This window comes from Kribbella speibonae (genome assembly GCF_004331375.1).
Classification (GTDB): Bacteria; Actinomycetota; Actinomycetes; order Propionibacteriales; family Kribbellaceae; genus Kribbella; species Kribbella sindirgiensis.
Window position 1 is genome coordinate 340,595 of record NZ_SJKC01000007.1, and the last position, 57,369, is coordinate 397,963.

The 57,369-nt window shown below is 68.3% G+C and carries 53 protein-coding genes (2 of these 53 only partly in view); 23 read left to right on the plus strand and 30 right to left on the minus strand.

Features of this window, described 5'->3' with window-relative positions; translation table 11 throughout:
• Together E0H92_RS38320 and E0H92_RS38325 are read right to left on the minus strand one after the other, a co-directional pair.
• On the minus strand, window positions 1–414 hold the 5' portion of the coding sequence (locus E0H92_RS38320) for a DUF6069 family protein (RefSeq protein ID WP_131499735.1). The gene continues 24 nt to the left of window position 1, outside the view; only the first 414 of its 438 coding nucleotides appear in the window; it begins with the start codon at window positions 412–414; its stop codon lies beyond the left edge, outside the window.
• Window positions 415–517: 103 nt separating this feature from the next.
• The gene (locus E0H92_RS38325) at window positions 518–946 is read right to left on the minus strand and encodes a MarR family winged helix-turn-helix transcriptional regulator (RefSeq protein WP_131461126.1); all 429 of its coding nucleotides are present in this window, start codon (window positions 944–946) and stop codon (window positions 518–520) included.
• Window positions 947–1,100: 154 nt separating this feature from the next.
• On the opposite strand from E0H92_RS38325, the gene E0H92_RS38330 reads away from it, so the two are divergent.
• Window positions 1,101–2,030, plus strand: a complete 930-nt coding sequence (locus tag E0H92_RS38330; protein WP_131499736.1) for a hypothetical protein — start codon at window positions 1,101–1,103, stop codon at window positions 2,028–2,030.
• A 50-nt stretch (window positions 2,031–2,080) separates the two neighbouring features.
• Here E0H92_RS38330 and E0H92_RS38335 read toward each other — a convergent pair whose 3' ends face one another.
• Window positions 2,081–2,716, minus strand: a complete 636-nt coding sequence (locus E0H92_RS38335; protein WP_131499737.1) for a TetR/AcrR family transcriptional regulator — start codon at window positions 2,714–2,716, stop codon at window positions 2,081–2,083.
• A 109-nt stretch (window positions 2,717–2,825) separates the two neighbouring features.
• Here E0H92_RS38335 and E0H92_RS38340 point away from each other — a divergent pair, with 109 nt between their 5' ends.
• From E0H92_RS38340 to E0H92_RS38375, 8 genes are read left to right on the plus strand one after another with little or no spacing between them, the layout of a single operon-like run.
• A complete protein-coding gene (locus tag E0H92_RS38340; protein WP_131499738.1) occupies window positions 2,826–3,881 on the plus strand; it encodes a Gfo/Idh/MocA family protein in 1,056 nt (351 codons plus the stop codon).
• Window positions 3,878–4,612, plus strand: coding sequence for a hypothetical protein (locus tag E0H92_RS38345; protein WP_131499739.1), 735 nt, complete (start codon window positions 3,878–3,880; stop codon window positions 4,610–4,612). The genes E0H92_RS38340 and E0H92_RS38345 overlap by 4 nt, the downstream gene beginning before the upstream one ends.
• The gene (locus E0H92_RS38350) at window positions 4,609–5,925 is read left to right on the plus strand and encodes an ABC transporter substrate-binding protein (RefSeq protein WP_131499740.1); all 1,317 of its coding nucleotides are present in this window, start codon (window positions 4,609–4,611) and stop codon (window positions 5,923–5,925) included. The genes E0H92_RS38345 and E0H92_RS38350 overlap by 4 nt, the downstream gene beginning before the upstream one ends.
• Complete coding sequence (locus E0H92_RS38355; RefSeq protein ID WP_131499741.1) at window positions 5,922–6,845, plus strand: carbohydrate ABC transporter permease; 924 nt, start codon at window positions 5,922–5,924, stop codon at window positions 6,843–6,845. The genes E0H92_RS38350 and E0H92_RS38355 overlap by 4 nt, the downstream gene beginning before the upstream one ends.
• Entirely contained in the window at window positions 6,842–7,666 is an 825-nt protein-coding gene (locus tag E0H92_RS38360) for a carbohydrate ABC transporter permease (RefSeq protein ID WP_131499742.1), read from the plus strand. The genes E0H92_RS38355 and E0H92_RS38360 overlap by 4 nt, the downstream gene beginning before the upstream one ends.
• 11 nt (window positions 7,667–7,677) lie before the next feature.
• Entirely contained in the window at window positions 7,678–8,502 is an 825-nt protein-coding gene (locus E0H92_RS38365; protein WP_131499743.1) for a 3-keto-disaccharide hydrolase, read from the plus strand.
• A 29-nt stretch (window positions 8,503–8,531) separates the two neighbouring features.
• A complete protein-coding gene (locus E0H92_RS38370; protein WP_165550226.1) occupies window positions 8,532–9,407 on the plus strand; it encodes a sugar phosphate isomerase/epimerase family protein in 876 nt (291 codons plus the stop codon).
• A gap of 53 nt (window positions 9,408–9,460) precedes the next feature.
• A complete protein-coding gene (locus tag E0H92_RS38375; protein WP_131499745.1) occupies window positions 9,461–10,393 on the plus strand; it encodes an aldo/keto reductase in 933 nt (310 codons plus the stop codon).
• A 1-nt stretch (window position 10,394) separates the two neighbouring features.
• On the opposite strand, the gene E0H92_RS38380 is transcribed toward E0H92_RS38375, so the two are convergent.
• Genes E0H92_RS38380 through E0H92_RS38390 form a run of 3 tightly spaced genes read right to left on the minus strand, consistent with a single transcriptional unit; the run spans window position 10,395 to window position 13,406 of the window.
• Window positions 10,395–11,669 (minus strand): ABC transporter substrate-binding protein, encoded by a 1,275-nt coding sequence (locus tag E0H92_RS38380; RefSeq protein ID WP_131499746.1) that lies wholly within the window; start codon window positions 11,667–11,669, stop codon window positions 10,395–10,397.
• Between the two features lie 25 nt (window positions 11,670–11,694).
• Window positions 11,695–12,516 carry a carbohydrate ABC transporter permease gene (locus E0H92_RS38385; RefSeq protein ID WP_131499747.1) on the minus strand — a complete coding sequence of 274 codons (822 nt, stop codon included), beginning with the start codon at window positions 12,514–12,516 and terminating at the stop codon, window positions 11,695–11,697.
• Window positions 12,513–13,406, minus strand: a complete 894-nt coding sequence (locus tag E0H92_RS38390) for a carbohydrate ABC transporter permease (RefSeq protein ID WP_202874035.1) — start codon at window positions 13,404–13,406, stop codon at window positions 12,513–12,515. Before E0H92_RS38390 ends, E0H92_RS38385 begins: the two co-directional genes overlap by 4 nt.
• A gap of 159 nt (window positions 13,407–13,565) precedes the next feature.
• Here E0H92_RS38390 and E0H92_RS38395 point away from each other — a divergent pair, with 159 nt between their 5' ends.
• The 3 genes from E0H92_RS38395 to crcB all read left to right on the plus strand — a co-directional run bounded on the left by E0H92_RS38395 (window position 13,566) and on the right by crcB (window position 15,618).
• Window positions 13,566–14,603 carry a LacI family DNA-binding transcriptional regulator gene (locus E0H92_RS38395; RefSeq protein WP_131499748.1) on the plus strand — a complete coding sequence of 346 codons (1,038 nt, stop codon included), beginning with the start codon at window positions 13,566–13,568 and terminating at the stop codon, window positions 14,601–14,603.
• Window positions 14,604–14,782: 179 nt separating this feature from the next.
• Entirely contained in the window at window positions 14,783–15,250 is a 468-nt protein-coding gene (locus E0H92_RS38400) for a fluoride efflux transporter FluC (protein ID WP_202874036.1), read from the plus strand.
• On the plus strand, window positions 15,247–15,618 hold the full coding sequence (gene crcB, locus E0H92_RS38405) for a fluoride efflux transporter CrcB (protein ID WP_131499749.1): 372 nt from the start codon (window positions 15,247–15,249) through the stop codon (window positions 15,616–15,618). Before E0H92_RS38400 ends, crcB begins: the two co-directional genes overlap by 4 nt.
• Here the strand turns inward: crcB and E0H92_RS38410 are convergent, their stop codons facing one another.
• A complete protein-coding gene (locus E0H92_RS38410) occupies window positions 15,619–16,188 on the minus strand; it encodes a putative glycolipid-binding domain-containing protein (RefSeq protein ID WP_131499750.1) in 570 nt (189 codons plus the stop codon).
• 9 nt (window positions 16,189–16,197) lie between these two features.
• Complete coding sequence (locus E0H92_RS38415) at window positions 16,198–16,770, minus strand: hypothetical protein (protein ID WP_131499751.1); 573 nt, start codon at window positions 16,768–16,770, stop codon at window positions 16,198–16,200.
• 86 nt (window positions 16,771–16,856) lie between these two features.
• On the opposite strand from E0H92_RS38415, the gene E0H92_RS38420 reads away from it, so the two are divergent.
• The gene (locus tag E0H92_RS38420; protein WP_131499752.1) at window positions 16,857–18,071 is read left to right on the plus strand and encodes an MFS transporter; all 1,215 of its coding nucleotides are present in this window, start codon (window positions 16,857–16,859) and stop codon (window positions 18,069–18,071) included.
• A 5-nt stretch (window positions 18,072–18,076) separates the two neighbouring features.
• Here the strand turns inward: E0H92_RS38420 and E0H92_RS38425 are convergent, their stop codons facing one another.
• Window positions 18,077–18,250: a CsbD family protein gene (locus tag E0H92_RS38425; RefSeq protein ID WP_131499753.1), complete on the minus strand. Its 174-nt coding sequence runs from the start codon at window positions 18,248–18,250 to the stop codon at window positions 18,077–18,079.
• 52 nt (window positions 18,251–18,302) lie between these two features.
• The gene (locus E0H92_RS38430) at window positions 18,303–18,578 is read right to left on the minus strand and encodes a hypothetical protein (RefSeq protein WP_131499754.1); all 276 of its coding nucleotides are present in this window, start codon (window positions 18,576–18,578) and stop codon (window positions 18,303–18,305) included.
• A 157-nt stretch (window positions 18,579–18,735) separates the two neighbouring features.
• Between E0H92_RS38430 and E0H92_RS38435 the strand changes: the two genes are divergently transcribed.
• Entirely contained in the window at window positions 18,736–19,527 is a 792-nt protein-coding gene (locus E0H92_RS38435; RefSeq protein ID WP_131461117.1) for an NPP1 family protein, read from the plus strand.
• A gap of 25 nt (window positions 19,528–19,552) precedes the next feature.
• On the opposite strand, the gene E0H92_RS38440 is transcribed toward E0H92_RS38435, so the two are convergent.
• From E0H92_RS38440 to E0H92_RS38515, 16 genes are all read right to left on the minus strand, one after another.
• Complete coding sequence (locus E0H92_RS38440) at window positions 19,553–20,098, minus strand: TetR/AcrR family transcriptional regulator (protein ID WP_165550227.1); 546 nt, start codon at window positions 20,096–20,098, stop codon at window positions 19,553–19,555.
• Window positions 20,099–20,145: 47 nt separating this feature from the next.
• On the minus strand, window positions 20,146–21,078 hold the full coding sequence (locus E0H92_RS38445) for a GTP-binding protein LepA (protein WP_131461115.1): 933 nt from the start codon (window positions 21,076–21,078) through the stop codon (window positions 20,146–20,148).
• Window positions 21,079–21,245: 167 nt separating this feature from the next.
• The gene (locus E0H92_RS38450; protein WP_131499755.1) at window positions 21,246–23,684 is read right to left on the minus strand and encodes a X2-like carbohydrate binding domain-containing protein; all 2,439 of its coding nucleotides are present in this window, start codon (window positions 23,682–23,684) and stop codon (window positions 21,246–21,248) included.
• 63 nt (window positions 23,685–23,747) lie between these two features.
• A complete protein-coding gene (locus E0H92_RS38455) occupies window positions 23,748–25,505 on the minus strand; it encodes a carboxylesterase/lipase family protein (RefSeq protein WP_131499756.1) in 1,758 nt (585 codons plus the stop codon).
• On the minus strand, window positions 25,475–26,860 hold the full coding sequence (locus tag E0H92_RS38460) for a glucose-6-phosphate dehydrogenase (RefSeq protein ID WP_202874038.1): 1,386 nt from the start codon (window positions 26,858–26,860) through the stop codon (window positions 25,475–25,477). The genes E0H92_RS38455 and E0H92_RS38460 overlap by 31 nt, the downstream gene beginning before the upstream one ends.
• Window positions 26,861–26,896: 36 nt before the next feature.
• Window positions 26,897–28,165: a hypothetical protein gene (locus E0H92_RS38465; RefSeq protein WP_238173782.1), complete on the minus strand. Its 1,269-nt coding sequence runs from the start codon at window positions 28,163–28,165 to the stop codon at window positions 26,897–26,899.
• A gap of 49 nt (window positions 28,166–28,214) precedes the next feature.
• The gene (locus E0H92_RS38470) at window positions 28,215–30,242 is read right to left on the minus strand and encodes a HelD family protein (RefSeq protein ID WP_131499758.1); all 2,028 of its coding nucleotides are present in this window, start codon (window positions 30,240–30,242) and stop codon (window positions 28,215–28,217) included.
• A 121-nt stretch (window positions 30,243–30,363) separates the two neighbouring features.
• The gene (locus E0H92_RS38475) at window positions 30,364–30,744 is read right to left on the minus strand and encodes an antitoxin YezG family protein (protein WP_131461110.1); all 381 of its coding nucleotides are present in this window, start codon (window positions 30,742–30,744) and stop codon (window positions 30,364–30,366) included.
• The gene (locus tag E0H92_RS38480; protein ID WP_131461109.1) at window positions 30,741–31,391 is read right to left on the minus strand and encodes a DNA/RNA non-specific endonuclease; all 651 of its coding nucleotides are present in this window, start codon (window positions 31,389–31,391) and stop codon (window positions 30,741–30,743) included. The genes E0H92_RS38475 and E0H92_RS38480 overlap by 4 nt, the downstream gene beginning before the upstream one ends.
• 25 nt (window positions 31,392–31,416) lie before the next feature.
• The gene (locus E0H92_RS38485; protein WP_238173783.1) at window positions 31,417–34,059 is read right to left on the minus strand and encodes a bifunctional YncE family protein/alkaline phosphatase family protein; all 2,643 of its coding nucleotides are present in this window, start codon (window positions 34,057–34,059) and stop codon (window positions 31,417–31,419) included.
• Between the two features lie 124 nt (window positions 34,060–34,183).
• Complete coding sequence (locus E0H92_RS38490; RefSeq protein ID WP_131499760.1) at window positions 34,184–35,539, minus strand: ABC transporter permease; 1,356 nt, start codon at window positions 35,537–35,539, stop codon at window positions 34,184–34,186.
• Window positions 35,539–36,465, minus strand: coding sequence for an ABC transporter ATP-binding protein (locus tag E0H92_RS38495; protein ID WP_131499761.1), 927 nt, complete (start codon window positions 36,463–36,465; stop codon window positions 35,539–35,541). Before E0H92_RS38495 ends, E0H92_RS38490 begins: the two co-directional genes overlap by 1 nt.
• Before the next feature lie 100 nt (window positions 36,466–36,565).
• On the minus strand, window positions 36,566–37,582 hold the full coding sequence (locus E0H92_RS38500; protein WP_131499762.1) for a ferritin-like domain-containing protein: 1,017 nt from the start codon (window positions 37,580–37,582) through the stop codon (window positions 36,566–36,568).
• Between the two features lie 37 nt (window positions 37,583–37,619).
• Window positions 37,620–39,401 (minus strand): ABC transporter ATP-binding protein, encoded by a 1,782-nt coding sequence (locus E0H92_RS38505; RefSeq protein WP_131499763.1) that lies wholly within the window; start codon window positions 39,399–39,401, stop codon window positions 37,620–37,622.
• A complete protein-coding gene (locus E0H92_RS38510) occupies window positions 39,394–41,145 on the minus strand; it encodes an ABC transporter ATP-binding protein (RefSeq protein WP_131499764.1) in 1,752 nt (583 codons plus the stop codon). The genes E0H92_RS38505 and E0H92_RS38510 overlap by 8 nt, the downstream gene beginning before the upstream one ends.
• A 120-nt stretch (window positions 41,146–41,265) precedes the next feature.
• A complete protein-coding gene (locus E0H92_RS38515) occupies window positions 41,266–41,724 on the minus strand; it encodes a nuclear transport factor 2 family protein (RefSeq protein ID WP_238152601.1) in 459 nt (152 codons plus the stop codon).
• 53 nt (window positions 41,725–41,777) lie between these two features.
• On the opposite strand from E0H92_RS38515, the gene E0H92_RS38520 reads away from it, so the two are divergent.
• Window positions 41,778–42,284 carry a winged helix-turn-helix transcriptional regulator gene (locus E0H92_RS38520; protein ID WP_131461102.1) on the plus strand — a complete coding sequence of 169 codons (507 nt, stop codon included), beginning with the start codon at window positions 41,778–41,780 and terminating at the stop codon, window positions 42,282–42,284.
• Here the strand turns inward: E0H92_RS38520 and E0H92_RS38525 are convergent.
• The 3 genes from E0H92_RS38525 to E0H92_RS38535 are packed head-to-tail and all read right to left on the minus strand — an operon-like array spanning window position 42,261 to window position 44,252.
• Complete coding sequence (locus E0H92_RS38525; protein ID WP_238173784.1) at window positions 42,261–42,665, minus strand: hypothetical protein; 405 nt, start codon at window positions 42,663–42,665, stop codon at window positions 42,261–42,263. The two genes, E0H92_RS38520 and E0H92_RS38525, sit on opposite strands and share 24 nt — an antisense overlap.
• Before the next feature lie 4 nt (window positions 42,666–42,669).
• Window positions 42,670–43,029: a VOC family protein gene (locus tag E0H92_RS38530; protein ID WP_131461100.1), complete on the minus strand. Its 360-nt coding sequence runs from the start codon at window positions 43,027–43,029 to the stop codon at window positions 42,670–42,672.
• A 41-nt stretch (window positions 43,030–43,070) separates the two neighbouring features.
• Window positions 43,071–44,252, minus strand: a complete 1,182-nt coding sequence (locus tag E0H92_RS38535) for an ROK family transcriptional regulator (RefSeq protein WP_131461099.1) — start codon at window positions 44,250–44,252, stop codon at window positions 43,071–43,073.
• Between the two features lie 129 nt (window positions 44,253–44,381).
• On the opposite strand from E0H92_RS38535, the gene E0H92_RS38540 reads away from it, so the two are divergent.
• The 6 genes from E0H92_RS38540 to E0H92_RS38565 are packed head-to-tail and all read left to right on the plus strand — an operon-like array spanning window position 44,382 to window position 51,007.
• Window positions 44,382–45,314, plus strand: coding sequence for an ROK family protein (locus E0H92_RS38540; protein WP_131461098.1), 933 nt, complete (start codon window positions 44,382–44,384; stop codon window positions 45,312–45,314).
• Between the two features lie 32 nt (window positions 45,315–45,346).
• Window positions 45,347–47,062 carry an ABC transporter substrate-binding protein gene (locus tag E0H92_RS38545; RefSeq protein ID WP_131461097.1) on the plus strand — a complete coding sequence of 572 codons (1,716 nt, stop codon included), beginning with the start codon at window positions 45,347–45,349 and terminating at the stop codon, window positions 47,060–47,062.
• Window positions 47,063–47,095: 33 nt separating this feature from the next.
• Window positions 47,096–48,094: an ABC transporter permease gene (locus tag E0H92_RS38550; RefSeq protein WP_131499766.1), complete on the plus strand. Its 999-nt coding sequence runs from the start codon at window positions 47,096–47,098 to the stop codon at window positions 48,092–48,094.
• A 3-nt stretch (window positions 48,095–48,097) separates the two neighbouring features.
• Entirely contained in the window at window positions 48,098–49,030 is a 933-nt protein-coding gene (locus tag E0H92_RS38555) for an ABC transporter permease (protein WP_131499767.1), read from the plus strand.
• Window positions 49,011–49,985 (plus strand): ABC transporter ATP-binding protein, encoded by a 975-nt coding sequence (locus E0H92_RS38560; protein ID WP_131461094.1) that lies wholly within the window; start codon window positions 49,011–49,013, stop codon window positions 49,983–49,985. The genes E0H92_RS38555 and E0H92_RS38560 overlap by 20 nt, the downstream gene beginning before the upstream one ends.
• On the plus strand, window positions 49,982–51,007 hold the full coding sequence (locus E0H92_RS38565; RefSeq protein ID WP_131499768.1) for an ABC transporter ATP-binding protein: 1,026 nt from the start codon (window positions 49,982–49,984) through the stop codon (window positions 51,005–51,007). The genes E0H92_RS38560 and E0H92_RS38565 overlap by 4 nt, the downstream gene beginning before the upstream one ends.
• Window positions 51,008–51,085: 78 nt before the next feature.
• On the opposite strand, the gene E0H92_RS38570 is transcribed toward E0H92_RS38565, so the two are convergent.
• Window positions 51,086–54,706 carry a GH116 family glycosyl hydrolase gene (locus E0H92_RS38570; RefSeq protein WP_238173785.1) on the minus strand — a complete coding sequence of 1,207 codons (3,621 nt, stop codon included), beginning with the start codon at window positions 54,704–54,706 and terminating at the stop codon, window positions 51,086–51,088.
• Window positions 54,707–54,842: 136 nt separating this feature from the next.
• Here E0H92_RS38570 and E0H92_RS38575 point away from each other — a divergent pair, with 136 nt between their 5' ends.
• Window positions 54,843–56,207, plus strand: coding sequence for an MFS transporter (locus tag E0H92_RS38575; protein WP_165550230.1), 1,365 nt, complete (start codon window positions 54,843–54,845; stop codon window positions 56,205–56,207).
• A gap of 93 nt (window positions 56,208–56,300) precedes the next feature.
• A protein-coding gene (locus E0H92_RS38580) for a heparinase II/III domain-containing protein (RefSeq protein ID WP_238173786.1) crosses the window boundary here: on the plus strand, window positions 56,301–57,369 show its 5' portion. The gene runs 911 nt beyond the window's last position; only the first 1,069 of its 1,980 coding nucleotides appear in the window; its start codon is at window positions 56,301–56,303; its stop codon lies beyond the right edge, outside the window.

Consider the following 57,369-nt stretch of genomic DNA (forward strand, 5'->3'; position numbering starts at 1 on the left):
CCGGGCCAGCCGGTAGGCAGGTACGCCGACCGCCGTCACGACCACATGCATGACCATCAGGCCCGCGACCGCGGTGCCCGAGGTGTCCGGGATGAACTTGGTGGCCAGGAGCAACAGGTCCGGGATCATCGACAGCACGAGGACAACGGGAACCAGCACGCGCAGAACGGCTGCCGGGCGCGCGGAGCGGCGTACGACGGCCGTCCATCCGGCGAAGCCTGCCGCGAGGCCGATCAGTGTGAACGGCATGAAGACCGGCGCGGTCAGCGGCCGGAAGGACTCGTCCGCGCCGAGTGCGACAGCTCCGAACGCGACCAGATAGTTGAGCACGACAGCAACTACTGCGGCCGCGGCCAGGACGACGAGCCGGCGACGACCGACCGCCACCGGGTGCTGCACATTGACGGACGCCATCGGACACCTCCGTTATCGGTACGTATCTCGTACTAATTCGAAGGTAGCCGACACCGCCGCCGATGACCAGGTCCTCGGCGAAATCAGTCCGAAACTCGTACCGTCAGGCGTCCTCGTGGCCCGCGATGACCGTCGTCAGGAGCGCGCCCAGCGTCTCCCGCTCGGCCGGATCGAGCACCTGCAGCATCCGCCGTACCTCGGTCCGCAGCCGGCGCTCGAACTCCTCCGCGACCTCGGCGCCGTGGTCCGTCGGCGTCACCACGAAGTTCCGCCGGTCGGCCTCGTCCGGCACCCGCACGACCAGCCCCGCCGTCTCCATCCGGGCCACCACACCGGTCATCGTCGACTTCGTCAGCCGCAGCGCCGAACCGAGCCCGAGCATGTTCGTCGGCTGCCGGTGCAGGATGAACAGCAACCGCGCCTGCTGCATGGTCAGCCCGAGGTCCGCGCTGATCCGCTCGTACACCTCGGTCACGGCGGTCGCGGCCCGGATCAGCGCCGGCCCGGCCGCGAGCACCTTCGGCTTCGACATACGCACCTTCCCGTCCCCCGGTCAGCGCCCACCTTAGTCCCGGATCCGGCCGGAATTTTGCTCCAACACGACCGGCAACTTTTCGGCGGCGGCCGGACTCCAACGCGGTACGACGGAGGCTGGGGTGCCTCCGCTCAAGGGGAGGACGATCCAGATGTTTCGTAAGACCGTAGGTCTGGCCTCGGCCGGCGCGCTCGCGTTGGGCCTCGGGGCGGCCATGGTGCCGTCGGCCCAGGCCGCACAGTCCACGTCCGGCAGCACGACCGCGACCACCGCGGCGTGCGCGCTACGGCTCGGGTCGGTGACGTCGACCGGCGCGTTCACCAGCCGGATGGTCAACGCCACCGCGCCGATCACCATCGGCGGGGTCCGGGGGACGGCCGGCGTGTTCGGTGCCAACCAGGTCCAGAAGATCAGCACGTTCGTCGGTTCACCGGTCGGCGCCAACGGCGAGGCGCGGTCCGGGCTCACCGTCATGGGCGGCGCGCTCTACTCGAGCTCGTTCGTCGTCGACGGCCAGAGCCAGCTCGACCCGCACTACCCGCACAACAACCTCCGGATCGGCGCGGGCTGGTCCGGGTACCGCTGGATCGAGCAGTCGGTGTACGCCGGGAGCCCGGCCCGCACGCTGCTCTACGGCCAGCGCGCCGACGGCGTCACACAGCGCTGGTTGTCCGACGGCAAGGGCTGGCGCATCACGGCCGGCGCCGGCGGCCTCAGCACCGTCAAGGGCATCGCGCTGATCGGCCGCACCGCGACCTCGGAGACCTTCCTGGCGAACACCCGGGGCGGCACGCTGGTCACGGTCACCTGGCCGACCAAGGAGAACGCCGGCCCGACCAGCCGAGTCGTCCGCGGCTCGACCTGGCAGGGCTTCGAGCAGCTGATCGCGACCAAGTGCGGCGCGAACGGCACGCTGCTGCTCGGCATCGACAAGGAAACCAAGTCCGGCTACCTGTACGCCGTTGGCCACGCCAACGGCACGAGCACCGCGATCAAGAGCCTGGGCAAGGTCCCGCTGACCTTCTCCGACCCGCAGTACTTCCGCATCGCACCGAAGTACGACGTACTGAACGGCGGCTAGCAACACACCGAAGCGACCCGGACCTCCCAGGTCCGGGTCGCTTCCTTGTGTCAGGCAGGGCTCGCTGGGCCGGTTCGCCAGCGGGTGATCGCCTGGTCGACGTGGGTTGCCACCAGGCCCGGCAGGTCGATGTCCGCGCCCAGTAACCACTGCAGTTCCAGCCCGTCGAGGACGGCGACGAGGATCCGGATGTCGGCTTCGATCTGATCGTCGGTCAGGGCCGGGATCTCGCCGTCCTCGACCGCCTCACGCAACTTGCCGCTCCACAGTTCGAGCCCGTTGACGTACCGCTGCTGGATGAACTCGCGCGCCGGATGGCTGGGGTTCGTCGCCTCCGCGGCGATCGTGATGAACAGCTCCAGCAGACCGCGGTGATGGACGTGAAACTCCATCAGGTCGCGCATCTGGCGGAAGTACGCGAGTCCGCGGGTGCTGTCGGGCAGCGTGGACCGCCCGGTCTGCGCCGTCCAATCCTCCAGTACCGCGGCGAGCAGACCTTCCTTGCTGCCGAAGTACTGGATCAGGGTCGCCGGCGAGGCGCCGACGCGTTCGGCGATGTTGCGCAGCGAACCGCCGACGTACCCGAGTTCACCGAAGACTTCGGACGCGGTGCTGACGATGCGCTCGCGACGCTCGATACCCCTGCGGTACGGGCCGCGGACCGCCGGTGTCGTCTCGCCTGCCACAGGCCCTCCCCGATCAAGTCACCGAACTCTTGACGAAACCTTACCAGGCGTTTACGTTTGCCGAAATCTGAACGACTGATCTGGTTTCGCCCCTGGTGAGGAGCCACGTATGCAGTCCACTCTCGGTGTCGGTTTCCTGGGTTCCGGCCCGGTGACGCAGGCGATCCACCTGCCGACCCTGGCCCGGCTCACCGACCACTTCACCGTCCGTCATCTCAATGACGTCGACGCCGGTGTGGCGGCGGCCGTCGCGCAGCCCGCGGGTACGGCGTACTCGACTTCGCTCGACGCGCTCCTCGGCGATCCGCTGGTCGACGTGGTGGCGATCTGCAGTCCGCACGGATTCCACGCAGAGCAGGTGATCGCCGCCTGCCGGTCCGGGAAGAAGGCGGTGCTCTGTGAGAAGCCGCTGGCGATGTCCGCGGACGAGGCCGCCGCGATCGCCACCGCCTCGGCGGAGACCGGCGTACCCGTCCTGGTCGGCTCGATGCACGTCTACGATCCGGGCTGGCGCGCCGCGGTCGCGCACTGGGGCGACCTCCCGGCCACCTGCCACACGATCCGGTCGTCGGTCGTCCTTCCACCGAACGCGCGGTTCGAGGACCTGGCGACCGAGGTCACCAGTCGCCCCGCCTTTCCGGCCATGGACCTGTCCGACGTGGGCATCCGCGCGGGCCTGGTGCACGCCGGCGTGATGGGGCTGGCGGTCCACGACCTGCCGTTGATCCGAACCCTGCTTCCTCGGTACGGCGACCTCCGCGTGATCAGCGCGACGCTGCTGACGCCGTTCGGCTACCGGATCCTGATGGTTGCCGGTGGCAAATTTGTGGAGCTGCATGCGGTGATGTCCCAGACCTGGCAGCCGCGCTGGGTGCTCGAGGCGTACGCCGACGACCAGGTGCTGCACACCGAGTTCACGCCGTCGTACGTGCATGCGGGCTCGGCCGTCAGCACCCTGACGACTGCCGAGACGGCACAGGTGTTCGGGCCTCGCGAGACCAACGGTTACGAGGCAGAGTGGCTCGAGCTCGCGGCCGTCGTGCGCGGAGAGGTGTCGCCGCCCGACCTCGACGGGCTGGTCGACGACCTCCGGTTCACGGTCGCGGTGGCCGACGCCGCGGCCGAGGCGGTCCGCTCGGCCGACCGGACGGAGGCCGCCGCATGAGCGTGACCGCCGCCCTCGCGACGCTACCGCTGTCCTTCCCGGAGCCCGGGCACGTGAGTGTCGTCGACGGTGCCGGCGAATGGCCGGCAGAAGTCCGGCGCGCGCTGGACTCAGGTACGGACGCCGTTGTCGTCGTCGACCCCGGGCCGGCCGAGTTCGCCGACCTGCTGACGGCGCCAGTCATCGTCGATTCGCCGTGGGCCTCGAACCCGGTGATCGGTCTCGCCACGCCGAGGTTCCGTGCTGCCGAAGGCAACCGCATCGAGTGCCGGATCATCGTGGCACCCGATGCCGATCTCACTCGCGCTCTGCTGGCCGAGCTGTCACTGATCCGCGCGCTCCGCGGCCCGGTTCGGCGGCTGACCGTTCAGCATCGATCGGTTCATGCGCTGCATGCCGAGGGGTCGACCGAGGACGGCGTCAGAGTCGACTTCAGCATCGTCTGCACCTCCGCCGTGCCCACCTCGGCCTGCGTTCGTCTGCTGACCTCCGACGGAAGCGTCGAGCTTCAGATTCCGTCCGGCGACACGGCACAGCCCGCCCGCCTGATCACGGTCGGACCCGACGGCGCGGTACTCGCACCAACCAGCTACGAGACCGGCCATCGCGCGACGCTGCGGCGTCTGCACGACACCGCTCCGGCCGATCGATCCACCGATCTGAATCACCTCTACGACGACGTGCAGGTGACGTTGGCCGCCCTGGCGGCCGCGGAAGGAGCGCAGTCATGAATCCAGTCATGAATCAAGGAAGGGTCACCCGTCGGGGGTTCCTGGGACTCGCCGGTGTAGCCGCTCTGAGCGCGTGCAACGTGTCCGGCAACAGCGGCGCGAGCAAGGCCGGCGACGCGTCCGGGGAGCTCAAGTTCTGGGACATGCCGTGGGGAGCACCGACGTACAACACGCTGGGCAAGCAGCTCGTGTCCGGGTACGCGCCGGCGCAGGGGTTCGGCAAGGCGTCGTACCAGATCATCCAGTGGAACGGCTTCTACCAGACCTTCTCGTCGGCGATCGCCTCGAAGACCGGTCCCGCGGTCAGCTCCGGCGCCGGGTTCCAGGCGTTCCAGTTCGCCGAGCAGGGCGCGATCGCGTACGCCGACAACTTCGTCGAGGCGATGAAGAAGGACGGGATGTACGACGACTTCCTGCCCGGCGTGCTGGACACGATGAAGACCGACAAGGGCTACGTCGCCGTACCGTGGCAGACCGACGTCCGGCCGCTCTGGTACAACAAGGCGCTGCTCGACCAGGCCGGTACGAAGATCCCGACCACCTGGGACGAACTGCTCACCGCCGGTCAGGCGCTGAAGAAGATCGGGGTCTCCGGTTTCGCCACCGGATCCGGGGCGGACAACAACCTCGGCGCGCACACGATGGTCGCGATGATGGTCAACAACGGCGGCGGCCTCTTCGACCCGGACGGCAAGCCGGACTGCGTCACCGACGCCAACATCGAGGCGATGACCTTCGTCCAGCAGCTCGCCGGCGAAGGCATCATCGACAAGGGCGCGGTGTCCTACACGATCGAGAACCTGCGCACCCAGTGGGACAGCGGGAAGGCCGGTCTCGGCATCCACTCCCCCGGCCTCGCGGCCCAGGCGCCCAAGACCGGCAAGAACCTGTTCGTCGCGAGTCCGCTGAAGAGCCCGAGCGGCACGATCGCCGGGTTGTACTTCGTCAACAATCTGATGATGTACACGAACACGCCGTCGCAGGAGGCCTCGGAGGCGTTCCTCACGTACTACTTCGGCCAGATCCACAAGTACTGGGAGAGCCCGGTCGGCGTGGCCGTGCCGGTGCTGAAGTCGATCGCGAGTGCGGACTACTACACCAAGGACCCGAACCAGGTCGCGATCGTCGAGAAGTGGATCCCGGTCTGCAAGACCTACGCCGCGAAGAAGACGGCGTCGTTCGCAGCGCTGGCCGCGGTCGACGGTGGTCAGGCGCTCGCGAAGTTCGCCCAGACCATGCTGCAGGGTCAGACCGACCCCAAGACCGCGCTCACGACGTTGCAGCGCGGGCTCGAGGGAGTCGTCAAACGATGACCACGGAGTCGATCCCGCGAGCCTCGAGTTCGGTGGCGCCGGGGCGCGGCTTCCGGTTGAGCCGTACGGCGGTCACGATGAGCATGCTGGTCGCCCCGTGCGTCGTGCTCCTGCTGCTGATCAACGCCTACCCCCTCGTGGTCGCGGCGTCGCAGTCGGTGCGCGACGGCACGCTGATCGTCGCCGGGAATTTCGTTGGCCTCGGCAACTATGCGGACGTGCTGACCAGCCCTCGGTTCTGGAGCGCCGCCCGGTTCACGCTGGTCTTCACCGTTGTCGGTGTCTTCGGCAGCTGGCTGGCCGGCCTGGGTCTGGCGCTCCTGCTGCGCACGAAGATCCCCGGCCGGGCGGCGTTCAAGGTGCTGCTGATGCTGCCCTGGGTCGTGCCGATCGTCGTGTCCTCCACCGCCTGGAACTGGCTGGTCGCGACACCGACCAGCCCGATCCCGTCGCTCGCCGCGCAGCTCGGTTTCGGCGAGGTCAACTTCCTCGCCGACCCCACGCTGGCGGCCGTGACGGTGTGCGTGTTCAAGGTGTGGGTCAGCTTCCCGTTCATGATGCTGATGACGTCGGCCGCGCTCGCCGCGGTCGACACCACGGTCTACGAGGCCGCCGGGATCGACGGCGCGTCACGACGGCAGCAGTTCGTCCACATCACGCTCCCGCTGATCTCGCGATCGACGTACATCAGCTGGATCCTGATGACGATCTTCTGCGTCAACGACTTCCCCACCATCTACCTGCTCACCGGTGGCGGGCCGGTCGACGCGACCTCCTCGCTGGTCGTGCTGGCGTACCGGACGGTCTTCCAGGACCTGCAGACCGGCCCCGGGGTGGCCATCGCCTTCCTGATGACCCTCGTTCTCGTGATCGTCTCCACCGCGCTCTACCGGCAGATCCGAAAGGTGGACATCGCATGAGCTCGATCGCCTCCCACGAGCCTGGCACCCGCGGCCAATGGTGGCGTTTCGCCGTCCTGGTCGTCATCACACTCGTCGTCCTGGTCCCGGTGCTGGCCACGCTCCTGCTGTCGCTGCGGCCGTCCGGGTCGGGTGGATTGTTGACACTCGACAATTTCCGCACCGTGTTCGCGAACACCGACGTCCGGATCTGGCTCGGCAACAGCCTCGGGGTCACGCTGGCCACCGTCCTGGTGTCGGTGATCGTCGCCGCGCCGGCCGGTTACGTCCTGTCCCGCGGGCGCAGCAAGGCGGTCTCGGGTCTGTCGCTGCTGCTGTTCGTGATCCAGTCGTTGCCGGTCATCACCGCGATCATCCCGCTGTTCGTGCTGTTCGCCCGGCTGGGGCTCACCGACAACCTGATCGGCCTGGTGATCGTGTACGTCGGCAGCACGATGTCGGTGGCGACCTGGATGATGGCGGCATACTTCGACTCGATCCCGCACGCCCTCGAAGAAGCGGCCTGGGTCGACGGCTGCTCGGTGTTCGGGTCCTTCGTGAAGATCGTGCTGCGGAACTCGCTGCCCGGCGTCCTGTCGACCGCGATCTTCGCGTTCCTGCTCGCCTGGAACGACTACCTGGTCGCGCTCGTCTTCCTGCGCTCGAGCTCGATCTTCACCCTCCCGATCGGCTTGCAGACCTTCTTCCAGCAGAACGCCGTCGACTGGGGCGCCGTGATGTCCCTGTCCGTCGTCATGCTGTTGCCACCAGCAATCATCTTCGCGGCCCTGAACAAGTACTTCAGCATCGGCGGCATCGGCGGCGCCCTCGCCGGCCGGTGAGAAAGGACCCCATGAACGGCTTCGTCGACCTCTTCGACGGCAAGACCCTCAACGGCTGGTACGCCGTACCACGCACCTACGACACGATGTGGCCCGGCGGACCGGCCGTCCGCGACCTCGTCCCGGACTACGAGGAACAAGCCGCCGCGCACCCCGCCCGCTGGGAGGTGGTCGACGGCGCGATCGAAGGCTTCCAGGACCCGTCGACGCCCGGGTACGGCGGATACCTGGTCACCGAGCAGGCCTTCGGCGACTTCGAGCTGGTGCTGGAGACGAAGCCGGACTGGCCCGCGGACACCGGCGTGATGGTCAGGCGCCGTCCGGACACCTGGGCCGGCTTCCAGGTGCTCGTCGACCACCGCAGGTCGGGATCCATCGGCGGGTTCTTCGGCAACGGCACCGGCGGATTCCACGCCGTACCGTACGTCCTCGACGCCGAACTCGATGCCGACGGCAACGTCACTGCCCTCCGCATCGAAGACCCCACCACCTCCACTGAACCGATGACACCCGACAAGCCCGCCCTGCTCACCCGGCGCGGCGACCCACAGGAGTTCCTGGACAGCTGGCGACCCGCCGGCTGGAACCATCTCCGCATCCGTTGTGTCGGCGCGCAACCGACCATCACCACCTGGGTCAACGACGTGTTCGTCGCAGAGATCGACCTCGCCACGATGGAACATCCGCGGTACGACGCCGACGCCGTCGCTCACGCACTGGGTCGAAGCGGCCACATCGCCCTGGAGGTCCACGACAACGACCCGCGCTTCGGCGAGGCCCGCTGGGGCCGCGGCGCCCGCTGCCGCTGGCGCAACCTCGCCCTCAAGCAACTCTGAACCGCACCCTCTTCCAAAGGAGCCAACTCGTGACAAAGTTCCGTGTCGGTCTGAACCCCCTCCCCTGGGTCCTGACTCCCGCAGGCTTCGATCTCAGCGTCCCGATCCTGCAGGGCGCCTTCGCCGAGATCGCGACCACCCCGTTCCGCGGCATTCACGCGGACCCGCCCGCCGGTCTCGACGCCGCCGGCTACCGCGCCCTGCTGACGCAGCACGGCCTGACGCCCGCCCCCGGCTACTTCTCCGCCGACGCCACCGCACCTCCCGGCGAAGTCGCCGAAGCCGCGAAACGGCACGCCGCCGTCCAGGCCGAACTCGGCAACACCGAGGTTTTCCTGGCCACCGGACTCACCCCCGACCGCATCGCCCACCCAGCCATCGGGTACGGCGACCCGCACCTGCCGAAGGTCATCGACGTCATCGGCGCAACCGCCGAGGCGATCAAGGCCGAAGGCGTCACGCCTGCCCTGCATCCCCACGTCGGCAGCCCCATCGAGATCGAACCGGAGATCCGCGCGGTCCTCGACGCCGTCCCGTCATCGATCCTGTCCTTCGGCCCCGACACCGGGCATCTCGCCTGGGCCGGCACCACGCCGGCAACCCTCATGGCGGAGTACGCCGGCCGCATCGCCGCCGTCCATCTCAAGGACGTCCACCTCGACCAGGCCCAGGCCGCCAAGGACGCCGACGCGAACTACTTCGACGCCACCGTCCACAAACACACCGTCTGGACCGAACCCGGCCGCGGCGACGTCGACCTCCTGGCCGCCGTCGCCACCCTCCCGGACACCTTCGACGGCTGGCTGATCGTCGAAGTCGACGTACCAGAAGCCGAGACGAACCTGAAGTCCACCCAACTCTCCGCCCGGTGGATCACCAAGCACCTCGGCCCAGACGTATTCTGATCCGTCAGCCCGTGACGACGCGCTCGTATAGCGCCCCCGCGAAAGGATCTGCGATGCAGCGCGTTCCCCTCGGCAGCACCGGTCTGTCCGTCCCCAGCATCGTGCTCGGGCTGATGCGGATCGGGGACAAGACCGACGACGAGATCCGGACGCTGGTCGGTACCGCGCGGGCGGCCGGGATCGACTTCTTCGATCACGCGCCGGTGTACGGCGGTGCGATGCATCGGTCCGAGGAGCGTTTCGCCGAGGCGCTCCAGCTCACTGCGACCGAGCGCGCCGAGATCACGATCCAGACGAAGGCAGGCATCGATCCGGACGCCGGATACGACTCCTCCTACGAGCACCTCGTCGCGTCGGTCGACACCTCACTGCGAGCCCTGCGTACCGACTACGTCGACGTACTGCTCATCCACCGCCCCGACGCGCTCGTCGAGCCCGAGGAGGTCGCGCGCGCGTTCGACGACCTGCACACAGCCGGCAAGGTCCGCGCTTTCGGGGTCTCCAACCACACCCCGCTCCAGATCGAACTCCTGAAGACCGCCGTACAGCAGCCGCTCGTGGTCAACCAGCTGCAGCTGTCGATCACCCACGCACCGATCATCGCGCAGGGCGTCGCCGCGAACATGGCCGGCGTCGACCAGTCCGTCGTACTCGACGGCGGCGGCGTCCTCGACTACTGCCGGATCAACCGTGTCACGATCCAGGCCTGGTCGCCGTTCCAGGCGGGATTCTTCACCGGCACGTTCCTCGGCGCCGCGGAGTACCCCGAGCTGAATGCCGTGATCGACCGCCTCGCCGCGCAGTACGACGTACCGCCGATCGCGATCGCGACCGCCTGGATCACCAGGCATCCGGCGCAGATGCAGGTCGTCCTCGGAACGACCACCCCCGCACGCGTCGCCGGCGCCGCCCAAGGTTCCGACGTACCGCTGACGCGCGCGGAGTGGTACGAACTCTTCCGCGCCGCGGGCTACCGCGTGCCGTGACTCACGAGCTGGCCTTGTAGTCGGCGTCCATTGTCTTCAGCACCTTGTCCGGTGTCGACTGGCCGCTGAAGATCTCCTGGAGTCCGCTCAGCATCGTTTGCTGCACCTTGGGGTTGGGCCAGAGCTGGTCCATGAACGGCACGGTCTTGTTGTCGGTGATGTACTTCGAGAGCTCGGCCAGCGACGGGTCCGGGGTGAAGCCGGTGTCGGGAAGCGAGGGCAGGCCGCCCTGCTTCTTGACGAACAGGTTCATGCCCTCGGGTGACATGACGAAGTTGACGAACTTCAGCGCGAGGTCCTTGTTCTTGGCCTTGGCGTTGACTCCGTACCCGGCACCGGCCGCGGCCGGCATCACGAACTCGGCGGGGTTGTCGGTCGCGGGCAGCGTCTTCAGCGTGAACTTGCCGGCCGGGTTCTTCCCCTTCAGCAGGGCGATCACCCAGTTGCCCTGAATGATGCCGAGGGTCTTGCCGGTGGCGGCAAGTGTCTGGCTGGCCTCGTAGCTGGTGCCGAGCGGATTTTTCTGGAAGCAGCCGGCCTTGTCCATCTGCAGGTACTTGTCCATCGCGACCTTCCAGTTGGAGTCCGCGAACGTGGCCTGGCCGGCCTGCATCTTCTGGTCGAAGTCGCGATCCGGCCCGTAGACGGCGGTGGCGACGAGGGCGTACAGCACGATCTGGGTCACCCAATTGTCCTGGTTTCCCAGGGCGAACGCCGGCGTGCCTTTGCTCGCGGCCGCCTTGCAGAAGTTCAGCAGCTCGCTCCACGTCCCCGGCGCGGTCAGCCCGGCCTTCGTCAGGGCGTCCTCGTTGTAGACCGCGCCGATCCCGTTCTGCCCGAACACGCCGGTGTAGGTCTTCCCGTCGTACTGCGCGACGCTCTTCATTGCCGGGGGCAACTTGGCGGCCCAGGGCTGATCGGACAGGTCCATCAGGTATCCCGGCTTGGCGAGGACGTAGGTTGCTCCGGGGTTGCCGTTACCCGGCCACACCGTCATCACATCGGGCGCGGTGCCCGACGACAGCTGGGTACGGATCTGTTGCTGGTACTGATCGGCGCCGCTGGTGGTGAAGCGTACGTCGACACCGGGGTTGGCCGCCTCGAACGCCTTGACGACATCCTCGATCGAGCCTTGGTCGACCGAGGCCAGAGTCAGGACGCCCGATGGCGTGCTGCCGCTGCCGTTGTCACCCGCGTTCGTGCCACCGCTGCAGGCGGCGAGCAGACCCGCTGCCGCGACTGCGGCGATCAGGGCGGCCGGTTTGATGCTTCTCATGTTGTCTCCCGCAATGGTGTAGGTGTCAGCCCTTGAGTCCGCCGGCGAAGCCGTTGATGATGCTGCGCTGGAGTGCGAAGTAGACGGCCAGGATCGGCACGATGCTGATGGCCAGGGCGGCGAAGACCAGGTTCCAGTCCGTCACGTACTGGCCGACGAACCCGGCGATCGCGACCGGCATCGTCTGCTGCCCGCTGCCGCTCAAATACAGCAGCGGAGTGAAGAAGTCGTTCCAGACGGCCACGGCGTTCAGCACCAGGGCTGTCACGGTGATCGGCTTGAGCATCGGGAACACGACGTACCGGAAGCCTTGCGCCGGCGTGCAGCCGTCGATCAGAGCGGCGTCCTCGAAGTCGCGTGGCAGCGCGCGCAAGAAGCCGAGGTAGAGGAAGGTGGTGAACGGCACCTGAAGGCCCGAGTAGAACAGGATCAGCGCCCACGGCGTACCGAGCAGGCCCAGGTCGCGCATGGTCTGGTAGAGCGGCAACGCGGCCAGCTGGAACGGCAGCGCCAGGCCCAGCATGATCAGCAGGAACATCCCACGTGACCACCGAGCCGTTGCACGAGCCAGCGGGTAGGCGGCGAACGACGACACCGCCAGCACGATCACCACACTCGCAACAGTCACCAGGACGCTGTTGAGGAGTGCTCCGCCCAGCGCGCCCCGCTGCCACGCCTCGGCGAAGTTGTGCAGGGTCGGCGAGGTGGTCGGACGCAGCGGTGACGACGTGTCGGACGGCGCCCGGACCGCGAGGTTGACCAGCACGTACAGCGGGAACCCGACCGCCAGGGCGACTCCGATCATCACCAGTTCCAGGCCGAACGTCCGACGGCGGTACCGGATCACGAGGCGGCCCTCTCGTTCCTGGCCAGCACGACGTACTGGCTGGTGGAGGCGAAGGCGACGATGATCGTCAGCACGACCGCGAGCGCGATGCTGTAGCCGAACTCGCCCAACGTGAACGCGTCCTTGTAGATCAGCGTCGACAACGTGTCGGTGGCATGACCGGGACCGCCGCCGGTCAGCGCATAGACCTGGTCGAACAGCTTGATCCCGCCGATGATCGACAGCATCAGGTTGATGGTGAAGGCCGGCGCGAGCAGCGGACGGACGACCGACCAGAAGCGCCGTACCTGTCCGGCGCCGTCGATATCCGCGGCCTCGTAGATCTCCTTCGGGATGGACTGCAGGCCCGCCAGGAAGATCACCATCGAGTACCCGGCGAACTGCCACACGATGACCCCGACGATCGACCACAACGCCACACTGGGACTACCGAGCCAGTCCTGCTGCCAGCCGCTCAGCCCGACCGCGCCCAGCAGGCTGTTCACCGCGCCGTCCGGCCCCAGCAGATTGCGCCACAGGTACGCCGTGACGATCGGCGTGACGACCGCGGGCGCGAACAGGAACACCCGCAGCACGTTGCGGGACTTGATCGCACTGTTCACGCCCAGCGCCAGCAGCAGGCCGAACCCGTTCTGGATGATCGTGATCGACACCGCGATCAACAGCGTGTGCCAGATCGCCTGCAGTGCGTCCGGGTCCCGGAACATCGCGGCGAAGTTGTCCAGGCCGACGAAGGAGTACGCCGGATCGAGCCCGTCCCAGTCCGTGAAGGCGTAGTACACACCCCGCACGCTCGGAACCAGCACCACGAACGCGAACAGCACCATGGCCGGCAGCGCGAACCACCACGGCGGCGCGGTAGCCCGCTTGTCGGTCACTGCAGAGGTCACAACGGATCTCGCTTCCATGAAACGTTTCACAGCATTTGGGTAACGTTCCCCAAGAAGTTGTCCCGACTGTAGGGTCGGGTTCGGAAAGACGTCAAGAACTCAACGGTCTACGCTCTGGGTAACGTTTCTCAGCTGTGATCTGCGTGGGAGGATGCATCCATGGAGTCGCCGACACCGCCACGACGGGTCACCATCGTCGATGTCGCCCAGCACGCGCAGGTCTCGACGACCGCCGTCTCCAAGGTGCTGCGCAACGCCTACGGCGCCAGCCCGGCCATGCGCGCCAAGGTCCAGCAGGCCATCGACGAGCTCGGCTACCGGCCGTTCGCCGCGGCCCGCGGTCTGCGCGGACAGACCTACACCATCGGCGTGATGCTCCCGGACATCCGCAACCCGTTCTTCCCCGAGATCGTCGACGGACTCACCGAAGCGCTCAGCACCACGCCGTACCAGGTCCTGCTCGGGCCGGGCGGTTGCAACAACGAGCCCGCGGAGGCGCGGGTCACCGAGGCGATGATCGATCGCGGGATGGACGCGCTCGTCCTGGTCGCACCGGTGTCGCCGCGCACGCATCTCGAGCACGTCGCGCGGACCGTGCCCACGGTCGTGGTCGGCCGGCACGGGCATTCGCCCGCGTACGACAGCGTTTCCGACGACGACCTCGCGGGCGCCGCCCTCGTCGTCGATCACCTCGTGGGCCTCGGGCACCGCCGGATCACCCATATCGAGCACGCCGAGACCGACCCCGACCGCCTGGCCGAGATGCCCAACGCCATCCGGGCCGAGGGCTACAAACGGGCGATGCAGGCCCACGGCCTGGCCGACGAGATCGACATCGTGTCCACGACGTACACCCAGGAAGGCGGCTATCTCGGCGCGCGACAGCTCCTCGCCCGGCCGCAACTGCCCACAGCCGTCTTCGCCGGCGCCGACGTGGTCGCGATGGGCGTCCTCGAGGCCTTCACCGAAGCCGGCGTCTCGGTCCCGGACGATGTGTCCCTCGCCGGCTACGACAACACCACCTTCGCGGCGCTCGGACCCGTATCACTCACGAGCGTCGACCAAGCCGGACACCAGATCGGAGCCGAAGCCGCACGCCTGCTGCTGGACCGCATCGCAGACCGCACCAAGCCGTCGGTCCGTCTCAACCTCTCCCCCACCCTCGTACCCCGCCGAACCACGGCGCGGCATGCCTGAGGTCGCTCCGCAGTTCCCGCCCAAGCTTCGTTCGATCTGGGCGGGGGCAGCTATGCTGTTCGGAGTTTGACCGGCGGTGGGGCTCGCCGGATCCAACTGTCGCCTTCGGCGGCCAACAGTCCCTACCTGAGGAACCTCGCGGCGCCGCGCCGCGAGGCCGTTCCAGGTAGGAGGTTGATGTGAATTCCTTGCCCAGGGGGCCGGTCGATTCTGATGTCGACCTGCGGGTCGACGGGCGGGCGCAGCGGGCGCACGACCCGGTGGTTCTCGGCGCTATCGCCGTGGGCGGTGCGATCGGGGCCGCCGCGAGGTACCTGGTCGGGCTCGGCTGGCCGACCCCGCCGGGCGGTTTCCCGATGAGCACGCTGGTCATCAACGTGGTGGGTTGCGGCCTGATCGGGATCCTGATGGTCGTGGTCACCGACGTTCTCCCCCGGCACCGGCTCCTCCGGCCGTTGCTCGGCACCGGCGTACTGGGTGGGTTCACCACGTTCTCGACGTACGCCGTCGACATCCAGCGGCTCGTCACCGGGGGGAACGCCGGGATCGCGTTGCTCTATCTCGCCGGGACCGTCGTCGGCGCGTTGCTCGCGGTCCGGGCGACCGTGAGCGCGACGCGGGCGCTGATCAGCTGGAGAACGCGATGACCCGGCTGTTGCTGGTGATCGCCGGCGGTCTGATCGGGGCGCCGCTGCGGTACGTCGCCGACCGCGCCGTGCAGGCCCGGCACGACTCGCTGTTCCCGTGGGGCACGTTCAGCGTGAACGTCGTGGGCTCGCTGATCCTGGGTTTCCTGGTCGGCGCGTCCTCCGCTCTACCGCACAACCTGCAGCTGGTCGTCGGCACCGGGTTCTGCGGAGCGCTGACGACGTACTCCACGTTCTCGTACGAGACGATCCGGCTGTACGAGGACCGCGCGCGGTTCCTCGCGGTCGCCAACGTCACCGCGAGCATCGTGGCCGGCCTGGGCAGTGTGTTCCTCGGAGCAGCCGTCAGCCAGGCGATCTGGAGCTGATCAGCGATCGCGGACAGCGATCCCCGGGTAGTCGAGCACCAGACCCGAAGCGTCGAACGTCAGCTCACACTCGAAGTCGAACGTCGCCGACTCGTAGTGGAACACGTGCCGGTCCTCGTCCGAGCTGATCAGCGTGTAGCGCTGCTCGAGCCGGATGACACTCAGATCGTCAGCCTGCACGAAAGCCGCCGGCACGTCGAACGTCGTACCGGGAACGAACGGGATCCGATGCACAGGCAACGTGTTCGTGACGGCCGACGACTCGAAGTCCACATCCCGACACCCATCGAGCTCCGGCCGCACAACACCATCCACGGTCCACCGATCCCCCGGCCCACGCTCCAGCACCACCTCACGCTCCCCCGCAACCGTCGAGCTCACCGCCACCACAGACTCCGTAGCCCAGTCACCCCCGGCAACAACCTCATACCCCACATACCAGCTCGCTTCCCCCTCCCGAGCCGCCGTACGCCCCCGCAACCGCCCGTCCCCCACAAACAACACCTCAAACCCAACCCGAGCACCCCCATGCGTCCAAGACCCGGCAGCAGGCAACGCACGCAGCTCCATACCGAGACCCTAACCGGCTGTCACGCGCAGCGCGTCGAAGACATCTCGCACGAAGTAGGTGTCCGCGAGCGCGTCGTGAATCGCGTACGCAGACTGATCCACCCCGACGGCCGCCGACATCTCGCCGACGTCCGCGGTCGGCGGCAGATTCGTCCGCCCCAGCAGTTGGCTGATCACACACACCAGCCGAAAGTCCCACGGCACATCCGCCGCGTCCGCCGCGACCAATCCGTTGAGCTGCATCAGGTACAGCACGTCGGTCGCGTCCATCCACGGCGCGGCCCCTACCCACAACGGCTGGTCGACGGTCAGCTCGACCATCAGTTCCGCAATCTCCCGACCGCTGCAAACCTGCTGCGCGACTCCGTTCAACGCCGGGTGCCGATGGAACCGGCTGATCTCCAGCGCCTGCTCGGTCGCGGACGCCAGGTCGAGCTCCTCCAGCCGGACGAACCGGTTGTACGCCGTCTCCCGGCCATCGTCCTCACGGCGGATGACTGCCAGCTGCCAGATCTGCCGGCCGCCCGGAAGCCAAGGTTCCCGGACGCTCGTGGTTTCCAGGTCTACGAAGAGGATCGGCATCCGGTCATCCAAGCAGTGGATGGCGCAATCGGCGAGTACGTCGTGACGGCTATCGTTGGTTGGTCGGGGTTTCTGTGGAGGGGTGGATGCTGGACCGGTCGGAGTCCGCTCTGGGGGTTGTGTTTCGGTCTCGGTTCTATCGGTCGGCGTTTTTGTCGTTGCTGGTGGCCGGGGTGGGGGTGTCGGCGGCTACGCCGCAGTTGACGTTGTTTCTGGTGCGGGAGTTGCAGACGCCGCTGCCGGTGGCCGGGCTGTATTACGTGACGAATTTGGCCGCGCCGCTCGCCGGGTTCCTGGTCGGGCGGTGGTCGGACCGGAGTCAGGATCGGCTGCTGTGGTTCCGGATCTGCTCGGTGGTCGGCGCGGTGGGATGGCTCGCGATGGCGGGGGCGACCGCGGTCTGGATGCCGTTCGTGATCAGCGCGCTGGCGTTGAGCGTCGCCGGCGGGTCGATGGCGCAACTGTTCGCGGCGTGCCGTGACGAGCTGAGCCGGCACCCGACCCGCGCCGAGAACCGGGTCGTCGCGACCGTCCGGATGGCATTCACGACGGGCTGGATTCTCGGTCCGGTGTTCGGCAGCTGGTTCGGCGGCGTCTTCGGGCTGCGAGCGCTACTGATCGCCACAGCTGTCTGCGTGTTCGCCCAAGTGATCCCGCTCGGCCGGCAGCGCGTCGAGCGGTACGACGGTCCGCGCACCGACACGCCCACACACCACGCAGCAGGGCGCCGGCGGATCGACCACATGATGCCGCTGCTGGTCTTCACCGCGGTGTGCGTGCTGGCGATGACCGGCGACACCATCAAGTTCGGCTATCTCCCGATCTACATGGCCGAGCAGCTGCATGTGTCGGACTCGCTGCGTGGCGTCGTCATCGGCATCCAGCCGCTCCTCGAACTGCTCCTGCTCCCGGTCGTCGCACGACTCGCCGACCGGTACGGCGCGATCCGCGCGATGACAGCGGGCGCCGTACTCGGCCTGGCCGGCAACCTCGCCTACGCACTCAGTACGTCGGTCGTCGGGCTGTTCGTCGGCCAGGCGCTGACGGCCGGGTTGTGGGCGTGCGTCGGCGCGCTCGGCGTCTCGATCGCCCAACGGCTCTACCCCGAAGGCGTCGGGATCGCGTCCGGAGTCTTCCTCGGCGCGATCCCGCTCGGTTCGGCCATCGGCGGCACCATCGGCGGCGTCGGCGTGGCCGCGATCGGCCTGCCGCACGTGTTCTTCATCCCGGCGGGCCTGACCAGCCTGGCGATCGTCGGTTTCGTCGTCCTCGGCAACCGTGAGAACCACCAGAGCCGCTAGCCGCTTCAGTCCTTGAAGGCGTCCTTGACCTTCTCGCCGGCCTGCTTCAGGTCGGCCTTCGTCTTCTCGGCCCGCCCTTCGGCCTGCAGGTCCTCGTTGTCGGTCGCGTCGCCGACTGCTTCCTTCGCCTTGCCCTTGGCGGACTCGGCCGCGTTCTGGAGCTTGTCCTTGTTGTCCATCGTCGTCTCCATCCCTTGCTGTAGGAGCAACCGGTACCCGGCGTTAGTGCCCCTACACGCGTACGGAGATCGCTGCGACGAGGACGGACAGCGCGACGCCGGCGACGATGATCAAGGCAACGACCAGCAGGGGGCTCTCGGTCGGTGGACCGGAGTCGGTGCGGGCCAGGTGGTCCAGGCGGTCAAGGTCCGGGCCCCAGCCGAACGGGCCGGCCAGTGACTGACCGTCGGCGGTTCCTGGCAGCGGGTGAGCGTCGTACGTCGGCATCGATCCGTCGGGCAGTGCGGGCGGCGAAGGCCGGAGCTCCGCCTGTTCCTCAGCAGGCACGTGTTCCTCCCAGGCACCTGCCGTTCCTCACGGTCTCCCCACCGCGGCAGGTGTCCGTTCCCACTCTAGTCATCTGACGTCTAGGCGGAAGTGGTGATTTCCTGCCATCCTCGTGTCGTTCCTTTCCGCCCTGAATTAAGTTTCGAAGGAGCGCTCCATGCAGGACTCCGCCCCACCCAAATCCTTCCGCCGGACGCTAGGTGTCGTCCTCGGCACCGCCGCCCTGATGATCACCTCGGCCGCGGTGGCGTACGCCGCTCCGCCGCCGGCCCTGCCGCAGAACGCCGGCGGGTACGAGCAGTCGTTCTCGCCGGCGTACGACTACGACACCGACGGCTGCTACGCCACGCCCGCCATCGGCGCCGACGGCACCCTCAACCCGGGCCTCAACCCGACCGGCGCCGTGAACGGCAACTGCCGCGACCAGTCCGACCTGGACAACTCCCAGACCTACGCGCGGTCGAAGTGCAACAACGGCTGGTGCGCGATCGTGTACGCCAGCTACTTCGAGAAGGACCAGGCTCTCCCGGGCAGCAGCCTCGGCGGCCACCGGCACGACTGGGAGCACGTCATCTCCTGGGTGAACCAGTCGACGAACCAGGTCGACTACGTGACCACGACGCAGCACTCCAGCCAGGTCACGTACCCCCGTTCACAGGTGCGGTTCGACGGTTCGCACCCGAAGGTCGTCTACCACAAGGACGGCGCCAGTACGCACTTCTTCCGGCTTGCCAACAGCAACGACGAACCGCCGGAGAACCACTACCACAACTGGCGCTACCCGCCGCTCGTCGACTGGAACGGCTACCCCAGTACGTCGTTACGCGACACGCTGATGACCGCGGACTTCGGGTCCGCGACGATCAAGATCACCGACAAGGACGACCGGTTCCGCAACCTGCTGAACGCGTCCAAGCCGTCCGGGATCCCCTTCGACCCCTGGGCCTGACGAACCGAGGAGGCGTGCGCGCTTGTTACTCGGCGCGCACGCCGCCGGTCAGCGACTCGGCGATCAGGTCGATCATCTCGGCATGCCGATGGGTGGCCGTCTCGGCCTGCCCGAGCGCGACCGTGTCGAGGAACACCCGGCTGACCACCAGTTCCGCGGCCGCCTGCACCCGGGCCGGATCCGCCACCACGTCGTCGGCGCCGGTCAGGACGCAGGCCACGGTCTCGGTCGCCTCCGCGAACAACTCGGCGGCCCGGGACGCGATCTCCGGTCTCCCTTGCGCCTCCCGGAACACGATGATCCGGGCCGCCCGGTCATGCTCCAGCTCCTCGGCCATCGTCGCCACGATCGCGCGCAACCGCCGCCGTACTGTCCGGCCGCGTGCTGTGGACCGCAGGACCTCACGGGGTGCCGGGCGCTCCTGCACCACCGCGAGCAACAGGTCCAGCTTGGTCGCGAAGTGGTAGAACACCAGCCCGGACGGTACGCCGGCCTCGGTCGCGATCCTGGCCGTCGACGTTGCGTCATACCCGTGCTCGGCGAACAGCCGCTCGGCGGTCTCGATGATCAACTGCCGTTTGGACGGTCGCGTGGCGTGGCGCGTATGCGCTTGTGCGGTCATGTGCCTGCCGGTTGGGCGGCGGGCCAGACTTCACCTTTCCGTTCAGCGGCGAGCACAGCGGCTCGCTTGAGGGCCTTGAAGACATAGTCCGGTACTCGCATACCCTGCCGCTGCGCGAACATCAACTCGTACTCCGCTCGCCCGACCTGCCGCGCGTACTCGCGCAGCTCCGCCTCACCGCCGTCACTGATGTTCAGCTTGTCCATCACGTCCCCGAACTCGGTCACCTGACGCTTGTTGTAGGCGCCGACCACTTCGAACGTACGCTTCCGCAGGCCGCGCGTCAGCGACTTCTGCCATCCCGACAGCTGATCCCACAGCTGCTGCGCGGCCATCTGGTAGTACGCGAAGTGCCCGGGCTCCTGGCGGCGGATCGGCGCGACCACCGTGGCCGCGACGGCCCGCTCACCGAGCTCGACCAGCCCGGCGTGAAGCTTGTTGTAGGCAAGCACCGCGGAACGCTCGGTGGCCAGCCCGGTCAGGTAGTAGAGCATCCGGCTGATGTCCTGCACACCGGGCACCCGGCCGAGCGCGCCGAGGAACTTCAGGCTGAACGAGACGTCGGTCAGGTTCGGTTCGTGCGGTTCGACGCCGAGCAGCTCCTGCAGCTTGTCGAGGATCTGCCCGTGGCGGGTCTCCTGCGGCATCCATACGTCGGCGTAGAAGTGCCGGTCGACCTCGGGCGGATCGGGCAGCAGGATGTTCAGTTCCAGCACGTTGCGCTCGACCTCGAGCTCGACCCGGGTCATGTAGGCCAGCACCGGCCCGAACCGCTCGGCCAGCAGGCTGGGCTTCTTCATCGAGTAGTCGACACTGCCGAGCGGGATCGGCGGGTGCTCCTCGCCCAGCCGATCGACGTGGTCGGCCAGCCTGGAGTCCTCCCGGCGGCGGCCGCGCCGGCGTGAAACGGTCACATCGCTCAACCACATAGGCGGCACCTCATTCATCCGACAGGGATGCGCGCTCGATCCCCCAGAGGCAAGCCTAACAAAGTAACTGACTGATCAGTCAGTCAGAGCTACCCGGTTTCTGTGACCCCGGCGACACAACAGCGGGTGGCGGCCTCGAAGGACCACCACCCGCCGAAAGACTTGTATTACTTGGCGATGGAGTAGCGGATGGTGTCGCTGCGGAGTACGTCGCCGTTCACCTTGACGATGCGTACGACGTGTTGCGCGTTCCGCAGCCCGGTCGCGGTGAACACCGTCCGGTTCGTCACCCGGGTGTCGTTGTGCAGGTTCACCCGGCGTACGAGCTTGCCGTCGACGTACACGTCCGCGTCGCCCTGATCCGGTGCGAGCGCCGTACTCCACTCGACGCCGGTCCCGGTGAACGTGAGGCTGACCGACGCACCGTCGGCCTTGGTGGCGTGGATGTCGTCGCGGTAGTCGCCGCGGAACCTGACGTCGAGCGCCGTGTTCCCGACCGGCAGGTTCGCCAGGTAGGACTTGCTGATCGTCACGGTGTTACCGCTGACCGTGTAGTCCGTGCCCTTCACCAGGTCCTGGCCGGCCTTCGCGATCCCGTCCAGCTCGCCCGGGTCGCGTCCGAGCTGCACGCTGACATCGGCCGGCGCGTTCTTGTCGAACGTCGCGGTGTCCGGGTTCAGCAGGCTCTCCTGCCGGATGTTCAGCTTGTCGAGCAGCATGAACTGGCCGGACTTCTTCACGGCGCGGATCGTGTGGCTGCCGTTCGGCAGATCCGAGACGCTGTAGACGACCTGCTGCGGTTTGTTGTGCCCTTCCGCCGGATCCATGTACGTACTCACGGTCTGCTTGAACTCGCCGTCGATGTAGATGTCGACGTCACCCTGCCCCGGATCGGTCTCGGTCACGTAGTCGACGCCGGTGCCGACGAAGCTGTACGAGAACGAGTCGCCGTTCCCCTCGGTCCATTGCACGTCGTCCTGATAGTCGCCGAGACCACGCCCCGAGCTGTAGTTCCAGTTGCCGGAGTAGACGATCTCCGGGCTGTTGTTGTTGACCTCGACGGTCCGCGTCGGAAGGTCGGCGGCCTTCGCCGAGGACTCAGTGACGCCGACGGTCAGCGCCTGCGAGACCGCGGGTACTTCGTAGTTCTTGTTGCGCTCCCACGCGCCGTCGTACGCCACGCGCTGGTCGTCGTCGTTGACGCTGATCGCCGAGTTCTTCTGCGGCGTGACCTTCAGCAGCCGGACCCCGTGGATCGGGACGTCCTTGGCGGTGAAGCCGGACGCGAACGTGCCGAGATCCTTGCGCGCCCACAGGTCACGGACCTTGCCGGCGCCGTTCAGGCCGAGGTCGGCGAAGTTCACCGTCATGTCCGCGTCGGTCTGGCCGAGGTTGAACAGGGCAACGGTGTACGAGCTGTCCGGGTTCAGCGCGAACCACGTCTGCCGGTTCGTCTTCATGGACAGCGGGTGCGCCGGGCGGCCGGCCTGGTTGACCGCGATCACCTCACGGTTGGTCAGCAGTTCGAGCCCGTACGAGTCCAGCTTGGTCATGTCGTTGCCGACGTACATCGGGGCCGCGGACACTGCCCAGAGCGTTGCCGCCGTACGCCGTTCGTCCTTGGTCATACCGTCCATCTGGCCGTTGCCGACGTCGAGCGAGTCGAGGTCGTTCCAGCCGCCCGGTCCCGCGTGCCGCCACCATTCGGCAAGCTTCGGGAACAACCGGTTGATGTTCGGCCAGGCGGTCAGCGCCGTCCCCGTGCAGTAGCACTCGACGTCCCAGTCGACGCGCCAGCCGTTCGCGTACTGCTTCCAGTAGTCGGCGTAGTTGATGTCCAGCGCCCAGGACAGCTCGAACCAGATGTTGTGCCGCTTCAGGGCCTGCGACCAGGCCTTCACGTCGTCGCGGGCATCCAGCGACAGGTCGCTGATCCCCGAACCCGGGGTGACGCTGTCGAACTTGAGGAAGTCCAGGCCCCAGGAGCCGAACAGGTCCGCGATCGAGTCGACGTACTTCTGCGCGCACGGCTTCGAGAAGTCGATGCGGTAACCGATCCCCCAGTAGTCGCCCTTCTGCAGCGGCAGCACCGGCAGGTCGCCGGTCGTGCAGCCCGGGGCGCCGTAGATCGGCAGCTTCGCGTCGATGACGGCCTTGCTGATCCCGGGGATCGTGTAGAGGCCGACCTTCTGGCCGTTGGCGTGGATGTGGTCGATGACCGCCTGCAGGCCGTTCGGGTAGAGCTTCTTGCTCGGCGTCGGCCGGCCGTACGCGTCGATACCGTCGTTCCAGCCGGCGTCGATGTTGATGTACTCGTACCCGTACGGCTGCAGCTTCGCGTGCATCGCGTCGGACTGGGCGATCAGCTGATCCGCCGTGATCCAGCTGCCGCCGTTCGGGTTGTAGACCTGCATGCTGTAGCTGCTCCAGCCCATGTAGGGCCGGGCGGCCTTGTCGCCCGCGGGACCGGGCATCTCGGTCGCCGCGGTCACGCTCGTGGTGGCTGGTGCTGCTGTCGACGTACTCAAACCTGCCGGCAGCAGCCCGGCGACCACGAGCCCCGCAAGCGCGGCCCGCAACACCCTGCTCCGAACGGATCTGGTCATGGCGGTGACCTCTTCCCAGAGAAATTCATCGAGAGAACCGAATCGGATAGGATATTGGAACTATTACTTAACCTTGTCAAGATTCTGTGCGAAAGTGGTGCAGTGATGACGGGCCGCGAAGTCCGTCGAGACCTGTGCTGCCGGGAGCTCCAGCGACAGGACCTTGCCGGTGTGTCCGTACCGGGGCCAGTTGACGGCGTGCGTCGACGGGTTGCCGGTCTTCGCGAAGTTGACCCAGGCGGCACGCATCGAGTCGGCCAGTGCGGTCTGCTCGGCGTTCAGCGGGACCGGGAAGGGAGCGTTCGGGAGGTCGAACAGGTACCACATCTCGGAGCCGTGCGTCGCGACCGAGAGCAGGCCGGGCGGGGCGAAGAGGAACGGCGCGGTGTCGTCGTTGAACTCATAGCCGTACGTCGGGACTCGGCGGGCAGCCCACGTGTTCACCTGGGCCGCGCCGCAGGCGAAGGTCGCGTCGCCGACCAACGTGCCGAATGCCTTGTCGGGTGTCGGGTAGGCGGTGAGGGGGTAGTCGGCGGCGATGGTTGCGGCTTGGGTGGGTGATACCCGGAGCGCGGTGGCGATGTTGGTCTCGTAGTTCGCTGCTGTGACCGGGGTGGTGTAGGGGACGTTGTAGCCGCGGCTGACGACTCGGCCGCCGAGGGTGAAGAGCGCCTCTTCGTCGTGGTTGCTGCCGTTGAGGATCGTCACGTGGTTGAAGCGGCCGGCAGCGAGCGCCGTACCGATCGATTCCTTCAGCACTGCTCCGTCGATCACGCCGGGGATCGTGGCACTCGCTGAGTCGACGTTGTCTACGAGAGTCTGCACCGGAACGTTCCGCAGGCACTCCGCGGACTGGTCCGCGCAGCCGACCTTCGTCGCGAACTCCTTGCCGGACGTCTCCGCCTTCGCCCGCGGCTCCTGCTCCAGTGCAAACGCGCCGCTCTCGACGATGGCTCGCTGGAACAGTCCCTTGGAGCTGCGCGAGGTGACGTGGGCGAGCACCGACAGGCCGCCCGCCGACTCACCGGCGATCGTGACGTTGTGCGGGTCGCCGCCGAACTGGGCGATGTTGCGCTGTACCCAGCGGAGGGCGGCCTGCTGGTCCATCAGGCCGTAGTTGCCGGCCGCTCCCCTCGATGCCAGCGCCGGGTGGGCGAGGAATCCCAGGGCTCCTAGCCGGTAGTTGACGGTCACGACGACCGCACCGGCCTTCGCGAGCTTGGTGCCGTCGTAGTTGGCCCCGGTGTCCGCGGTCAGTCCGCCGCCGTGGATCCACACCACGACAGGCTTCTTCGCCACCGCCCTCAGTGCAGGCGTGGAGACGTTGAGGAACAGGCAGTCCTCGGACAGTTGAGCAGGTGTCACCACGCTCGGCGCCTGCGGACAGCCCGGTCCGTACGCCGTCGCGTCCCGCACACCCCGCCAACTCGCGGCAGGCTGCGGCGCCCGCCACCGGAGGTTGCCCGTAGGAGCCGCAGCAAACGGCAACCCCCGGAACGAGTACGTGCCATCAACACTCACCCCCCGGACAACCCCATCACCCGTCACAACAAGAGGACCCCCGGCGGAGGTCGCCGTGGTTGCGGTGGTGGTCGCGTCGGCTGTGGGGAGGCCGCTGGTGGAGATTGTCAGGGCGGTGGCGGCCGACAGCGCGGCGGCCGCCGCAGTTGCGGCGAGTAGCGGGCGGCGGGGGATTTTCACGATTCGGGGACCTCGTCTGGAGAGTGGTTCGTTGTCGGCACCACTCTTCAGCTCGGGACCACCGGTCGCCCCAGGGAGAGTCCCTGGTTTCAGGCAGCGGACTCCCGGGGGTCCTGCCACTCCGCAGGCCCGTCGGACCCCGCCTCGTACTCCTCCAGCGGCACCTCGTCAGCCTTCCACGCCGCAACCACCGGCTCGACGATCTCCCAGCAGCGCTCAGCCACGTCTCCACGCACCGAGAGCAGCGGATCACCCCGCAGGATCCCGTTCAGCACCTCGCCGTACGGGAGCACCGACGCCGACGGCAGCGTCGCGTCCAAGAACACCTGACCCATCGTGTACGGCCCGTCGACGCCGAGCGCCGGAACAGACAGCGACAACTCACCCGGGTTCAGCCCGATCCGCAAGGTCTCGCCATCGCGCCCGCCATGCAGCCCGGACGGCAGGTGCCGCAGCGGCTTGAACTTGATCACGATCTCCTTGCGCGCGGTCCCCAGCGCCTTCCCCGACCGCAGCGTGAACGGCACACCCGCCCACCGGTTGGTACCCACCTCGACCGTCACCTCGGCCAGCGTCTCGGTCTCCCGCTCCGGGTCCACTCCCGATTCACCGGCGTACGCCGGAACAACGCGACCGCCCGCGACACCCGCCGTGTACCGCGCCCGCCGGCTCGCCTCGATCCCGGAGCCCCGGTACAGGCGCGTACTGCGCAGCGCCCGAGCCATCTCGCTGCGCACCTCGACCGCGTCCATCGTGGCCGGTGCGTCCATCGCGAGCAGGGCGAGGACGAGCAGCAGGTGACTCTGGATCATGTCCACCAGCGCGCCCGCGTTGTCGTAGTACTGCGCGCGACCCTCCAGGCCGAGCGTCTCGTCGTACACGATCTCGACACTCTCGATGTGTTCGGCGTTCCAGACCGGCTCGAACAGCCGGTTCGCGAACCGCAGGCCGATCAGGTTCAGGACGGCGGTCCGACCGAGGAAGTGGTCGACGCGATGCACGTTCTCCTCGGGCACGAGCGACCCGACCAGCTTGTTCAGCGCGGCCGCGGACGCGGCGTCGGTACCGAACGGCTTCTCGAACGCCAGCTCGGTGCCCTCCGGGAGCTCGACCCGCTGGAGCGTCTCGACGATCGCGGTTGCCACGGCCGGCGGCAGCGAGAAGTACAGCACCGGCGCCGGACCGGCGAGCTCGAGGAGCGCCCGCAGGTGCGCGGGGTCCGTCGGGTCACCGGCGACGTACTGCGTGGTCGCGAGGGTCTCCGCCGCAACCGGACCGATCTCCCCTTGCGAGGCGAAGGCCGTCCGGACGCGGTCCGTCCAGTCGTCCGCCGCGAGCGGCGACCGGCCGGTGCCGATGATCCGCACGGCGGAGGCGCGCGGGCCGGCGAGCAGACTGCCCAGGCCGGGCAGCAGCAACCGGGAGCTCAGGTCGCCGCTGGCGCCGAAGATGACGACGGTTCGTTGACTCAACACGGTCACACTCAACCACGTGAGCGGCAACCGCATTCCCTACCCGACGGTTGTCTCGAGGGTTGGGTACGGCGTGTCCGGCAGGCCGAGGTTGCGCCAGACGAACCGCGGGACCCAGCCCAGGAAGCCGCGCAGGTACGCCGCGCAGAAGGCGATCGCGGGCTGGCTGTGCTCCCCCGGCGTGAACCAGACCCAGTCCTCGACGATCCGGAACGGCGCGCCCGGCGTCGCCATCAGGTACTCCATCTGGCGCGGATGCATCACGTCGTACGCGAACTTCGTGTCCGCCGAGTGCACCGCGAACCGGTCGTTGAAGGCCGCGCTCTCGAAGCTGATGCCGTCGCGGAAACCCTTCGGCCCGACGCTGAGCTGCGGCATCCGGGCCGGCAGCTGGAAGCCGAGGATCGGCTCCGAGTGGTTCTCGACCACGGTCCGCGTCTGCGAGTTGCCGTTGCTGTCGGTGTACGACTCAGTGTGCGAGGTCTTCCAGTGATGCTTGAACGCTACGAAGGGAGGCCCGTCGCCGTCCCGCCCGCGGATCACCTCGTCGGTGCGGTGACCGTACCCGCCACGGCGGACCGGCGTGTACTGCAGCAGGTTGTCGTCGACGCCGATCCAGTACCAGTCCGGGTGGTGGTAGAACCTCAGCCGCGGCTCCGGCTCCGGCTGGATCCAGTGGTCGAGCGGCGTCGCGTCGATCGCCGCCGCGATCGCGCCGAGCTGCTCCAGCCACGGGCCGAGCTGATCGAGCTCCTTGCGGGGCGGATTCAGGACGACGATCTGGTCGCCGTCGACGCCGAGATTCACGCCCGGCTGCCCGGCTGCCAGCACGTTCAGCTGCGTGCACAGCCCGGACGTCATCACCTCCTGCGCGAACGCTGGGTCCATCGCGCCGACCTGCCAGCCCGGCCCGAGCTGCGCCGGAGCGAGTACGCCGTGCGCGAGTACGCCGTACCGCGGTGCCGTCTCGCCGCCGGTGATCCACAGTTCGGGGAGCCGCCGCGCCAACGTCACCATGCCCACCCAGCCCGACCAGTACGTCGACTTGTACTCGATCACCTGGAACGGACGGCCGGCCGTGGTCAGCCCGGTGATCTGGTCGTCGGGTTTGCGCAGGAACCCGACGCCGAACGGCGGATTGCTCAGCCGGGCCACCGCGTCGAACGCCGGGCTGTCGACGAAACTCCAGCCCCGCTGCCGGATCGACCCGATGTACTGCTGGCGGCGGACGAGCGCGACGATCCCCCACACGATCGCCGCCACGACCAGCAGCACGGCGATCACCATCAGGACGATCAAACCGCTCACTTGCGCCTCCCCGATCCGGCTGCGTGCACACCGGACGATAGCGCCGCGATCAGGCCAAGGCGCCTGGCAGTGGTTCGGCGTGGATGATCTGCAGGCGGCTGACCGCTCGGGTGAGGACGACGTACAGCCGGTGCAGACCGCGCGGCTCTGCGGCGACGATGTGGGCGGGCTCGGCGACCACGACCGCGTCGAACTCCAGACCCTTGGCGAGCGTGGCCGGCACGCACACCAGGCGCACGGTGTCGATTTCGTCCTCGGTCTCGCCGATCAGCGCGACCTCCAGCCCCGCGGCTGCCAGCGCGTCCCGCAGCCGGCCGACCTGATCGTCGGCGGCGATCAGTGCAACCGATCCTTCACCGGCCAGCGCGGCCCGGCAGCCCGCCACCACCTCGTCCGCGAGCGTGGCCTCGCTGGCCGAGACGATGCTCAGCGCGTCGGCGACCGTCCGGACGCCAGTCGGTACGCCGAGCGTCGGCGCGATCTCGGGCAGCAGCTTCGCCGCGAACCTGATGATCTGCTCCGGCACCCGGAACCCGCGGTCGAGCTCGGCCACGACCCCGTCGCCCTTGTCGAGATGCCCGAGCACGCGATCCCACGACCCAGCGGCCCACGGCGTCGTCGCCTGCGCGAGATCGCCGAGCACCGTGGCCGATCCCGTCCGGCAGCGCCGGCCGAGCGCCCGCAACTGCATCGCCGACAGGTCCTGCGCCTCGTCCAGGACGAGATGCCCGAGCGAGCCGGTCCGCCGCTCGATCAGGTCCTCGAGCTCGTCGAGCAGGACGGTGTCCGCGAACGACCACTTCGCCGACTTCCACGAGCGCGGCGGTTTCGGCCAGAGCAACGCCGTACGGTCGTCGCCGGTCAGGTCCGGGGCCGCGGCGGCCAGGAAGTCCGCGTCCGAGAAGAGCCGGTGCAGCACCTGCTCGGGGGCGACCCGCGGCCAGACCGAGTCGAGGACGTCCTTCACCGGCTTCGACCGTGCGACCGCGTTCTGCACCCGGTCGTCCGGCGACTCGGCCCGCTCCTCCATCCGGACCAGCACGACATGCGCGATCCGCTGTGCGAGCGCGTTCCTCCCGGGCGCGTACCGGGTCGACTCGCGCAGGTCCGACACGATGTCGACGACCTCGTAGTCGTGCACCCGGTAACGCCGGGATCCCTTGCTGTACAGGACTCCCTCGGTCGGCGTACCGACGTACGACCACAACGCGCGGCGCAGTACGTCGGCCATCCGCGCGTCGCCCTTCAGCCGCTCGGCGTCCGTCGGGTCGGCGGCCGCGGCAGGCCGCGTGAGCAGCTCGTCGATCGTGATCTGCCGGACGTCGACCTCGCCCAGCGCGGGCAGCACCTTGCGGATGTACGACAGGAAGGAGCGGTTCGGTCCGACGATCACGACGCCGCCCCGGCCGAGGCGTTCGCGTTCGGTGTAGAGCAGGTACGCGACGCGGTGCAGACCGACAGCGGTCTTGCCGGTGCCGGGCGCGCCCTGCACGCAGACGCTCGGGTGCAGCGGCGCACGGACCAGGTCGTCCTGTTCCGGCTGGATCGTGGCCACGATGTCGCGCATCGGGCCGGTCCGCGGCCGTTCGATCTCGGACCGCAGGAACGCGTCCGCGTGGTCGGACTCGACGACCCCGGTCAGCGGCTCGTCCTCGAAACCGGTCAGCTCCGCGTGGTCGGAGAAGCCGTACCGGCGGCGCATCAGCACGTGCTGCCGGTCGCTGTGGGTCGCCCGGTAGAACGGCACCGACACCGGTGCGCGCCAGTCGATCACCAGCGGTACCCCGGTGCCGTCGTGGACGTGCCGGCGGCCGATATAGATCTGGTCCAGGTCCTCGATGGTGCCGTGCTCGTAGTCGAGCCGGCCGAAGAACAGTGGTACGTCGGGCAGGTCGAGGAGCGCGTGGGTGCGCATCTCCTTGGCCCGCTGGTTGGCTTCGTTGGTGAAGCGTTCGTCGTTGTCCTCGCCGCCGATTTTCTGGACCTCACGGTCCACGACCTCGGCGTACATCCCGCGGAGCGCGGTGCGGGCGGTGGAGAGATAGGCGCGCTCGGTTGCTACTTCCGGTTCGACCATTGTCGAAGAGCCCTCGAATCGTGAGCTGGGTCCCGCCCCGGAGCAGATCCATCCGGTTCGATTCGATCCCGAAAAGACAGACCGGCGACGCTACCACCCGGTCCGGTGGGCTGCCACCGAATTACTGCAGCCAGTCGGGCGTGTGCTCGGCGTCCCGGGGAAACGCGGCCAGGTCCGCCGCGTAGATCGTTGCGTCGACAGGGATCGACCACTCCGGCTTGCTGTCGTAGTCGAAGTCCGTCGCGAAGTGCCCGGCCGACGTCACCGTCACCTTCGCCGTCAGCCAGGTCCCCTTGCCCGGCTGGTACATCTCCCGCCGCAACTCCTCGAAGTGATCCTCGAGCCCGTCCGGCAACGGATCCAGTTGCGCGCCGTCGACCTCGCCGTCCAATTCGGCGTACGACGTCGTCGCCCGGTAGACCGCACTGACCTCACGCCACCCGGCCGGCAGGTCCGCGACCAGGGCACGGGCGATCGTGTCGATGACGCCGATCTCGCTCATCCACGCTCCCGGGGTTTTGTTTCCCTGAAGATACGCCGCGGGGAGTGCTTGCCGTCGTGCCGGTCCACGACGGTGCGGGACGACGGGCGATCCGTCGTACGGTTCGCGTGCCGGACGTCGATGGCGGCGTGCACCTGGATGCCGGAGGCACGCATCGCCTGCCAGGTCTGCTCCATCGCACGCCAGTTCTTGCTTCCGGCCTGCGCGCGGTTCTGCTCCTGCGACTGGGCGGTGACGTTGATCGACTCGCCCGGGCCGTCGAACACCGTCGCGAACAGGTGACCGCCGTCGTCGGTCGGTTGCCGGTCGGGCTCGCCGGCCTCTCGTTGCGCGGTCAGGTTGCGGCGCTCGTCGTTCTCCTCCGCCGGCAGCCAGCCGAGCCAGCCTTCCGCGTGCGTCACCCGGCCGGACTTGTCGGTCGCGTACAGGTAGCGGTCGTCGACGACGTACACGGCCGACGGCTCGGGCTTCATCAGGTCGGCGTTCCAGTGGCCGGCTCGCCCGGACTGTTCCTTGTGCACCGGCAGGCCGGCGTACTTCTCCGGCACCACCGGTACGTCGTCCGGGCCGTAACCGACCGCGCGAACGTCGGCCGGATCGGCGGGTTGCTCGATCCGGGCCGACGCCCGCGACGGTCGTTCAGGCATGCGCTCTTTCTACCGGTCGAAGGTGTCAGCCGTCGTTCTCGGCGGCCGGGATCACCGCACCCGGAACGTTCTGCGGTGCGACGATCTGGGTCTCGCCGGGGTACGGCAGGGACCAGTTGTGCGCCTCGTACCAGTTGTAGTGGTTCATCTGGGCCGGGTTCGCGAAGTCGGCGCGAGCGTTCGGGCCGGTGGTCCGCTGCTGGTCCTTCCACGCCGACCACTGTGCCGCCATCGACTCCATACCGGCCGGGACGGTCACCGTCGGCGCCGCCGCGACCGCCGGGTTCTGCGCCGCCGGCACATCGAGACCGCAGGACGGCGGGGTCTTCAGGCCGTCGGTCAGCGGCACCCGGTTCGGGAGCGCGGTGAACGGCGTGTAGTTCGGCTTGCTGGTGAACGCGCCGTACATCGGGGTGGCCGCGGTGTCCTTCTGGTTCATCGGCTTCATCCCGAGGATCTGCTCGATCGTCCGGATCATCGTGATCTGCGTGTAGTAGTGGCTGTCCACCGCACCGTGCTGCGCGTACGGGCTGATGATCTGGATCGGCGCCCGGTGACCGTCGACGTGGTCGAGACCGGCCTGCGAGTCGTCCTCGACGACGAAGATCGCCGAGTCCTTCCAGTACTTGCTGTGGGTGATCTGGTCGACGATCCGGCCGGTGGCCAGGTCGTTGTCGGCGACCTGCGCCGGACCGTTGGCAGGACCACCGGTGTGGTCGTTGGAGAGCCAGAACATGTTCAGGTTCGCGGGGCCGTTTTTCAGAAAGTCCTTGCGCCAGATCTCGGTCTTGTAGATGTCCGGGACGCTGGTGTCGAACTGCGGGAAGCCCTGCACCGACACGTTGTTCAAGGACGGGATCGCCGACCCGATCGTGATCGGGTACTTCGGGTCCGCCCCGGTCGCGATGATGTTCTTGGTGTCGCAGTAGTAGTTCTGCCAGGTGCCGTCGGCGGGCTTCTGCTCGATCGACAGGAACTCGCCGAAGTTCTTCACCGACTTGCCGGCCGCCTGCACACCGGTCCAGAGGAAACCGCTCTTCTGGTGGCCGAGGGCATCGTTCTCGGTGTCGTAGCTGCGCAGGTACTCACCGGCCGAGGACTCGGTGTACTCCGGGTTGTCGGCCTGCATCAGCCAGTTGTGCCCCTCGGCGGAGTTCGTGCCGATGTCGTAGGTGTTGTCGTACAGCCCGAACTGCTTGGCCAGCGCGTGCTGGTTCGGCGTGACGTTCTCGCCGTACTGCGCCAGCGCCGGGTCGCCGTTGCCCTCGGGGATGTCGCCGTACAGCTGGTCGTAGGTCCGGTTCTCCTTGACTATCAGGAAGACGTGCTTGATCGTCGACGGGTCGCCGAGCTTCGCCGGGACCGGCACCGGCTTGCGCCGGCCCGCGTCCGTGGCGACCTGGGCGGAGCCCTTCGTCCAGCCGTTCTGGTCGAAGACCGTCTGCGTGTACTTCTTGATCGCGTGGTCGTCGGGCAACTGGAACTTGGTCAGGCTCGACGTGGTGTCGTGCGTGCCGCGTCCGGCGGCCGTCGTCTCGCGGCGCGCGTCGATGCCTCGGGTGTTGGACACCACGATGTCCTTGCCCACCTGCGCGACTTCCGCCGGGAAGTAGTCCGTCGGCAGCAGGCCGACATAGCTGACCGGCTCGAGCGGATTGCGGTACTTGTAGACCGCGACCGCGTTCGCGCGGCCTAGCGACACCAGCAAGTGGCCGTCGTCGGTCAGCGTCACGCCGTCCGGCTCGTAGCCCACGGAGGCCTCCGGCCACGGCTGTGTGGCGATCGTCTGGACGACCTTGCCGCGCTTGGTGTCGATGACGGACACGCTGTTGGTGGCGGTGTTGGTGACGAACACGACGCCGTACTTCGCGTACAGCGCGGTCGGGTGCAGACCGACATCGATGCTGCCGACGGCCGCGGCCGGGTTCGCCAGGTCGATCACGCTGACCGTACCGGTCGTGGTGATCGCGTTCTGGTTCGCGACCACCTGGGTGCCGTACGAGTTGATCGTCGGGTCACCCGGTCGCGCGGTCCGCCCGCCCTCGTTGCTCACGTACAGCTTGTTGCCGACGACAACCAGGTCGCGGGGCGCGTTGCCGGTCGCCCAGCTCTGCTTGATCGCCCCGGTCGCGGTGTCGATCGCGACGACCCGGTTCTGGCCGTTGACCGCGGAGTACACGGTGGAGCTGTCCGCGGAGAACACTGCCTCGGCCGCCAGTGAGTGCTTGTCGCCGTCGGCGGGGATCGCCACGAACGTCGGGTTCGCGAGCGATCCGTCCGAATTCACGCTGAACTTCCGGTAGCCGTCGGTCTGCCCCAGCCAGACCTGCGAACCGTCCGGCGAGTACGTCGGACCTTCCTGGCCGACGTCGTTGCCGGGGATCTTGAGATCCGCGGCGGCGTTGTTGCCGACGTACTGCTGGACCTTCCAGTTCTTCAGGTCGATGATCGCGAGCGCCATCCCGCCGTCGGTCACGGAAGCCGCCAGGTGGCTGCCGTCCGGGCTGACCGTGGACGACATGATCTTGCCCTTCTGGAGGACGAGACGGTCGCCGATCGGCTTGATGTACTGGTCGGACGAGATCACCTCACCCTTGTCGGTGACCTGCCCGACCTGGTCGTGACCGAAGCCGGTCGTCGAGGCGACGGCGGTGCCCGCCAGAGCCACCGCAACGGCCGCAGCCCCGGCCGTGACCAGTGGTACTCTCCGCCGGAGGGGACTTGGCGAGCCCTCGTCGTCACGCCTGCGATGGCGTGTTACCTGCATGGGAGTTGTCCCTTCGGTTGGGGCTTCAGTTGGCAGGTAGCAGTTCGATATTGCCGTCGAACTGCCACAGGGGGTTCGGTTCGTCCCCGGACGGGGTGCGGACCAGGAAGAAGCCGTTAACTTCTTTCGGTCCGTCCCCGTCGGCGACGTACCGACCGAGTGGGTTGATGTCGAGTTGGTAGATCGCCGAACCGGCCGCTTGCACTCCGGGGATGTGCCAGCTCACGACGCAGCGCCAGTCGTTGCCGGGTCCGCGTGCGGCGACCTGGTCGCCGCCCTTGGTGCACTCGGCGGCGCTCTGCAGTTGTTCCTCGGTCACGTCGGCACGGTTCAGCTGCTTGGTCTGCAGCCGGTAGAGGTGCGCGAACTCGACCGCGAGCGCCCGCTGCACCTTGTCCTGATCGATCCCCGACCCGAAGCCGGTCACCGGAGCGACGGCCGCCGTGGTGACCCCGAGCAGTACGACGAGGGGCAGCAGGCCGGCCGTCAACGCGAGACGTCCGGTCCCGTCGTCGGTCGGGTTGGTGAAGTCACGGCGTACGAAGATCACGTACGCGAGGCCGGTCGCGACGACGGCCCAGACCAGGCTGACGATCACGCCGATCAGCAGCGGGCCGAGCTGCGCCGGCTGGGTGAAGAGGCCGTTCCAGCTGATGAACGCGTAACCGGGAAGCGCGAGACGGAAGGCGACCGGGACCGGCAGTTGCTGAACTATCTGCATCGCGAGCGCGACGACCGCCGGGAGCAACAGTCCCATCGGCGATCGACCGAGCGCGACCGAACCCAGCAGTCCGATCGCGGCGAGCGCGAGCGTCGGCGCGAGGGCGCACAGCCACGCGAGGAAGACGGTGCCGGCCGCGCTGCCCGGTGCGAGCAGGTGACCGTCGAGACCGATCAGCTGCCGGTTGCCGACGACCAGCAGCCCGCTGATCGTGCTCGACACGACCAGGCCGATCACCAGGACCAGGATCACGGTCAGGCTGGACAGCGCCTTCGCGACGAAGATCCGGCGCGGCGACCGGACCGCCACCAGCAGATGGCGCCAGGTGCCGAGGCGGTCCTCGGCCGCGAAGACGTCACCGGCGATCAGCGATGTCAGGAGCGGCAACGCCCAGGAACCGGAGAAACCCAGCAGGACCAGCGGGCCGGCCCATCCGGTGGCATGCATCCAGCGACCGAACAGCGTGTCGACCGGCAGCGAGGCCTGCTGGCTCACGACGGCGACGAAGAGAGCGGGCGCCAGACAGCACGCGACGATCAGTACCCGGACCCGCCACTGCGTGAGCAGTTTGACGAGCTCGAAGCGATACCCGCGAACGATCGGCACCCGGCGGACGACCGGGCTGTCTTGGGTCTCGGGCGCAGCCACGGTGGCCGTCATCAGTTGGTCTCCTGCTGCTCGGTGAGGGCGATGAAGGCGGCTTCGAGCGGCGACACCACCGGTGCGAGTTCGCGGACGGCGATGTCGTCGCGGACCAGCCGCTTCACAAACTCGTCCAGCGCCGGCACCGCCGACGAGATCACCAGCAGCTCGACGCCGTCCGGCTCCTGATCGCGCAGCCGGATGCCCTTGGTCTCGCGGGCGATGCGACGAGCAGCGGCCGGGTCGGAGGTGCGGACGCGGTAGTCGAGTTCGCTGTCCTCCGAGGCCAGCTTGCTGATCGGGCCCGAGAACGCGACGCGTCCGGTCGACAGGATCGTCACCTCGGAGCAGAGCGCTTCGACGTCGTCCATCCGGTGGCTCGACAGCATCACCGCCGTACCGTCCGCGGCCAGCCGGGTGAGGACGCCGTACACGTGCTTCTTCCCGGCCGGGTCGAGACCGTTCGACGGTTCGTCGAGGATCAGCAGCCGCGGCTTGGTGAGCAGGGCCGCGGCGAGACCGAGGCGCTGACGCATGCCGAGCGAGAACCCGCGAACCCGGTCGTCGGCCACATCGGTCAGGCCGACCTGGTCGATCGCGTCGTCGATGCTCGTCGTGCGATCACCACGCAGCCGGGCCAGGGCGGCCAGGTTCTGCTTGGCGGTCATCGACGGGTACAGGCCGGGGCCGTCGACGAAGCCGGCGACACCGTCGGGTACGGCGAGGGCGCGCCCGACCGGCGTACCGAGAATCTCCAGGTCGCCGCGGTCGGGAACGGCGAGACCGAGCAGCAGTCCGAGGAGCGTGGTCTTGCCGGCTCCATTGGGTCCCACCAGGCCGTGGACCTGGCCGGGTGCGACGTCGAGGTCGACGCTGTCGAGTGCGACGACCTCACCGAAGTACTTGGTGATGCCGCGGGCACGGACAGAGGGCGGTGCGTCCATGGTTAATACATTAGGAAGCAATGTACCTAGGAGTGAAGACCGAAGGTTAACTATTGGCGAACTGGGGTGAACTCCTTTCAGTTCAGCTCTCAGGACCTTCTCAGTCGCGCTGCCCGGGTTCGACGTACTGGAAGGTCGGCCCGGCGGTGGTGTTCTCGTCCTCGCTCAGCCGCATCAGCTTCAGGACCTCGGACTTCAGCCCGAACATCGCGCGGGTCGCGTCGCGGATCAGCGCGGGTTCGCCGGTGAACGCCCGCTCCAGCAGGAAAAGCAGCGTGCAGTAGGTAGCGTCGAACTCCTCCTGCGCGGCACGGATCTGTGGATCGGTGGAGCGGCGCGGGTTCGGCTGCATCGGTGAGACGCCGGCCAGATCGACGGTCACGGGCTCGCCCGTCGGACCGGACTGCGGGGTGTCGCCGCGCTGGTAGCGGCGGCCGAGCTTCAGCTCCTGGAAGCGGTAGTAGTGCGCGACCTCGTCGCGGTCCGGGTGGAAGATGTCGCGGTCACCGTCCCAGACCTCGCCGCGCGCCGTGCCCTCACCCTGCTCGACGATCTCCTCCAGTGCGTCGAGCGCGGACTCCAGATTGGTGACCGGCTGCACCGCTCCGGCACTGTGGTGGAACGGGCCCGCGGTCACCTGGCGCTTGGGGTCACCGGAGAACAGCTTGTCCTCGCCGAGTGTCTCCGCGAGATAGCGGAGTCCCTCCTCGATCGCGTCGTAGAACTGGCCGATCGTCTCGTAGTGGTCGGACTCGGCGACCGCAGTCGGCGCCTCGGGCAGCTCGAGCCGCAGGAACATCTCGAGCGCGTCCGGCCCGAACGGCAGGAGCTCCAGATCGATCGCGCCGTGCGGCAGTTGGCGCGGATACCCCGGCAGCAGCTCCGGGGCGTCCAGGCGCGGCCCACCACCGACGGCGTTCAGCAGGTTGCACGCGAGCGAGAGATGGATCATCTCCTCGACGAACACACTGCTCACCACCTCAACCGCGTCCGGATTCCGCTCCGGGTCCAGCGAGTACAGGGCACACAGGTACGGCGGGAGCGTGGCGTGCTCGAGCTCGATCGCCCACTGCAGGTGTTCGTGAAGGCTGTCAATTGTGTCGATGCGCTGGTTCATACCTGTTGAGACAGCACAGGCACCTCTCCTGTGACCGTCAGCGGTAGGCCCGGGCCTGGAGTTCGAAGAGTTCGGCGTAGCGGCCGCCGGCGGTGAGGAGGTTCTCGTGGGTGCCTACCTCTTCGACGCGGCCGTTGTGCATGACCACGATGAGGTCGGCCATGCGGACGGTGGAGAAGCGGTGCGAAACCAGCACGGTGATGCCGCCGGTCTCGGCGGCGGCGATCTTCGCGGCGGACGCGTACTGCTCGTAGAGGCGGTGCTCGGCCTCCGGATCGAGGGCCGCCGTGGGCTCGTCGAGCAGCAGGAGCAGCGGGCGTTCGCGCATGAACGCCCGGGCCAGTGCGAGCCGCTGCCACTGCCCGCCGGACAGCTCGACGCCGTCGGTGAACTTCTTGCCCAGTTGAGAATCCAGCCCGCGCGGCAGCCCCGCGATCACCGACTCGGCATCGCCGCGTACGACGGCTGTCCGGACCGCGTCCTCGTCCGCGGCCCGCTCGATGTCGCCGATCCCGACGACCTCCCGCGCGGTGAACTCGAACTTCACGAAATCCTGGAACCCCGCCGACAGCTGCGACCGCCACGCGTCCGGCCGCACCGTCGCCAGGTCTACACCGTCGACGAGGATCTTGCCGGTCGTCGGGTCGTACATCCGGGCGAGCAGTTTGACCAGCGTGGTCTTACCTGCGCCGTTCTCCCCCACCAGCGCGACCGCCGAACCGGCCGGAACAGTCAGGTTCAGGTCGCTGAGGACCGCGGAATCCGAACCAGGATAGGAGAATCCGACGTTCCGCAACTCGATACCGGTCGTGATCCGGTCGGGCGCCGCCGCGACGCTGGAGCGCCACGAGTTCTGCTTCGCGTACTCGCGCAGCCAGTCGTACCGGCCGAAGCTCCGCATGACCTCACCGACCCAGTACACGTTCTGCGCGATACCGCCGGTCATCTGATCGACCTGCGGCGCGAGCAGCAGGACGAGGACGACGTCGCCCGCCGAGGCCTGCCCGTGCCGGGCGCGGACCACGACCCAGACGATCGCCGCGGCGTACGCGAGACCGAACGCGAGCCGCACCGAGCCGTCCACCTTGCCACCCCAGCGGGCCGCCTCGACCCGGCGGTCGAACCGCTGCGTCTGCAACGCGAAGATCTTGTCCAGCAACACCTTTCCGAGCCCGAACACCCGCAGCTCCAGACCGGTCCGCGGGTCCTTCGCCATCTCGATCAGCTTGTCGACGAGCCGCTCCTGCGGCATCGAGTCCTCCCACGCCTTGCTCTGCCGCGTGCTGCTCAGGTACGCCGACCAGATCCGCGCACCGCCCAGCAACGGCAGCAGGAGCAGCACCGGATGCACCGACCCGAGCAGCGTGAGGACCGTGATGGTGTTGGTCACCGTCCCGAACGCCCACAACAGCACCTCGGCGCCGACACCCATCCGCCACGCCTTCTCGCGCACCAGCTCGAGCCGGTCGGCGACGTCAGGACGCTCGTGGTGCGACAACCCGGGGATCCCGGTCGTCACGTCCAGCAGGTCCGCGTGCACGCGGCCGGCCATCCGCTCCTGCGCGGTGTCCTGCAACGGCCACCCGAGTCCGTCGGCGAGGAACGACACCGCGAGGCCGCCGACGATGATCGCGATCCCCAGCGCGATCGTGCTCGACCGGTCCGAGGCGATCCCGTCGACGAGCCGGCTCACGCCATACGTCTGGGTCGGTGCCGTGATCGCGCGCGCCGCGACCAGCACGGTCGAGATCGCCATCAGACCGGGCGCGGCCCGGAACGACGTGGACAGCCACAACCACAGGATCCGCAGGCTACGCATCGACTGGCTCCGTCCCCGTGACATAGCGCTCGGCCTGGAGCCGGAACATCCCGGCGTACTCGCCGTCGTGGGCGAGCAGCTCCTCGTGCGTGCCGTCCTCGACGATCCGGCCGTCGGACAGCACGCAGATCCGGTCCGCGTTGCGCACCACCGAGAACCGGTGCGAGATGATCAGCGACGCCACACCGGAGGTCAGCTCCAGATAGCGTTCGACCAGCTCCGCCTCGGCGCGTACGTCGAGCGCGGCGGCCGGCTCGTCCAGCACCAGGACACCCGCGCCCGCGTGCACCGCGAACAACGCCCGGGCCAGCGCGACCCGCTGCCACTCGCCGCCGGACAGGTCGACGCCGCCGTCGAACGTCTTGTCCAGCACGGTGTCCCAGCCTTTCGGCAGGCGGCGCACCACCTCGTCGATCCCGGACTCGCGCGCGACTCTAGCGAGTGTGAGCTCGTCACCCGCGCGCTCGACCGCGCCGAACACGACGTTGTCCGTCACCGACAACGGGAACCGCAGGAAGTCCTGCACGATCGCCGCCACCCGCCGCTGCCACGCGGCCAGGTCCAGATCCGCGAGATCGACACCGTCGACGAGGATCCGGCCGCTCGTCGGCCGGTACGCGCCGCCGAGCAGCTTCACCAGCGTGGACTTGCCGGCGCCGTTGACGCCGACCAGCGCGAGCGCTTCGTGCGCGCGGATCGTGAGGTCGAGGTCGCGGAGTACGGCGAGGTCGGAGCCCGGGTAGTGGAAGCTCACCTTCTCGAACCGGATCTCGCGGGCCGGCATCGTCTCGATCCGGTGCTTCGTGCTCACCACCGGCTCCGGGTGCCGTTCGGCGATCGTCGCCGGGAGGTCCCGCATCGCGCGGTACGCCGAGAGTCCGCGCCGTACCTGCGCGACGCCGTACCCGTTGTTCGCCTGACCGATCGCGAGGATCGCCGGCAACGTGGTCGCGACCTGCGTGAGCGGCAGCGTGCCGTTGTAGGCGGCGCGACCGACGGCGAGGATCGCGACGCCGTTCGCGATCAGATGGACGCCACCGATCAGCAGCGACCACTTCGCGTTCCGTTTGCGGCGCGCCCACACCGGGCGGTAGCCGGCCGTCCAGTCGCCGACGTACCGCTCGACGAGCCACCGGTGCAGACCGAACACGCGCAGTTCCTTCGGCGCGTCCCGCATGCCCAGATTGAAGAGGTAGTGCGCCCGGCGCTGCTCCTCCGTGTTGCCCCACCAGACGTCGACCTCACGCTCGATCAGGCGACCGCCGTACCACTCCAGGAGGATCGTGACCGCGACCAGCATCGCGGCCACCCACCACGCGAACATCGCGCCGACGATCACCGCGGAACCGACCAGCGTCACCCGGCTCGCGATCAGCCACGGCAGCTGCCCGAGCCCCTGCGCGAGATGGAAACCGCCCTGGCCCTTCGCTCGCTCCTGGACGTCGAGTACTTCGGAGTCTTCGAGGTGCTCGATCCGGCGCGGCTTGAGCAGCGGCTGGGTGATGCCGGTACCGATCGCGCGGACCACGCCGGCGTCCATCACCAGCGACGCGACCTGATGCAGCGCCGGGGTCAGGCTGTCGATCACGAAGACCGCGAGCAGGCCGCCCAGCAGCCAACCGAACTCACCGATCGGCATCGCGTCCGGGCCGCCGTCGATCACCCCTGGAACCGCCCCGACGACCTGACCGGTCAGCAACGTGACCGCCATCCCCAGCACCGAACCGAGGACGGCAAGACCCATCGTCAGAAGGGTGCCTCCAGGCGCAACCCGCACTCCGTACCGTAGCAGCGTCAGCACCCAACCGACCGTAGTCGGGCCCACCGACAAAACGCACCCGAGTTTCCGGGCCTGACCGTTACATCACCCGACAATGGGTTCCGCGTGGGCCTCGGGGTAGCCGGCCGCGGCGAGGCGGTCGAGGGTTCGCTGGAGGACCGCGGTGTCCTCGAGGGTGCGGACCTCGGTGATCTTGCCCCACTTGATCCGCAGGAACTGATGCACGACGTTCTCGTACGTCGACCCGTCCACGACGTTCACGTGCACGATGACCGCTGTCGCGACCTGCGTGTTCCAGGGCCAGCCCGCGACCAGCACGTCCTGGACCTCGAACTGGGTCCCGGGCAGCAGCCGGAAGCAACGCTCCCACCAGCGCCGCAAGGCCTCGTGCGTACGCCGCTCGCCGCCGAGCGCGTGATCTCCGTAGAACCGGTACGTGAACGACGGCGCCATCCCGGCCACCATCGCCTCCCAGTTCCCCGCACTGATCTGCGTGAACGCGTTCCGCACCTGCCGCGCGACGATCCGGTGGTAAATGCCCATACCGGCAGCCTAGGCGCAGTGAGTTCAATGCTGCAACTGACTATGATGCGGGCATGCGGAACACCAGCTTCGCCTCGATGCACTGCTCGCTCGCCCAGTCCCTGGAGCTGATCGGCGACTGGTGGACGCCCTTGGTGCTGCGCGATCTCTACCTCGGCCTGAACCGTTTCGACCAGTTCGTGACCGACCTCGGGATCTCCCGCAACCTGCTCACCGACCGGCTCACCACGCTCGTCGACGGCGGCCTGGTACGACGTACGCCGTACCAGCAGAACCCGGTGCGCTACAGCTACGAGCTGACCGACGCGGGGCAGGAACTCGTGCCGATCCTGATGGCGCTGACCGCCTGGGGCGACCGCTGGGCGACTCCCCCGGCCGGCCAGCCGATCCGGTTCACGCACACCGCGTGCGGCAAGCTCACGACCCCGACGGTCTGCTGTTCGGAATGCGGCGAGCAGCTGGACATGGACGACGTCGCGCCGTCCCCCGGCCCCGGCGGCCGGACAGCGCCCGGTACGGCACTGATCGCGAGTGTTCTAGGACTCGAGCCGAAGGCGTAGCAGCTCGGCCAGCGGCATCGACTCGCCGTCGCGGGCGCCCTGACCGACGACGAGCGGCGGATCGGACGGGAGCACCCGGACACCGGCGACCCGCGACTTGAGGCTGGCGGGTACGCCGAGGATGTAGAAGTTCCCGTCGACGTCCACGGCGAGCGAGCGGTTGCGGCGCAGGTACCACCCGGTGAGCTCGGTGCGGTAGCTGGCGTTCGACCCGATCACCTGGGCACGCAGCGGCTCGGGCTCGACGCCGCGCTCCTTCAGGGTCGCGATGAAGCCGGCCAGTAACTCCCGCGCCTGAGCGCTCTCGGATGCCTTCTTACGCTCCAGGGCGGCCGCATGCTCGACCGCCGCCTGCCGTCGCTCCTCCCGCCAGCTCGTCACCCTCTCAATCTATACAGAGACAGAACGGATGCCCTGCCGGGTCCAGAAACACGCGGAACGACGTACCGGGCTGGTGGTCGGGCTTGGTCGCGCCGATCGCCAGCACCTCCGGCTCCGACTCGTCGAGGTCGCGGACCATGACGTCGAGGTGCATCTGCTGCGGCACGTCCTGGGTCGGCCAGGTCGGCGCCTTGAAGTTCTCGACCTGCTGGAACCCGATGCAGCCGCTGCCGTCCTCCGGGCGGATCTCCGCCCATCCTTCGCGGGACTCGACCTTCCAGCCGAGCAGTTCACCGTAGAACTGGGCGAGCCGGGCCGCGTCCGGGCAGTCCAGGACGAACGCTGGGTACATTGCGATAGCCATGGCTCGCACCCTAGTAGCCATTGCGGACGGTTTCCGTCCGGTTAGCCGACCGAGTTTCCGACGAGTGTCTGCCAGGCCCGATCGAGTCCCGCGGCGAGGCAGCCCGCCACCACTGTCTCGGTGCCGAGCACGCTCGCCTTCACCTCGGGCATCACCGGGGCGAGCTGACGCAGTTGTTTGGTGACGGCCTCGAGGAAGCCCGGCGCCTGCCCGATACCGCCGCCCAGCACCACCAGCTCGGGATCCACGACGGTGATCACCGTGCACACCGCCTTGGCGACGAGCAGTGCCTCCTCGGCCACGACCGCGGCGGCGACGGCGTCACCCTGGGCCGCGGCGGCGAAGACCTTCTCCGCCGTCGACGCCCCACGAACACCGGCCCGTCGCGCCGCCCGTACGACGGCTGCCGCCGATGCCGAAGCATCGAACCCGCCACGCTTCCGCGCGTCCCGCGGATCGCTGCCGCTGCCCTCCGTGAACGGCAGGTACCCGATCTCCCCCGCCACACCGTGCGATCCGTGCCGCAGCTTGCCGTCGAGCACCAGCCCCATACCGATACCTGTGCCGACCGACACGAACGCGAAGCTGTCGACGTCGCGGCCGTGCCCGTGGGCCCGCTCCGCGATCGCCGCGGCGTCCACGTCGTTCTCGATCATCAGGGTCGGGCCAAAACGCTCCCGCAGCGCGGCCAGTGTCGCCGGCGAGTCCCAGCCGGACAGCCGACCGGTCAGCGTCAGCGCATCGAGCCGGGGATCGTAGACGCCGGGGCTGCCGAGCACGGTCTGGGTGAGTTGCGTGACCTCGATACCGGCCTCGGCCGCGAGCGTCGCCGTCAGGTCCACGAGTTCCTGAATGCGGGCCATCGCGTCACCCGCCTTGGTCCGCACACTCAACCGCGAGCGCACCGTCCCCGCGAGATCCGCGATCCCGCCGCGCAGGTACTCCCGCCCGACGTCCAGCCCGAGTACGAAACCCGCCTCGGGCCGCACCTCGTACAGACTGGCCGCAGGACCGGGTACGCCGGTGCGCTGTCCCGTTACGTGCACCAGGCCGGTCCGTTCGAGCGAACTCAGCGCAGTGGACACGGTCGGCTTCGACAGACCGGTGAGTCCGGCGAGCTCGGTACGAGAGATCGGACCGGACCGCCGGATGTGATCGAGCAGCACCTGTTCGTTGATCTCGCGGATGAGCTGCGGGCGTGCGCCTCCGGCGATCACCGTCACGTCGACCCCCCTCGCTGCTAACAACTCGGCCACCAACTCCCGGGAAGTCTCGGCAATCCCTTGTGGTCCGATGGTTGTTAAGTTAGTTTCCTATCGATTCTATTGGTCGGCGCGAGGAGGTGCCACCCCGTGGTTTCGACACCGGCCGTCCTCGGGCTGGACTTCGGCGGGACGAAGATCGCCGTCGCCGTCGCGGACCTGTCCGGTCGCCGCCTCGGCGCGACGACCCTCGAGAGCCGGGCCGGCTCCGGTGCCGGTGAGGCGATGAGCCGCTGCCTCACCGCGGCGCGCGAACTCCTCGCGGAAGTCGCGCCCGATCACGAACTGGCGGGCGTCGGCGCGGCGACGCTCGGCATCCCGTACGACGACCGCGTGGAACTGGCTCCGACCTTTCCCGGCTGGGGTGAACTCCCCTTCGGGCGCTTGATCCGGGAGGCGTTCCCCGACGTACCGGTGCGGCTTGCGACCGACGTCAAGGCGGCCGCGGAAGCCGAGCTGCGCTGGGGTGCGCTGACCGGGTGCGACCCGGGGCTCTACGTCAATCTCGGCACCGGTCTCGCGGTCGCGATCGTTGCCGGTGGCACCGTGATCACCGGCGCGCACGGCGCGTCCGGAGAGATCGGCTACAACCTGCGCTCCACCGCCGACGTGTACGTCGACGGTGACCGGCGCACGATCCTGGAACACGTCGTCAGCGGCCAGGCGCTCGAGACCACCGGGACCGCCCGGCTCGGGCGACCGGTCACGGCCGCCGACGTCTTCACGATGGCGCGGACCGACCCGGCCGCCGCCGTCCTCACCGACGAGTTCGTCCGGGAACTGGCCGCGCACCTCGCCAACCTCGCCATCGCCCTCGATCCGTCCCGGATCGTCGTCGGCGGCGGGCTGGTCCGGTCCTGGGACCAGCTCGAACCCGGCCTGCGTCGCGCCCTCGACGCGGCCGTCCCGTTTCCGCCGGAGCTCTCGGTGGCACGGTTTCCCACGGACGCACCGCTGATCGGGGCGCTCGCCCTCGGTGTCGAGGCCGCAGGAGTCGACCTCGGCGCCGAAGCATTCGCATGAGCAGGATTTCCAGTAGCGAAAGGCAGAAGACGATGAGGGGCATCACACGCATCGCCGTCGCCGCCCTGGCGGTCGGCGCACTGACCGCCGGATGCGGCGGTGGGGACAAGCCGATCGGGGACGCGGCATCGTCCAACCCGTCGTCGTCGGCCAGCAGCGGCGGCGGGGGCACCGGGCAGTACAAGAAGGGCGGCACCGTCACGATCGCCAACGTCGGCGGGCAGACCTGGCCGTGCCAGTTCAACCCGTTCAACCCGGCGGTCAACCAGGTCGCACTCGGGTTCGTCTACGAGCCGCTGACATTCGTGAACGTGCTGAAGGCGGGCGCCACCACGCCGATGCTGGCCACCGGGTTCGCGTGGTCGCCGAAGAAGGACTCGATCGTCTTCACCATCCGCGACGGCGTGAAGTGGAGCGACGGGCAGCCGTTCAGCGCCGACGACGTCGTCTACACGTTCACGCGGATGAAGGAGCAGCCGGCTCTCGACCTCTACTCGCTGTGGACCGGCGCCGGCCTGACCAGCGTCACCGCGGCCGGCAACAAGGTCACGCTGAAGTTCAAGGCCGCGGCCGAGCCGTACTTCTTCAACTTCGCCAACCAGGTCGGCATCGTGCCGAAGCACATCTGGTCGACCGGCGAGGCCGCGTCCAAGCCGGCCACCTGGACGAACACCAAACCGATCGGCACCGGACCGTTCACGGTCGAGTCGTGCACCGGCAACAACATCTCGTACGTCGCCAACGGCAACTACTGGCAGCCGGGCAAGCCGTACGTCGAGAAGGTCCAGTACCCGGCGTACCTGGACAACAACCCAGCCAACCTCGACCTGGCCAGCGGCAAGGCGCAGTGGGGCGGCCAGTACATCCCGAACATCGACAACTTCTACAAGTCCAAGTCGCCGGAGAACAACTACTGGTTCCCGCCGACCGCGAACGTCGCGCTGGTCCCGAACAACGACCCGTCGCGTCCGGCGACCAGCAAGCTCGAGGTCCGGCAGGCGATCGCGTACGCGCTCGACCGGGAGCAGATCTCCAAGATCGGTGAGAGCGGATATCAGCCGGCCGCGAACCAGACCGGTGTGGTGACACCGACGTTCGACAAGTACTTCGACAAGGACGCGCTGACCGCGGCGGGGTACGACAAGCCGAACCTGGACAAGGCGAAGCAGCTCCTGCAGACCGCCGGGTACTCCGAGTCGAACCCGTTGAAGCTGAACGTCATCACGGTCACCGGCTACACCGACTGGGACGCGTCGCTGGCGGTCGTGAAGCAGCAGCTCGCGAAGGTCGGCATCGAGCTGACGGTCCAGGACCTGCAGCAGCAGTCGTACAACCAGAAGCTGTACACCGGCGACTACGACCTCGCGTACTCCAGCCTGTCCGGCGGACCGACGCCGTACTACGAGCTGCGGCAGCTGCTGTACTCGAAGAACACCGCGCCGATCGGCAAGCAGGCGAACAGCAACTACTCGCGGTACCAGAACCCCGAGGTGGACAAGCTGTTCGACCAGTACGCCGCCGCGGACCCGGACACGCAGGTCAAGCTGATCAAGCAGATCTCGTCGTACATGATCAAGGACGTACCGCTCATCCCGACCACCGAGTCGGTCGACTGGTACCAGTACAACACCAAGGACCTCGAGGGCTGGCCGACGCAGGACGACCCGTACGCGCAGCCGGCGCCGTACAACATCCCCGACGTCGGTCAGGTGCTGACCAACCTGTACTCGAAGTCCGCCCAGAAGTAGGAGACCGAGCGTGAGCGCGAGGAGCTGGTAGGAGTGCGATACCTGATACGACGTCTCGGGTTCTTCGTGCTCACGCTGTGGGCGGCGATGACGCTGAACTTCTTCATCCCGCGGATGATGCCGGGCAGCCCCGAGGAAGCCTTGCGGCAACGTTTGAGCAAGGGCGGCGCGGTGGTGACGCCGGAGCAGTTGCGGACGGTGCTGGCCGAGTTCGGCTTCGACCCGGGCCAGAACCTGATGCTGCAGTACGTCGAGTACCTGAGGTCGATGGTCACCGGGCACTGGGGTGTCTCGATCGGCAGCAGTCTCGGCTCACCGGTGACGACGCTGATCGGCGACGCGTTGCCGTGGACACTCGGGCTGGTCGGCATCTCGACCGTGCTCGCGTTCGTCCTCGGCACGCTGATCGGCACGGTGGCGGGCTGGCGGCGCGGCGGCCTGATCGACGGGATCGTGCCGCCGGTGTTCATCGTCACCTCGGCGCTGCCGTACTTCTGGGTGGCGCTGCTGCTGATCTCGTTGTTCGCGATCGGCAGCGATCCGGTGCTGCCGAACGACTTCAACTACGACCAGGGCCTGACGCCGGCGTTCACCGGCGAGTTCATCTGGAGCGTCATCAAGCACGGCATCCTGCCTGCGAGCACGATCCTGGTGACCGCGGTCGGCGGATGGATCCTGACAATGCGGAACAACATGGTGACCACGCTGGCCGAGGACTACGTCCGGATGGCCCGCGCGAAGGGCATCCCGGGCCGCAAGATCATGTTCGGGTACGCCGGCCGGAACGCGTTCCTGCCGAACCTGTCCGGGTTCGCGATGTCGCTCGGTTTCGTGATCTCCGGAACGATCCTGGTCGAGTACGTCTTCAACTACCCGGGTCTCGGCTACATGTTCTACAACGCCACGGTGAGCACCGACTATCCGTTGCTGCAGGCCCTGTTCCTGCTGGTGACGCTGGCGGTGCTGATCTGTGTCCTGCTCTGCGACTTCGCGGTGTTCCTGCTCGACCCACGCGCCCGGACGAAGGGGTAAGCGATGAGTGCTGTTGTTGCCGGTGCGTCTGCTCCGGTCGCGAGTGCCACCCGACGGCCGCGGGGTGGACTGTTCCGGGCCATCCTGCGCAACCGCAAGGCCATGGTCGGCGCCGCACTGTTGTTCCTGTTCATCCTGCTCGCCCTGGTCCCGGGGCTGTTCGTCCCGGGCGCGCACCACGATCCGCAGGCGATCGGCGACCTGCCGCTGCAGAAACCGTCGGGCGCACATTGGCTCGGTACGACGGGCCTCGGGCAGGACGTGTACGCACAGCTGATCTACAGCACCCGCGAGTCGCTGGTGATCGCGGTCGTCGCCGGTCTCGGCGCGACGATCCTGTCGGTGATCATCGGCGTCTCGGCGGCGTACCTCGGCGGGCTCGCGGACGACGGGCTGTCGATGCTGACGGACATCTTCCTGGTGCTCCCGACGTTCCCGCTGATCATCGTGCTGGCTACGTACGCCGGTAAGGGCAACCTGACCGTGATCATCATCGTGCTGATCCTCACCGGCTGGTCGTACGGCGCCCGGCAGATGCGGGCGCAGGCGTTGTCGCTGCGGAACCGGGACTTCCTCGAGTCGGCGCGGGTCCGTGGCGAGCGACGCTCGTACATCATCGTCGTCGAGGTGCTGCCGACGATGATCTCGCTGATCGTGGCGAACTTCCTCGGTGCTGCGCTGTACTCCGTGCTCACCGCCGCCGGCCTGCAGTTCCTCGGGCTCGGCGATCCCAGCTCACTCAGCTGGGGCACGATGCTCTACTGGGCGCAGAACCAGGGCGCCCTGGTGAACGGCCTGCCCGCGTGGGCGCTCTCCCCGGGTCTCGCGGTCGCGCTGCTCGGTGTGTCGTTCGCCCTGCTCAACTACGCGTTCGACGAGATCAGCAACCCCGCGCTGCGGCCGGTTCGGAGGCGACGTGCCAGATCAGCTTCTTGAGGTCCGCGACCTCACCGTCGAGTACGACACCGGCGATCGGCCGGTCGTCGCGGTCGACCACGTGGATCTCGACGTCCACGCCGGTGAGTTCGTCGGCGTCGTCGGCGAGTCCGGGTGCGGCAAGTCGACGCTGCTGTTCGCGATCGCGCAGCTGCTCAGCTCGCCGGCCGCGATCACCGGCGGGAGCGTGCGGTTCCAGGGCCAGGACCTGGTGACGATGAGCGAGAAGAAGCTGTCGGCGTTGCGCTGGCGCGACTTCTCGGTCGTGATGCAGAGCGCGATGAACGCGCTCAACCCGGTGAAGAGCATCGGCGCGCAGTTCCGGGACACGATCATGGCGCACGACGAGCCGGTCGCCGACGAACGGCCGGCCGAGGTACTGCGGCTGGTCGGGATCGACCCGATCCACCTGAACAGCTACCCGCACCAGCTCAGCGGCGGGATGCGGCAGCGCGCGATGATCGCGATGGCGCTGCTGTTCACACCGGACCTGATCATCATGGACGAGCCGACGTCCGCGCTCGACGTGGTCGCGCAACGGTCGCTGATGGTGCAGATCAAGGAGCTGCAGAAGCAGCTCGGGTTCGCGGTCATCTTCGTCACGCACGACATGTCACTGGTCAGTCACTTCTCGGACAAGCTGGTGGTGATGTACGCCGGACAGGTCGTCGAGTTCGGCGACACGCGCGCGGTGTTCGACGCACCGCAGCACCCGTACAGCGCCGGGCTGCTGGACGCGTTCCCGTCGATCCGCGGGCCGAAGGTTCCGCTGACGGGGATCCCGGGAACTCCGCCGAACCTGGCCTCACCGCCGCCGGGCTGCCGGTTCCAGCCGCGCTGCCCGAAGGCGTTCGAGGACTGCCCGAAGATCGAGCCGGAGCTCTACCAGGTGGGCGCCGTCCAGGCCCGCTGCCTGTTGCATGTCAAGGAACCGGTCCAGGAGCGCACATCATGACGTCGACGGACGTGACCGAAGCAGGCGCGACCGAGTCCGCGGCCGCACCGTTGCTCGAGGCAAGGGAACTGACCCGGCACTTCCGGGTCGGGCGCGGATTCGGGCGGCAGATGCTGCACGCGGTCGACGAGGTGAACTTCACGATCGGCAAGCAGGAGATCGTCGCACTGGCCGGCGAGAGCGGGAGCGGCAAGAGTACGATCGCGCGGCTGCTGGCGGGCGTCTACAAGCCGACGAGCGGCGAGATCTTCTACCAGGGGCGGGCGACGTCGACGTACCGCTCCCGGAAGGACCAGCTGGCGTACCGCGGCGACGTACCGATGGTGTTCCAGGATCCGTTCAGCTCGCTGAACCCGGCGTTCCGGGTGTCGCACGGCGTGCTGCGGTCGCTGAAGCTGCACCGGCCGGAGCTTTCGCGGGCCGAGCGGTTCGAGGAGGCGGAGCGGGTCATCGAGGCGGTCGGGTTGTCGCCGGCGGGTGACATCATGAACCGGTACCCGTACGAGCTGAGTGGTGGCCAACGGCAACGGATCGGGTTCGCGCAGGCGCTCGCGCACAAGCCGAAACTGATTCTCGCCGACGAACCGGTGTCGATGCTGGACGTGTCGATCCGGATCGGGCTGCTGAACCTGATGGCGGAACTGCGCGAGACGCAGGGCGTGTCGTTCCTCTACATCACCCACGACATCGCCTCGGCCCGGTACGTCGCCGACCGCCTGATGATCATGTACGCCGGCCACGTCGTCGAAACCGGCCCCACCGAGTCGGTCCTCCAGAACCCCAAACACCCCTACACGGACCTCCTCCTCGGCGCCGTCCCCGACCCGCGAGCCCCGCTCAGCACCGGCATCGAAGGCGACACCGGCGAACCCCCCAAGGTCATCGACCCCACCCCCGGCTGCCGCTTCCGCTGGCGCTGCCCCCTCGCCGTCGACCGCTGCCACTCCGAGACACCCGTGCTCCGCGTCCTCGGCCAAAACCACCAAGCCGCCTGCCACGTCGCGGACCCCGACACGAACTGATGGGCCGTCTTTGTGCACCAGATCCGTACGTTGAGGCTGTTGTTGTGCGGATCTGGTGCACAAAGAATGCCCGCGGGACTACCTGAGCGTTGTGTCCAGGGTCTGGCCGGGTGTGAGGGTTGTCGGGCGGGTCAGGGTGACTACGGCTCGGTTGCCGGTGGCAACTACCTTGGCGGGGAGGCGGTTGTGGCCGACGCGGACCTCGGCCTGGTGTGCCGGCTTGGTGGTTTCGAAGGTGAGGGTGGTGAGGGTCAGGCGGCCGTAGCGGAGTTCGATTGATGCGGTGAGGGCGGCGGGGGTCCGGCGTTGGCGGTACAGGCCCCAGCCTTCGGCGGTGGTGAAGGCGGTGCGGAAGTTTTCGGGGTGGATGCGGGGAGCGAAGCCGAGGTGGCCCTTGGGGCCATGGTGTTCGTAGCCGCAGGCGGCCAGGTAGGTGCCGTAGCTCATCATGGCGCGGGCGTAGTGGTCGCTGGCTTCGATCTCGTTGTAGGGGTTGCGTTTCTCGGCCGAGTAGCGTTCGTACATGGCGCGGGTGACGGCCAGGGCCTCCGCGGTCATGCCCTCGGAGAACAGGTGTGCGGCGAACTGGTACTCCTGCCCGGTCCACACCTCGTTGAAGTACATCAGGCCGCGTGTCTCGGCCGACCCGCCGTGCGGCCAGGTCGCCATGATCACGCCGCTCTCCCCCTCGGTCGTGTACACCCGCCCGACCCCGATCCCCGGCGGCCGGTACGTCCCGGGATCCGCCCGGAAGTTCGTCTCGTACAACCGCCCGAGCGCCGTCCGCGCCTGGTCGGCCGGGAACACCCGCGGTAGCCCGAGCTGCGCCGCGTACGTCTGCCCGTACATCTGGTCGATGAACAACCCGCGGTTGCTGTTCTCGGCGGTCGGATGCGCCGGATCGACCTTCTGCACGTAGTACCCGTACTCCTCGTTCCATAGTGTCTCGGCCAGGTACGCCGACCCGCGATCGGCGATCGCCGCGTACCTGGCAGCGCCGGCACCGTCGCCGACCTCACCCGCCATCGCGGCGGCGGCCCGGAGCGCGGCGACGTACAGGCCGCTGATCCACGGCACCTCGCCGAACCACTCGGTGTCGAGCGTGTTCCATTGACTGCCGCGGAAGATCCCGTCCTCGTCCGGCCCGTCCCGGTGCGTGATCAAGAACTCGACCGCCGTGCGCACGCGGGGCCAGACCCGGCGCAGGAACGTCGAGTCCTTGCTCATCTGGTGTTCGCGGTAGATCCGCAGGATCGTCCCGGTCTGCCCGTCGGCGAACGAGGTCGACGCGTCGCCGGCCTCGCCGCGGTTGCCGATCTCGCCGCTCGGCCGGAACGCGATGCCGAGGTCGACGCGCTCGCGGGTGTCGCGTTCCAGGTCGGGGAACAGGCGGCCGATCGCCTGCGCGTAGTTCCACACGTGCTCGCAGGTGCCGGCGCAGCAGTACGTGCCCTCCCAGGCGTAGAAGCGGCCGTCGTCCCAGCGGTAGCAGGTACTTGTGGCGATGGTGGACGCTGTTGCGAGGGTTCGTTCGAGGAACCAGTACGGCAGGGACGAGTCTTCGTACCAGGTCTTCACCCACAGCTTGGTGTCGCGCTCGAGACGGTCTGCGTGGTTGGCGACGTACTCGACGACCTGGCGTGCGTTCGTGAAGCGGGTCGCGTAGTGCCGGCGGAAGGTTGAGGCGCCGACAAGCTCCGAGAAGAGCTCGCGCTCGGGGTTCGGGAAGAACCAGCCGTAGGCGAAGCGGATCGTCCGCGACTCCCCCGGCGCCAACGTCACACTCACCGCTACGGTTCCGGCCTGCGGCCCGTCCGCATCGGCGGGCCCGTCGGCCGAGTCGAAGAGCGCATCCACCGACGACCAGTCCGCAATCGACGGCCGCGCAACCACAGCGGGGGTGAGTGCGGCGAGCGCGAAGGTGCCGCCGTCGGGGCGGTCCGCGACCGGCTGGCGGCGGATCGGGCGGTCGCTGAACAGGATCCGGTCGACGTTGACATGCCCCCAGCCGCCCGTGTGATTGTCAACAATCTGAATGCGTGCATTCCGACCGGCGTACTGGCCGACATCCATCGACACCGCGGTCAGCGGCTCGATATCGGTCCCCGTCGCCGAAGCCACGACCTTCCCGTCGACCACGACGTTCAGACACGTCTCCCCCTTGTGATGCCCGCCGCCGACCCACGCCGTGACGAACCGCCGCTCGATCACGAAGTCGCGGCTGGTCAGCGAGCCGGTGAACCGATCCGGGTCACCGGTCTCGCGGAAGTTGTACGACGTGACGAACCGCCCGCTCACGTTCAGTTCGGTGCGCACCCCGAACGGCCGCCGGAACCCGTCCGGCGTCTCGGCCGCGGTCACCGGGCCCGCACCGAAGGCGTCACCCGTCACGGTCCAACCGTCGTACGTCGGCTGCTCCCAGGTCTCGAACACGATGTCCGGCCGATCCGTGAACACGATCGCGTCGCAACTGACGTGCCCCCAACCGCCGGTCTGATTGTCAACAATCTCGATGTGAGCAATCCTCCCGGCGAACGCGCCGACATCCAGCATCTGCGCGACCAGCGGCTCGCTCTCGTCACCGGTCGCCGACGCCACGACCTGCCCGTCGACGACAACGTTCACGCACGTCTCGCCGGGATGACGGCCGCCGCTCACGCCGACCGCGACGTACCGGCGCTCGATCGTGAACTCCTGGCTCGTCAGCTTCCCGGTCGACCCGTCGTTCGCACCGCCGCGGAAGTCGTACGACGTGACGAACCGCGTCCCCGACACGTTCAGGTCGCCGAACCGTTTCATCAGATTCGGTACGTCGAGGGGCCGCACCGGGCCCGCACCGAACGCGTCCCCGGTGACGGTCCAGCCGTCGTACGTGTCCTTCTCCCAGTCCTCGAACAGGATGTCGCCCTGCTCCGCGCCGGTGTCGTCGATCGCCCCGAACTGGATCCCGCCGGTGAAGGCGCGTGCCTGCAGCGTCGTGGGCTGCCGGAGCCGGCTGTCGATGCAGACCGGGTTCTCGGCGTACCCGAGCAGCGTCGCGCGCACCGACGCCGAGGAAGTATTCCGCAGCGTGAACGCCATGATCGTCGTGGGCAGCGTCGAGTCCAGCGTGGCCAGCGGCACGAACGGCGAGAAGGCCTCCAACCGCACCGACACCGGGCTGCCCGGGTCGGCGTACGCGACTCGCCCGATCGGGTACGAACCGGTGAACCGGACGTCCTCGAACCCCGCCGCGTCGACCGTCCGCGTCGTGGTCCGGCCGCGGGTCGTCGTACGGAGCGCGAATCCCTGGCCGAACTGCGATGCGCCGGGCTGATCCGCGGACAGCGGGTCGGCGTAGTTGTGCCCCGAGAAGTCCGCGCCGCCGAGCGGGAACGAGGACGGGTTGAAGATGTCCCAGGCCCACAGCCGCCCGTCGCCGGCCAGGTACACCTGCCCCGTCGTCCCGCCGCCGACCGGCATCCCGATCCTGGGCAGCGCGGCACCGGTGTACGTCGTCGGCGTACCGCGCTCGAACAGCACCGCCGGATCGCGCTCTGGCGGCGCCGCCAGCGCTGCCAGCGCCTGCCCCGGGAGAGCCAGAGCACCCACCGCGGCAGCACTCAGGGAGATGAAGGTCCGGCGGCTCAGGTGGGCCCGGGGGCAGTCACCGGCACAGGATCGATTCGCACAACCGGGCGGCAGTTCATGCGTCGTCATTCGCGTTCTCCTAAGCGAGGCGGAGCGGGAGAAATCGATTTCCAGCACCGTAGCCAGCCGCCGCCGGGAGGTCAACGGGTCCCGCCGACCGAGATATTGTTCGACGTACATCGAACAGCGACGTAGGGTGGGCGGTATGCCTCTGGAGCACCGCCGGTCGGTCGTCGCGCTCGCGCTGATCGCCTCGTTCATGGTCTTCGTCGACAGCACGATCGTGAACGTCACCCTCGCCCAACTCGCGACCCACCTGAACGCGTCCCGCGCCGAGCTCGAGTGGTCGCTGAACGCCTACACCTTGTCGTTCGCCGCGCTGATGCTCGGCGCCGGCGCGATCGCCGACACGCTCGGCGCGAAGCGCGCGTTCCTCACCGGACTGCTCGTGTTCACACTGTCGTCGGCGGTCTGCGCGGTGGCCGGCTCGATGCTGATGCTGAACCTCGCCCGGCTCGTCCAGGGCGCGGGCTCCGCGCTCCTGCTCCCCAGCGCGCTCGTCCTCGCGACCGCGTCCGCGACCGACGAACACGCGCGCCATCGCCTGGTCAGCTGGTGGGCCGCGGCCGGCGGCGCCGGGATGGCGGCCGGTCCGCTGCTCGGCGGCGGTCTCGTCGCGCTCGCGAACTGGCGCGCCGTCTTCGCGGTCAACGTGGTGATCGGCATCCCGGCCGCGCTCTGGGCCCTGCGCTCGATGCCGGCTGTCGTGAGGCGTACCCGGCGACTCGACCTGGCCGGTATGGCAACAGCAACTACGTTCATCGGGGGGCTGGTGTTCGCGTTGATCGAGGCGCCGACGCGCGGCTGGCGTGATCCCGCGGTGCTCGGCGCGGTCGCGCTGACCGTCGCCGGCCTCGTCGCCTTCGTCGTGGTCGAGCGTTCCGTCCGGGCGCCGCTGCTTCCACTCAAGCTGTACGCCGAACGCGGCTTCGCGACCGCCGCGCTGCAAGGAACGCTGCTGAACTTCGCCTTCTACGGCGTGCTGTTCTCGATGAGCCTGCTGCTCCAGCAGGGCCGCCATCTCAGCGCACTCGTCACCGGGCTGCTGTTCCTGCCGTTGACCGGCCTGATCTCGATCGCCAACCTCGGCTCCGCGCCACTCACCCGCCGCCTCGGCCGGCCGGCGGTGCTCGCGATCGGGCAGGCGGTCCTGACGCTGGCGCTGCTGGCACTCGCCTGGGCCAGTACGTCGTCCGCGGTCTGGCCGATGGTGCTCGCGCTGATCCCGATGGGGTTCAGCTCCGGTCTGCTCGTTCCGACCATGACCGCCCAGTCCATCGCCGCGGTCGAACCCGGCCTGCACGGCGCCGCCTCGGCCGCGTTCAACACGTCCCGGCAGATCGGCGCGGCGATCGGCGTCGCGACGTTCGGCCCGCTCCTCGGCACCGCGCACGACCTCGCCGGCGGTTTCGTCACCTGCGCGCTCGTCGCCGCCGCCGCGAGCATCGCCGGCCTCTGCGTCACCGCCTTCGGCCGCCGCACCCGGGCCCTCGTACCCTCGGCGGGATGAAGGCTCCTCACCCTTGCAGGTACCTTTCCTCTCAGTAGCTGGACGCAACGAATCGGGTGATGCGGAGCGTCTAGTGGTTGGAGAGGGGGGCGAGTGTCGCAGCCGACGAGGCGGTGGGGCAGGACCGTCGCGCTGACGCTTGTCTGCGTGCTGGTCTGCGGTCTCGCCTTTGCCGGTGCCGTCTTCGTGCTGATGCCAGGTGCCCGCGACCATGGTACGGCGCCGGTCGCCACCGGATCGCCGACGCCGTCGGCCCCCAGCCCGCGCCCCACCCCGAAACCGAGCGTCCCGGACTCGACCTCGAGCGAAGAGCCACTGCCGGGCGTCGACACCCCGGCCACTCCCCCGCCGTCGACCCCGGTCGTGAACACCGGCACGTACGAGTGCCCCGGTTACAGCGGTATCCAGCTTCCGCTGCCGATGCTGATGACCGACACGTTCTCCTGGGGCGACGACCCGCCGTACAAGGTCGGCAACGGGAACGGCGACATCAACTGGCGGTCGAACCCGTATCAGAAGCCGAGCTGGTACATGTGGCTGCACTCGCTGCGCTGGCTGGGCAAGGGCATCGAGGCGGGCGCGAAGGGCGACCGTAAGGCGCTGAACCACTCGATGGCGATCATCCACGACTGGGTGCAGGACAATCCGTACACCTGGAAGGGCGATGTCGGTGCGTGGGAGGCCACGATGCACCGGACCAACGTGCTGCTGTGCGCCCGCCAGGCCGTCCTCACCGCCCTGAAGGTCACCAAGCTGCCCACCCAGTACGCCTGGCTCGACACAGCGCTGATCGACCACGCCCAGTTCATGATCGTGAACTGGAGCGGCCCGTCGAACCACGGGACCGACGAGAGCATCGCCCTGTTCGGCGTCGGGTGCACGCTGAAGCGGCCGGAGCTGAAGGCCCTGGCCGTGAATCGGCTGTCCGAGGCGATCACGAAGGCGATCGACACACAGGGCTCCACGAACGAGCAGTCGGTCGGGTACGCGATGTTCAACTACCTGTTGTGGGGCCGCGCGACGACCGCCCTGCAGCGGTGCGGGTCGAACCCCGGACCGGTGATCGCCCAGCGGCGGGCCGCCCTGTCGGAATGGCTGGCGCTCGCGACCAAGTCCACGGGTGAGCTGCCGCAGGTCGGGGACGCCGTACGGCAGAAGCCGG

Bases quoted from the DNA above. Each gene is read 5' to 3' on its own strand.
- E0H92_RS38575 (WP_165550230.1), top strand. From the start codon at position 54,843: ATGCCTCTGGAGCACCGCCGGTCGGTCGTCGCGCTCGCGCTGATCGCC.
- E0H92_RS38520 (WP_131461102.1), top strand. From the start codon at position 41,778: ATGCGGAACACCAGCTTCGCCTCGATGCACTGCTCGCTCGCCCAGTCC.
- E0H92_RS38365 (WP_131499743.1), top strand. From the start codon at position 7,678: ATGAACGGCTTCGTCGACCTCTTCGACGGCAAGACCCTCAACGGCTGG.
- E0H92_RS38495 (WP_131499761.1), bottom strand. From the start codon at position 36,465: ATGGACGCACCGCCCTCTGTCCGTGCCCGCGGCATCACCAAGTACTTC.
- E0H92_RS38570 (WP_238173785.1), bottom strand. From the start codon at position 54,706: ATGACGACGCATGAACTGCCGCCCGGTTGTGCGAATCGATCCTGTGCC.
- E0H92_RS38425 (WP_131499753.1), bottom strand. From the start codon at position 18,250: ATGGACAACAAGGACAAGCTCCAGAACGCGGCCGAGTCCGCCAAGGGC.
- E0H92_RS38450 (WP_131499755.1), bottom strand. From the start codon at position 23,684: ATGACCAGATCCGTTCGGAGCAGGGTGTTGCGGGCCGCGCTTGCGGGG.
- E0H92_RS38330 (WP_131499736.1), top strand. From the start codon at position 1,101: ATGTTTCGTAAGACCGTAGGTCTGGCCTCGGCCGGCGCGCTCGCGTTG.
- E0H92_RS38515 (WP_238152601.1), bottom strand. From the start codon at position 41,724: ATGGGCATTTACCACCGGATCGTCGCGCGGCAGGTGCGGAACGCGTTC.
- E0H92_RS38355 (WP_131499741.1), top strand. From the start codon at position 5,922: ATGACCACGGAGTCGATCCCGCGAGCCTCGAGTTCGGTGGCGCCGGGG.
- E0H92_RS38420 (WP_131499752.1), top strand. From the start codon at position 16,857: ATGCTGGACCGGTCGGAGTCCGCTCTGGGGGTTGTGTTTCGGTCTCGG.
- E0H92_RS38475 (WP_131461110.1), bottom strand. From the start codon at position 30,744: ATGAGCGAGATCGGCGTCATCGACACGATCGCCCGTGCCCTGGTCGCG.
- E0H92_RS38470 (WP_131499758.1), bottom strand. From the start codon at position 30,242: ATGGTCGAACCGGAAGTAGCAACCGAGCGCGCCTATCTCTCCACCGCC.
- E0H92_RS38505 (WP_131499763.1), bottom strand. From the start codon at position 39,401: ATGCGTAGCCTGCGGATCCTGTGGTTGTGGCTGTCCACGTCGTTCCGG.
- E0H92_RS38375 (WP_131499745.1), top strand. From the start codon at position 9,461: ATGCAGCGCGTTCCCCTCGGCAGCACCGGTCTGTCCGTCCCCAGCATC.
- E0H92_RS38565 (WP_131499768.1), top strand. From the start codon at position 49,982: ATGACGTCGACGGACGTGACCGAAGCAGGCGCGACCGAGTCCGCGGCC.
- E0H92_RS38360 (WP_131499742.1), top strand. From the start codon at position 6,842: ATGAGCTCGATCGCCTCCCACGAGCCTGGCACCCGCGGCCAATGGTGG.
- E0H92_RS38500 (WP_131499762.1), bottom strand. From the start codon at position 37,582: ATGAACCAGCGCATCGACACAATTGACAGCCTTCACGAACACCTGCAG.
- E0H92_RS38445 (WP_131461115.1), bottom strand. From the start codon at position 21,078: ATGTGGTTGAGCGATGTGACCGTTTCACGCCGGCGCGGCCGCCGCCGG.
- E0H92_RS38340 (WP_131499738.1), top strand. From the start codon at position 2,826: ATGCAGTCCACTCTCGGTGTCGGTTTCCTGGGTTCCGGCCCGGTGACG.
- E0H92_RS38545 (WP_131461097.1), top strand. From the start codon at position 45,347: ATGAGGGGCATCACACGCATCGCCGTCGCCGCCCTGGCGGTCGGCGCA.
- E0H92_RS38380 (WP_131499746.1), bottom strand. From the start codon at position 11,669: ATGAGAAGCATCAAACCGGCCGCCCTGATCGCCGCAGTCGCGGCAGCG.
- E0H92_RS38395 (WP_131499748.1), top strand. From the start codon at position 13,566: ATGGAGTCGCCGACACCGCCACGACGGGTCACCATCGTCGATGTCGCC.
- E0H92_RS38555 (WP_131499767.1), top strand. From the start codon at position 48,098: ATGAGTGCTGTTGTTGCCGGTGCGTCTGCTCCGGTCGCGAGTGCCACC.
- E0H92_RS38415 (WP_131499751.1), bottom strand. From the start codon at position 16,770: ATGCCGATCCTCTTCGTAGACCTGGAAACCACGAGCGTCCGGGAACCT.
- E0H92_RS38325 (WP_131461126.1), bottom strand. From the start codon at position 946: ATGTCGAAGCCGAAGGTGCTCGCGGCCGGGCCGGCGCTGATCCGGGCC.
- E0H92_RS38480 (WP_131461109.1), bottom strand. From the start codon at position 31,391: ATGCCTGAACGACCGTCGCGGGCGTCGGCCCGGATCGAGCAACCCGCC.
- E0H92_RS38530 (WP_131461100.1), bottom strand. From the start codon at position 43,029: ATGGCTATCGCAATGTACCCAGCGTTCGTCCTGGACTGCCCGGACGCG.
- E0H92_RS38490 (WP_131499760.1), bottom strand. From the start codon at position 35,539: ATGACGGCCACCGTGGCTGCGCCCGAGACCCAAGACAGCCCGGTCGTC.
- E0H92_RS38345 (WP_131499739.1), top strand. From the start codon at position 3,878: ATGAGCGTGACCGCCGCCCTCGCGACGCTACCGCTGTCCTTCCCGGAG.
- E0H92_RS38510 (WP_131499764.1), bottom strand. From the start codon at position 41,145: ATGGGTCTTGCCGTCCTCGGTTCGGTGCTGGGGATGGCGGTCACGTTG.
- E0H92_RS38435 (WP_131461117.1), top strand. From the start codon at position 18,736: ATGCAGGACTCCGCCCCACCCAAATCCTTCCGCCGGACGCTAGGTGTC.
- E0H92_RS38350 (WP_131499740.1), top strand. From the start codon at position 4,609: ATGAATCCAGTCATGAATCAAGGAAGGGTCACCCGTCGGGGGTTCCTG.
- crcB (WP_131499749.1), top strand. From the start codon at position 15,247: ATGACCCGGCTGTTGCTGGTGATCGCCGGCGGTCTGATCGGGGCGCCG.
- E0H92_RS38410 (WP_131499750.1), bottom strand. From the start codon at position 16,188: ATGGAGCTGCGTGCGTTGCCTGCTGCCGGGTCTTGGACGCATGGGGGT.